The 57,671-nt window shown below is 44.1% G+C and carries 43 protein-coding genes and 1 pseudogene (1 of these 44 running past the window's edge); 21 read left to right on the top strand and 23 right to left on the bottom strand.

Going from position 1 to position 57,671, the window contains the following annotated elements; all coding sequences use genetic code 11:
- The 5 genes from A2W93_07370 to A2W93_07350 all read right to left on the bottom strand — a co-directional run.
- On the bottom strand, positions 1-1,346 hold the 5' portion of the coding sequence (locus A2W93_07370; protein OFY54047.1) for an amidophosphoribosyltransferase. 61 nt of this gene lie to the left of the window's left edge; only the first 1,346 of its 1,407 coding nucleotides appear in the window; it begins with the start codon at positions 1,344-1,346; its stop codon lies beyond the left edge, outside the window.
- A 129-nt stretch (positions 1,347-1,475) separates the two neighbouring features.
- A complete protein-coding gene (locus A2W93_07365) occupies positions 1,476-2,918 on the bottom strand; it encodes a hypothetical protein (protein OFY54046.1) in 1,443 nt (480 codons plus the stop codon).
- 148 nt (positions 2,919-3,066) lie between these two features.
- Entirely contained in the window at positions 3,067-3,618 is a 552-nt protein-coding gene (locus tag A2W93_07360) for a hypothetical protein (GenBank protein OFY54045.1), read from the bottom strand.
- Between the two features lie 102 nt (positions 3,619-3,720).
- Positions 3,721-4,617, bottom strand: coding sequence for a hypothetical protein (locus A2W93_07355; protein ID OFY54044.1), 897 nt, complete (start codon positions 4,615-4,617; stop codon positions 3,721-3,723).
- 149 nt (positions 4,618-4,766) lie between these two features.
- A complete protein-coding gene (locus A2W93_07350) occupies positions 4,767-7,109 on the bottom strand; it encodes a hypothetical protein (protein ID OFY54043.1) in 2,343 nt (780 codons plus the stop codon).
- Positions 7,110-7,212: 103 nt separating this feature from the next.
- On the opposite strand from A2W93_07350, the gene A2W93_07345 reads away from it, so the two are divergent.
- The 4 genes from A2W93_07345 to A2W93_07330 all read left to right on the top strand — a co-directional run bounded on the left by A2W93_07345 (position 7,213) and on the right by A2W93_07330 (position 11,700).
- Positions 7,213-8,322: a DNA protecting protein DprA gene (locus A2W93_07345; GenBank protein OFY54063.1), complete on the top strand. Its 1,110-nt coding sequence runs from the start codon at positions 7,213-7,215 to the stop codon at positions 8,320-8,322.
- 32 nt (positions 8,323-8,354) lie between these two features.
- Positions 8,355-9,314, top strand: a complete 960-nt coding sequence (locus tag A2W93_07340; protein ID OFY54042.1) for a hypothetical protein — start codon at positions 8,355-8,357, stop codon at positions 9,312-9,314.
- Positions 9,315-9,602: 288 nt separating this feature from the next.
- Positions 9,603-11,213: a peptide chain release factor 3 gene (locus tag A2W93_07335; protein OFY54041.1), complete on the top strand. Its 1,611-nt coding sequence runs from the start codon at positions 9,603-9,605 to the stop codon at positions 11,211-11,213.
- Positions 11,158-11,700 (top strand): hypothetical protein, encoded by a 543-nt coding sequence (locus A2W93_07330; GenBank protein ID OFY54040.1) that lies wholly within the window; start codon positions 11,158-11,160, stop codon positions 11,698-11,700. The genes A2W93_07335 and A2W93_07330 overlap by 56 nt, the downstream gene beginning before the upstream one ends.
- A 9-nt stretch (positions 11,701-11,709) precedes the next feature.
- On the opposite strand, the gene A2W93_07325 is transcribed toward A2W93_07330, so the two are convergent.
- From A2W93_07325 to A2W93_07315, 3 genes are all read right to left on the bottom strand, one after another.
- The gene (locus tag A2W93_07325) at positions 11,710-12,789 is read right to left on the bottom strand and encodes a tRNA 2-thiouridine(34) synthase MnmA (protein ID OFY54039.1); all 1,080 of its coding nucleotides are present in this window, start codon (positions 12,787-12,789) and stop codon (positions 11,710-11,712) included.
- 2 nt (positions 12,790-12,791) lie between these two features.
- The gene (locus tag A2W93_07320; GenBank protein OFY54038.1) at positions 12,792-13,547 is read right to left on the bottom strand and encodes an NADPH-dependent oxidoreductase; all 756 of its coding nucleotides are present in this window, start codon (positions 13,545-13,547) and stop codon (positions 12,792-12,794) included.
- A gap of 389 nt (positions 13,548-13,936) precedes the next feature.
- Entirely contained in the window at positions 13,937-14,974 is a 1,038-nt protein-coding gene (locus A2W93_07315) for a hypothetical protein (GenBank protein ID OFY54062.1), read from the bottom strand.
- A gap of 218 nt (positions 14,975-15,192) precedes the next feature.
- Here A2W93_07315 and A2W93_07310 point away from each other — a divergent pair, with 218 nt between their 5' ends.
- From A2W93_07310 to A2W93_07265, 10 genes are all read left to right on the top strand, one after another.
- Positions 15,193-15,780: a cytochrome c nitrite reductase small subunit gene (locus A2W93_07310; GenBank protein ID OFY54037.1), complete on the top strand. Its 588-nt coding sequence runs from the start codon at positions 15,193-15,195 to the stop codon at positions 15,778-15,780.
- A gap of 3 nt (positions 15,781-15,783) precedes the next feature.
- Positions 15,784-17,307 carry an ammonia-forming cytochrome c nitrite reductase subunit c552 gene (locus tag A2W93_07305; GenBank protein ID OFY54036.1) on the top strand — a complete coding sequence of 508 codons (1,524 nt, stop codon included), beginning with the start codon at positions 15,784-15,786 and terminating at the stop codon, positions 17,305-17,307.
- A 5-nt stretch (positions 17,308-17,312) separates the two neighbouring features.
- On the top strand, positions 17,313-18,524 hold the full coding sequence (locus A2W93_07300) for a hypothetical protein (GenBank protein OFY54035.1): 1,212 nt from the start codon (positions 17,313-17,315) through the stop codon (positions 18,522-18,524).
- Positions 18,521-19,303, top strand: a complete 783-nt coding sequence (locus A2W93_07295) for a cytochrome C assembly protein (protein ID OFY54034.1) — start codon at positions 18,521-18,523, stop codon at positions 19,301-19,303. The genes A2W93_07300 and A2W93_07295 overlap by 4 nt, the downstream gene beginning before the upstream one ends.
- 160 nt (positions 19,304-19,463) lie before the next feature.
- Positions 19,464-22,127 carry a hypothetical protein gene (locus tag A2W93_07290; protein OFY54033.1) on the top strand — a complete coding sequence of 888 codons (2,664 nt, stop codon included), beginning with the start codon at positions 19,464-19,466 and terminating at the stop codon, positions 22,125-22,127.
- 18 nt (positions 22,128-22,145) lie between these two features.
- Positions 22,146-23,420: a hypothetical protein gene (locus tag A2W93_07285; GenBank protein ID OFY54032.1), complete on the top strand. Its 1,275-nt coding sequence runs from the start codon at positions 22,146-22,148 to the stop codon at positions 23,418-23,420.
- An 84-nt stretch (positions 23,421-23,504) separates the two neighbouring features.
- Positions 23,505-24,935, top strand: coding sequence for a pyruvate kinase (locus A2W93_07280; GenBank protein OFY54031.1), 1,431 nt, complete (start codon positions 23,505-23,507; stop codon positions 24,933-24,935).
- Between the two features lie 210 nt (positions 24,936-25,145).
- Entirely contained in the window at positions 25,146-26,594 is a 1,449-nt protein-coding gene (locus tag A2W93_07275; protein OFY54030.1) for a Fe-S cluster assembly protein SufB, read from the top strand.
- Positions 26,595-26,677: 83 nt separating this feature from the next.
- Positions 26,678-27,439: a Fe-S cluster assembly ATPase SufC gene (locus A2W93_07270; protein OFY54029.1), complete on the top strand. Its 762-nt coding sequence runs from the start codon at positions 26,678-26,680 to the stop codon at positions 27,437-27,439.
- Positions 27,436-28,827: a Fe-S cluster assembly protein SufD gene (locus tag A2W93_07265; GenBank protein ID OFY54028.1), complete on the top strand. Its 1,392-nt coding sequence runs from the start codon at positions 27,436-27,438 to the stop codon at positions 28,825-28,827. Before A2W93_07270 ends, A2W93_07265 begins: the two co-directional genes overlap by 4 nt.
- A gap of 148 nt (positions 28,828-28,975) precedes the next feature.
- Here the strand turns inward: A2W93_07265 and A2W93_07260 are convergent, their stop codons facing one another.
- The 7 genes from A2W93_07260 to A2W93_07230 form a co-directional block, all read right to left on the bottom strand.
- Entirely contained in the window at positions 28,976-29,185 is a 210-nt protein-coding gene (locus A2W93_07260) for a hypothetical protein (protein ID OFY54027.1), read from the bottom strand.
- Positions 29,186-29,189: 4 nt separating this feature from the next.
- Positions 29,190-30,089: a hypothetical protein gene (locus A2W93_07255; protein OFY54026.1), complete on the bottom strand. Its 900-nt coding sequence runs from the start codon at positions 30,087-30,089 to the stop codon at positions 29,190-29,192.
- On the bottom strand, positions 30,086-31,288 hold the full coding sequence (locus A2W93_07250; GenBank protein OFY54025.1) for a hypothetical protein: 1,203 nt from the start codon (positions 31,286-31,288) through the stop codon (positions 30,086-30,088). The genes A2W93_07255 and A2W93_07250 overlap by 4 nt, the downstream gene beginning before the upstream one ends.
- Before the next feature lie 6 nt (positions 31,289-31,294).
- A complete protein-coding gene (locus A2W93_07245; GenBank protein ID OFY54024.1) occupies positions 31,295-31,618 on the bottom strand; it encodes an RNA polymerase Rpb6 in 324 nt (107 codons plus the stop codon).
- A gap of 3 nt (positions 31,619-31,621) precedes the next feature.
- Complete coding sequence (locus A2W93_07240) at positions 31,622-32,470, bottom strand: hypothetical protein (protein OFY54023.1); 849 nt, start codon at positions 32,468-32,470, stop codon at positions 31,622-31,624.
- 109 nt (positions 32,471-32,579) lie between these two features.
- A complete protein-coding gene (locus tag A2W93_07235; GenBank protein ID OFY54022.1) occupies positions 32,580-33,530 on the bottom strand; it encodes a hypothetical protein in 951 nt (316 codons plus the stop codon).
- A 33-nt stretch (positions 33,531-33,563) separates the two neighbouring features.
- Positions 33,564-36,185 (bottom strand): valine--tRNA ligase, encoded by a 2,622-nt coding sequence (locus A2W93_07230; GenBank protein ID OFY54021.1) that lies wholly within the window; start codon positions 36,183-36,185, stop codon positions 33,564-33,566.
- A 668-nt stretch (positions 36,186-36,853) separates the two neighbouring features.
- Between A2W93_07230 and A2W93_07225 the strand changes: the two genes are divergently transcribed.
- Entirely contained in the window at positions 36,854-37,240 is a 387-nt protein-coding gene (locus A2W93_07225; GenBank protein OFY54020.1) for a hypothetical protein, read from the top strand.
- 541 nt (positions 37,241-37,781) lie between these two features.
- Here A2W93_07225 and A2W93_07220 read toward each other — a convergent pair.
- The gene (locus tag A2W93_07220) at positions 37,782-38,216 is read right to left on the bottom strand and encodes a cyclophilin (GenBank protein OFY54019.1); all 435 of its coding nucleotides are present in this window, start codon (positions 38,214-38,216) and stop codon (positions 37,782-37,784) included.
- 352 nt (positions 38,217-38,568) lie between these two features.
- Positions 38,569-39,261 (bottom strand): hypothetical protein, encoded by a 693-nt coding sequence (locus A2W93_07215; protein ID OFY54018.1) that lies wholly within the window; start codon positions 39,259-39,261, stop codon positions 38,569-38,571.
- A gap of 395 nt (positions 39,262-39,656) precedes the next feature.
- On the opposite strand from A2W93_07215, the gene A2W93_07210 reads away from it, so the two are divergent.
- The gene (locus A2W93_07210) at positions 39,657-40,607 is read left to right on the top strand and encodes a hypothetical protein (GenBank protein ID OFY54017.1); all 951 of its coding nucleotides are present in this window, start codon (positions 39,657-39,659) and stop codon (positions 40,605-40,607) included.
- A gap of 118 nt (positions 40,608-40,725) precedes the next feature.
- Positions 40,726-41,499, top strand: coding sequence for a hypothetical protein (locus A2W93_07205; protein OFY54016.1), 774 nt, complete (start codon positions 40,726-40,728; stop codon positions 41,497-41,499).
- Between the two features lie 114 nt (positions 41,500-41,613).
- Here the strand turns inward: A2W93_07205 and A2W93_07200 are convergent, their stop codons facing one another.
- Positions 41,614-41,850, bottom strand: coding sequence for a hypothetical protein (locus A2W93_07200; GenBank protein ID OFY54015.1), 237 nt, complete (start codon positions 41,848-41,850; stop codon positions 41,614-41,616).
- Positions 41,851-41,931: 81 nt separating this feature from the next.
- On the opposite strand from A2W93_07200, the gene A2W93_07195 reads away from it, so the two are divergent.
- Positions 41,932-42,804: a hypothetical protein gene (locus A2W93_07195; GenBank protein OFY54014.1), complete on the top strand. Its 873-nt coding sequence runs from the start codon at positions 41,932-41,934 to the stop codon at positions 42,802-42,804.
- Between the two features lie 327 nt (positions 42,805-43,131).
- Here the strand turns inward: A2W93_07195 and A2W93_07190 are convergent, their stop codons facing one another.
- Positions 43,132-44,484 carry a hypothetical protein gene (locus tag A2W93_07190; GenBank protein OFY54013.1) on the bottom strand — a complete coding sequence of 451 codons (1,353 nt, stop codon included), beginning with the start codon at positions 44,482-44,484 and terminating at the stop codon, positions 43,132-43,134.
- A gap of 434 nt (positions 44,485-44,918) precedes the next feature.
- Here A2W93_07190 and A2W93_07185 point away from each other — a divergent pair, with 434 nt between their 5' ends.
- The 3 genes from A2W93_07185 to A2W93_07175 are packed head-to-tail and all read left to right on the top strand — an operon-like array spanning position 44,919 to position 49,384.
- Positions 44,919-48,293, top strand: coding sequence for an isoleucine--tRNA ligase (locus tag A2W93_07185; protein ID OFY54012.1), 3,375 nt, complete (start codon positions 44,919-44,921; stop codon positions 48,291-48,293).
- A 10-nt stretch (positions 48,294-48,303) separates the two neighbouring features.
- Positions 48,304-48,729 carry a molecular chaperone DnaK gene (locus A2W93_07180; protein ID OFY54011.1) on the top strand — a complete coding sequence of 142 codons (426 nt, stop codon included), beginning with the start codon at positions 48,304-48,306 and terminating at the stop codon, positions 48,727-48,729.
- A complete protein-coding gene (locus tag A2W93_07175) occupies positions 48,722-49,384 on the top strand; it encodes a lipoprotein signal peptidase (GenBank protein OFY54010.1) in 663 nt (220 codons plus the stop codon). The genes A2W93_07180 and A2W93_07175 overlap by 8 nt, the downstream gene beginning before the upstream one ends.
- Positions 49,385-49,488: 104 nt before the next feature.
- Here A2W93_07175 and A2W93_07170 read toward each other — a convergent pair whose 3' ends face one another.
- From A2W93_07170 to A2W93_07155, 4 genes and pseudogenes are all read right to left on the bottom strand, one after another.
- The gene (locus tag A2W93_07170; GenBank protein OFY54009.1) at positions 49,489-50,202 is read right to left on the bottom strand and encodes a hypothetical protein; all 714 of its coding nucleotides are present in this window, start codon (positions 50,200-50,202) and stop codon (positions 49,489-49,491) included.
- A 115-nt stretch (positions 50,203-50,317) separates the two neighbouring features.
- Positions 50,318-55,072 (bottom strand): hypothetical protein, encoded by a 4,755-nt coding sequence (locus A2W93_07165; protein OFY54008.1) that lies wholly within the window; start codon positions 55,070-55,072, stop codon positions 50,318-50,320.
- Position 55,073: 1 nt separating this feature from the next.
- Positions 55,074-55,781: a hypothetical protein gene (locus A2W93_07160; GenBank protein OFY54007.1), complete on the bottom strand. Its 708-nt coding sequence runs from the start codon at positions 55,779-55,781 to the stop codon at positions 55,074-55,076.
- Positions 55,782-56,128: 347 nt separating this feature from the next.
- Positions 56,129-57,671, bottom strand: a pseudogene (locus tag A2W93_07155) (hypothetical protein).

Raw genomic sequence — 57,671 nt, 5'->3', positions numbered from 1 at the left:
GCATCAATCAAATCTTCGAGGCGTTGAAATTTAAGCGAATCGAGGCCCAATCTGATGCGGATGCGATCTACCATTTGTTTGTATTCTTCGGAATCCGGATTTGAATAAGCTGCCATATCCCGTTCTTCTTTTCCCTCGAGTTCATTCATGGCAATGTAGGTAGCCAGATCCATATTAGAGCGCGAACGACTGAAATTAAGGAACAGACATGGATATGTCAGAGGCGGACATGCGATGCGCATATGAACTTGTTTGATACCCGCCTTGCGCAAGTCTTTTACATTGTCTTTGAGCTGTGTGCCGCGCACAATGGAGTCATCGAGAAAAACTCCTGATTGATCTTTGATGACAGCGGTGTTCGGAATCAGTTTCATTGTTGCTACCAAATCGCGCTGCGCCTGACTTTGAGGCATGAAACTACGTGGCCAGGTAGGCGTATATTTGGAATACGGTCTTTTATATGGAATATGTGCAAAATTGGAATAACCGGTTGCATGTCCAACTCCCGAATCAGGGATTCCTGCAACAAAATCAACCTCCACATCATCATTTTTTGCAAGGGCTGCACCACAGCGATGGCGGCACTCGTCAACATTAATACCCTCATAAGACGATGTCGGAAAGCCATAATAAACCCAAAGAAAAGCACAAACCTGCATTTTATCGTTGGGCTCTTTCAGCATCGTGTAGCCATCGGCTGTAATTTTCCCGATTTCACCAGGGCCGAGATAGCGGAATGTTTCGTAGCCCAGATTTGGAAATGCGCAGGTTTCGAAAGTCGCTGCAAAAGCACCGCCCTTTTTGCCAATCACAATGGGTGTGCGGCCCAGCTTGTCGCGGCCAACATAAATACCATCTGGCGTCATCACCATCAAAGAACAGGAGCCCTTTATCAGTTCCTGCACATTGCGGATGCCCGACACAAAATCGGTCTCCTCCGCAATCAGTTTGGCTACCAGCTCGGTCGGATTTATGCGTCCCATACTCATTTCGGAATACACCAACTGCTTTTCGATGCAACGATTTTCCAGTTCCTGAATGTTGGCAATTTTCGAAACGCTGGCAACGGCAAAGCGACCCAGATGCGAAGTCATTACAACCGGTTGCGCTTCGGTATCACTGATCACTCCAATTCCAATGTGGCCTTTGAAATCGGCGACTTCGTCTTCGAATTTATTTCGGAAATATCCATTCTCAATACTGTGAATCGCGCGCTGAAAGCCCGCTTCCTTCGAGTAAAAAGCCAGGCCGGCACGTTTGGTTCCAAGATGCGAATGATAATCAGTGCCGTAAAAAACATCATTCACACAATCGCCAAGAGAAACGCTTCCGAAAAATCCGCTCATTTGTGGGGGGGTTAAATTGAAAGTGCAAAGAAACAAAAAGAATAAGTTCATTACCCTGATGTTGATAATCAGTTCATAAGTATTTTTTGCACTTAAATCGAAGATTCAGTGCCGCTTTCAGAAGATCAATCATCGTCTGACATACAAATCATATCTGTATGTTTGGATATTCAAACGCGAATAGGCTGGAAGTGAATCACTAAATATATGCCGATCGGCGATAATAAATTTATTCCGTGTTTTATCATCGAGACTGATGTTGAAATACCGCATGAAATAGCTTTGTAAATCCCATTGATTCCATGTTTCGAAATCAGGGACTGACACTGTTGTGTGCGAGGGCACAACCTGACCAATTACGTACACATCGTTCAGCATTTCTTTATTGCGGCTGGTTTTACCGATTTGCATGAATGAAAAAATCAATGCAACAAGCACCAATACAAATCCTGATGCTACAAAGGATTTATGCAGTTTTCCTCCTGTTCCGATTTTTGAAATCCATATTGAAAAGTATGGTGAAACAAGGAGTGCAAAGCCAATGGCGAAAAATGGCAACGAAGGAACGAAATAAAAACCTTTTTGAATACGTGTAAGCATAAGTGGCAGAGAGCCGGAAAGGCCAACACAAATAAAAAATATACTCAGCCTGAAGCTCTCCGAAATTTTCGATCGTACGTTTTTTATTCCTCCGATTAAAAATACGATAACAACCAGAATCAGCGCAGGCAACAGCTCGCTTACCAAACGAACAAGAATATAGAAATGACTTCCAACATTTGGGGCCTCTCCGATTCGTTGAAAAGCGCGTTTGAAAAGATATTGCGACAAGCTTTCGCTGCTTTCAGGAATTAGAAACAAAACACCATAAAACATGACCGGAACAAGAATGATAATGCCTGTCTGACGCAATGCGTCGGGTAAAGTTGACTTTCGTGTAATGAGCCACCAGAGCGCCGGTACAGCAATCGGGAAAAATCCGGGAATCCCTTTGGTTAGTGTTGCCAGAAACACAAATATACCCGCAACAAATAAAAGGAATATGTTTGTTTTTTCGCAACAGGACTTATATGCAAAAAGAACAGCCCCGAGAATAAATATGCCCATTGTGTTTTCGAGCATGTTGTTTGAAAAGCTCCAGAAGCAGACAGGAATTGTGATCCAGAGAATCAGGGGTAGCCATCCCAATCGTTTAAAAGTTTCATTTGCTTTAAAAACAGTGCGCCATATTATAACAATCAATGAAGCTGAAACGCACATTGTCAGAAAAGTATAAAAGCGCTCAACATACATGCTGTCGCCAAATGCTCTGAAGAAAAGTGATTGAATCCAGTATCCAAGCGGCGGTTGTTCAAGAAAACCATTAACGCCGTCAATGGCCAGGTTGCGCGGACTGAACTGAGGAAACCAAAACGAGCCGATGCCCTGACTCAGATTATGAGAAACGCTTGTGTAGAGCACTGCATCCATGAACATTCCATCCTGAATGAGCACAGGCAAGGTGAGTGCAATCATTGCCGCGAAAGCAAGCAGAAAAAAAGGTAAATGCGTGTTGCGAAAAATGTTTTTCATAGAAATAATGAAACGAAATTACAAAACTTTTCAGATGAGCTTTGGATTTCAGCACAGTGTTTTTATTTGCCGTTTGCAAATTGAAATGACCATCAAAAAAAAATGCAGCACCTGGTTGATGCTGCACTTTGGAGTTTTTTCGTAGAGGTTATTTCCACCTGCGATATTGCTTCACAAGGCTCACACAATCCTCATCGCTAAATTCATTAACGGTGGTGGTGAGTTCGAACACCTTTGTTTTTGGGCTCCAGAACACAACATTCATGTAGTCGCTGTTGCCGTAGGTTCCGTTTGTTGACTCAAATGACTCGCTGTCGATTGTTTGACCAACGTTAAAACAAACAGGACTTTTCTTATTCATCTGATAAAGACGAACTGCTTCGAGAGAAGCAAAGTTCATAGTCACTTCACCATTGAGTTGTCCGTTTTCTTCATATAGTCTTTGCTGGACTTCGCTGGCCATTGGGAAGCTTTCTTTCAATTTTTCTCCATTGATGTAATCATTGATGAGTTCATCAAAATCCTGTTCCGAAACATCGGTGGAATCATCCATCTGGCTGAAGATGTTTACATAGGTGATGGTCAGTTTGCCTGAGTTCTTGCCGGTAATTTCAAATTTGTATTTTTTCTTCTCAACTGTAAGACAGCTGCTTATCAAGAATGCCAAAAATGCAACGGCGACGAATTTCAAAATTTTCATAGGTTAGATGTTTTTTTATTAAGACAAAAATACAATTTCTTTTCAATTTAGTAGTTGAACCTACGATAATTTTACTTTTTATGCAGAATTTATCAATTTACCTTAAAACGAAACTGAAGTATTTTTTTCTTTTTTCGATAAAACCTCAGACAGCTGACTGAAATCGATCTGATATTTTTTTAAATCAGCAAATTCGTGTAAGACCAAAAAGCTGTCATGATGAATCTGAGCCAGATATTTTTGCTCCGTTTGTCCCCGCGTTGGTACAATCACAGCTGAGCGACCGCAAGCATATAGATCCATCAACGTGCTGTAGCCTGAGTGGGTGATAATAAAGCCTGATTCGAGAATTAATTTTTTCATCAACTCATCAGACGGTGACAAAATACATTTTACGTTTTCAGGACAATTGTCCAGACTGGCACCAGCAATAAATATTTGCAATGATAAATCAGCAAACATTCCGGACAATTCAAATGCCATCTGCCTGCGATGTTCTTCAGGGCCTGAAGTGATTATCAACACTGATTTTTTATTGCGTTCGACGGTATCAGTCCTGTCGCTTTCAAACCGGCTTAAAGGTCCAATAAATTTTGCATTGGGCACCTTGATCGAAGGATGGCTGAGCAGTCCTGCCAGTCCCGGAAACTCAGGGAAATCCGGTATCCAGACTTCAGAAAAAGACGCATATGCTTTTTTGAGAAACCGCCGCAAAACAGGCATTCCGATGCGCAACCATACAGGAGTTATTGGCATCAGCTGATGAGTAATTAAAACTGATTTCACCCCTTCGCCCCTAAAACCATATCGATTATCAGAAACGACCAGATTGTAATGGCCGGTCTCGCATAAGTCCTTGCACTTATTATTATCGACTCTGCTTTGTTTTTTTATTCTCATTGCAACGGCTGCCAGCTTAAAAACCCCGGTTCCATTTAAGCCGTAGCTCACCGGTTTAGTTTTATCTTCAATGTATTGAAGTTCGGGAAATCTTTCCATTAAAAACGCGCAAATACCAAGAGATGCAAATACAGTCACCTTGCTGCCTTCGCCAAGAAACCGCTCTATCAAAGGAATACAGCGGGCCGCGTGGCCAAGTCCCCAGTCAAGCGGAGATAATAAAATATTGTTGCGGTTTTCTGACAATGCTACACTTTTAATGACAGCTGAATGATGAATGTGCGCGGAGGTTGAACATCGCCCGGGCGCATCATGTACTCCTTATTGAAAATATTTTTTGCAGTGAAATTCACATGAATCATTTCGTTGATGTTCCAGCCCACTCTGACATCGAAAACAACGAAGCCCTTGTTGTGCTTTTCCCTGTATTCTTTCAGGCCGGGCAGAATCATGGCGTATTCACCGGTGGCAGGATTAAACAATGGCGTAATTCCGTCAGGGCCGCGGACTGTATCTTCAAATGCTTTATCGATATTGATGATATGGCTTTGATATTCGAAATTGGCACCAAGGGTAAGTTTTTTAAATTCAACAGAAAAGTCTGTTTTCGCACTGTGATAAAAACGATACTTCAGAATATTGTCTTTGGTCGATTTCATAGAGTCTGCTGATGCGTCAAGGTCGATCGGGTTAGTATAGGTGTAGCCCAATAATAATGAGGCCGGAAGACCAAGAAATTTACCTTCACCAGTTACAACAAATTCAAAACCCGAGATTTCTGCATTACGTACATTCTCAGCTTTAAACCCAACCCAATTAAGAAAATATCCGGGAGCTGTTGGCGGAAATGGCGTCAGAATAACGCTGTCAGGATTGTGATAACCGAACATAAATTCTATCATGTTTTGATAGCGCGTATAAAACCCTGCAATATCTGCGTAACCGTTCCATCCCCACAGACGAAAACCTTTTTTAAAACCAATTTCGCTGCTATAGCCGGTTTCAGGCTGCAATTCCGGATTTGGAAAAACACTCAGGTCGCCCGTACTGGTTGCGGTATATCGCTCAGCAATGGTCGGATAACGATATCCCATTCCAAAAGATGCGCGCAGAAACGATTGTTCAGATAACGAATAATTGAGGCCGGAACGAAAAACCGGCTTAAATTTCATCTCGTCGTCATCAATTTGATATCCTTCGATTCGCGCACCCACTGAGACATTCAGACGATTGAACTTTTTATCAGCCTGAGTGAAAAGCCCAACACTGGAGCCGAAATGCCGAATGTCGCCATAAATCTGAGCAACACTTTCATTATAATTGGCACACAGGCCATTAGTCCAGTTGAGTGATTTTGAGGGGAATCCTTTATGGAAATTGTACTCGGCATAATACATGTCATCGAAATTATCCTGTCCGGTATTGTTGGTGTTGTGAACCTGAAAAAACCTACCTTTCAGACTGTGTTTGGTGCTGTCGTTTTTAAACCAGATCACAGACGGATAGAGATTGAGGTACGTGTTGTTTATTTCCTGCAGGAATGAATCGTTGCATTTATACACACCACTGTCGCCATCGGCCCACAACAGAAATATATCGCCGATGCGGCGCATATAGTTGGTTGCAAGTTCATATGAAAGTCCCTTTACTTTTTTATCGCGGTAGCGAACTGAAGCATTGAGTCGGTAGCGTTCTTCTTCGTTGTTGGTTCGATAGCCATTGTTTGAGGAGATAAATCCCCCAAAAGTCACATCAAAATTCCCGGCCTGACGGCTATGCAGGAAGCGGGTACTGCTGAAAATAGGCGCATTGTTTCCCCACCATGCAATTTCTTCTCTTTCCGGCTTGGCGTATTGTCCGAATATCGTTGTAATATATGTTTTTGGGACCAGTCCCGGATACGAAGTCCGGTAATTTATAACACCATTCAAAGCCGAAGAACCATAGAGTGCCGAGCTGGCTCCCTTAATCACCTCGACTTGCTGCACATTTTCGATGGGTGCAAAATCCCAGCGGGCTTCACCCGATGCACCTGTTATCATCGGCATATCATCGACCAGAAAAAGCACGCGGCTACCCGCACCATAGCTATAACCACTCCCTCCGCGTATTGATGGCTGCTTATCCATGATATTCAATCCCGGAATTTTCTGTAACCCTTCTTCCAGCGAACTAACATTGGCATTTCTTATGAAATCCGCCTTAATAACTTCCATCGAAACCGTGACGTCAGAGAGTTTCTGCTCGAATTTTCCAGCGCTAACAACTACTGCATCAAGTACACGCGATTCGGTTGACAACACTACATCAAGCTCCTGTGTTTCTCCTTCTCTGAGGCTCACAATACGGGTTTCTTCATTGAATCCTACAAATCTGAAAGCCACTGAATATGTCCCTTTATCAAGAGGTAGAACATATTTCCCATCAGCATCAGTTGCTGTCCCAGTAGTCTTATTCACAACAACATTTACACCTGGCAGAGTTTGTCCCGTTCCGGCTTCGGTAACGGTTCCTTTCAGAATTGTCTGCTGAGAAAAAGTCAGAACCGGAAAGAGCAGAATGGATAAAATTAAGGTCGTAAAAAATTTCATAGGCAAATTAAATTTTTAAATTAACTTTGTTTCCCTATTGCTTCAAGAGCCCTTTTCAAAGGGTTTTGAATTGTCAAATGTAACTAATTTTTCTAACTGCAGTTTGAATAACAATCTTTTATATCTCATTGCATTAAAGTGCATTCCTCAGGTAGGCGATATTGTTGCCCGAAGGTTAATTGACACCACCGGAGAAGCATCGTCTGTTTTCACAATGACGGAGGAAAAAATTGCTCAAATACCCGGATTGACACCCAAAACAATCCGGATGATTAAAGAAAACCGGAATGCTGCTTTGAAAAGGGCTGAAACCGAAATCGAATTCATTGAGAAGCACAAAATACAATGTTTGAGTTCTTACGATGATGATTATCCTTCGAGGCTCAAACACTGCCTCGATGCCCCGCTTTTTCTTTTTTACCGCGGATCGGCACCGGTAGAATCCGCATTTATGACTGCGGTCGTAGGCACCCGAAAGTCAACGGTTTATGGCCGGAAGATGACTGAGCAGCTTGTTTCAGGGCTCAATCTGAAAGGGATGACTATCGTAAGCGGGCTGGCATATGGAATAGATACAACGGCACATCAAACCGCTGTTGACTGTGGAATCCCAACCATTGGAGTGATGGGTCATGGCTTCAGGCATTTGTATCCAGAAGAAAACAGAAAGCTGGCGACTCAAATGCTCAAAAATGGTGGGCTGTTGACTGAATTTCTTTCAGACGAACTGCCCGAAAAGCAGAATTTTCCTATTCGCAACAGGATCATAGCTGGCATGGCCGACGCCGTTGTGGTGGTCGAAGCCCAAAGCAAAGGCGGTGCGCTGATTACAGCCGAAATTGCCGGATCATATTCACGTGAGATTTTCACATTCCCAGGACGTGTCGACGATCAAAAATCGCGCGGCTGCAACTGGCTCATCAGAACCCAGCGTGCAACGCTTATTGAATCGGCCGATCATTTGAAATATTTTATGAACTGGACCCAGGCCGAGAATAAGGAATACCGGCAGGTGCGCATGGAAGTCCTTCTCGATGCCGGCGCTCAATCGGTTTATGATTTTTTGTTTGAAAAAGGCGAGAAAAGTATTGATTGCATTTGCAATGATTTGGGAATAAGTATAAATTCTGCAGCGATGATTTTACTTGACCTTGAATTTCAGGGCGTTGTTGCAGCACTACCGGGAAAGCGATATCGGTTGAAAAATCATTGAAAAAGCATCGGTAAGTTTTACTTTTTTATAAAATGGCAGCAGTTTATTGTTTTTTTATGTACATTTACACGTTAAAAACCAAAACCAATACCATGAAAAAACTATTACTTTTTACAAGCATGATTGTTGCCTTAGCAATCACCACAAATGCACAAAACATCACACAGGATTTCGACACTTGCACAGCAGGTGGCTTTGCTGCTGACTGCATTGGCGCACCCTGGACCACATGGAGCCTTGCTCCCGGCGGAGCTGAAGATGCTGTCGTTTCAGCAACCCAATCTTCAAGTGCCCCCAATTCTGCTTATATCGGAACGACCTCGACAGACTTTGTGGTTCTACTTGGCGATGTAACCACCGGAGTTTATGACATCAGTTTTGACCTGTTTGTTGAAAATGGCAAAATGGCCTACTTCAACATTATGAACAGTTTTACAGGCGGCACCTACCTTTGGGCAACCGATGTGTATGTTCGCTCTTCGGGATTTCTTTCATGGACCGCCAACAATGTCGAAGACTCAGTTGCATGCGCCTTTGACACCTGGCATGAAATCGCATACACTATTGATTTGGATAACGACACCGCTTTTATGTTTGTTAACGGCACTCAGACTGCCAGCTGGAAATTCAGCAAGGGAACCCTTGGAACGGGAACATCTGTGAAACTTGCAGCTATGGATTTCTTTGGAGCAGCTGAAGATCTGCAACCAGGATATTACATTGATAATTTCTCATTTGCAATCAACACAACTTCAATTGAAGAAAACAACAATGCAATAAGCATTTATCCTAATCCTGCCAATGATGTAATCACCGTTACCGGTCAGGAAAGCAATCGTTATGAAATCATGAATGTGACCGGTCAGACAATTATGTCAGGCCAGTTTCAGAGCAATAATGCTTCGCTCGATATCAGCAACCTGAGCAGCGGAAATTATATTATCCGTTGCATTGGAAACGAAGTAAGCGTAAGCCAGTTTATTGTTGAATAAATATTTTTGACATTTCTGTAAAGCCATCCTTCGGGGTGGCTTTTTTTCAATAATCATACATGTGGATAGAATTTGGAATTCCGCCAGTGGACGGACACGCTGTCGGTTTTTGTCCAAGCTTTTGAAAGAATGCTTATCTTTGCATCCCAATAATGTCAAGGTTTTTCAAACATATTCGCTCCACCCCACCTTGATGTACTCTTCCTTGCAATCAGCTCAGGCCGCGTACAGCACATTAATTTTTCGTTTTAAACCAGTCGCTCTTACAGGAGCCCTACCCATTAATTATTGACAGTGAAACAGGAAGAAATACATAAAAGAAGAACGTTTGGCATTATCAGCCACCCTGATGCAGGCAAAACTACATTGACAGAAAAGCTGCTGTTGTTTGGAGGCGCCATACAAACTGCGGGCGCAGTCAAGAACAACAAAATAACGAAAACGGCTACTTCCGATTTTATGGAAATTGAGAAGCAGCGCGGCATTTCCGTTGCCACCTCTGTAATGGGCTTCGAATATAAAGGATACAAAATAAATATTCTTGATACTCCAGGCCATAAAGATTTTGCAGAAGACACCTACCGCACATTGACTGCTGTTGATAGTGTAATTCTTGTAATTGATTGCGTGAAGGGTGTTGAGGAGCAAACCCGCAAATTAACTGAGGTTTGCAGGATGCGACATACCCCTATCATCATTTTTATAAACAAATTAGACCGCGAGGGGCAAGACCCCTATCATTTGCTGGAAGAGATTGAGCAGGAACTGAACATTCACACCCGCCCGCTCACATGGCCCATTGGCATTGGCAGCACCTTTAAAGGCGTCTATGATTTGTTTGAAAAAAAACTGCAGTTTTTCTCACCCAACAACACAAAAATGTCCGAGGATATTTGTGATATAGAAAATCTGGAATCAGAGAAACTCGATAATCACATAGGAAGCACTGCTGCAAATAAATTGCGCGAAGATGTGGAATTGATAGAAGGCATTTATGAGCCATTCAATCAGGAACTGTACAGCGAGGGCTATTTAGCTCCGGTATTTTTCGGAAGTGCCGTCAATAATTTTGGGATAAAAGAATTGCTCGAAACTTTTGTTCATATCGCTCCTTCGCCGCTTCCACGGCCAACAAACATCAGGGAAATTCAGCCAGGAGAGAAAAACTTCTCGGGCTTTGTTTTTAAAATTCACGCCAACCTCGATCCAAATCACCGCGACAGAATTGCTTTTTGCAGAATCGTGTCCGGCAAATTTGAACGTAATAAATTTTACTATCACACCCGGCTTGATAAAAAACTTCGTTTCACGAATCCTGTTGGATTTATGGCCAACGAAAAAAATATTATCGAGGAGGCCTTTCCCGGGGATGTTGTTGGGTTATACGATACAGGCGTTTTTAAAATTGGCGATACTTTATCGGAAGGTGAAGCACTTTTTTTTAAAGGAATTCCAAGTTTTTCGCCTGAAATTTTCAAAGAACTGGTAAACAAAGATCCTTTCAAAGCCAAGCAATTGGAAAAAGGAATACGGCAGTTGACCGATGAAGGTGTTGCGCAGCTTTTTATAAAGCAGCCAGGCAATAGAAAAATTGTCGGCACCGTTGGCGAATTGCAATTCGAAGTCATTCAATTCCGATTGTTGCACGAATATGGTGCATCATGCTCTTTTACTCATCTAAACTATTATAAAGCTTGTTGGCTGACATCGACCGACAAAGAAATAATGACCAGGTTTATTGCAAGAAAAAGCCAATACATCGCCTATGACAAGGACGATCGCGCAGTATTTATGGCAGAGAGCGAGTGGATGTTGAAAATGGCCCGTGAGGATTATCCGCAAATTGAATTTCATTTCACTTCGGAATTTAAAACTGAACAGCAACATAAAACGTATTGATCAGAACAATCGAAAAATGAAAAACCTCAAAGCAGTACCTGGTTCACTTTTGATAGCTATTCTGCTGTTTAGCTTGACCTCGTTTCAATATGTTGCAAAGCCTCATTTAATTGTTGGGAATTGGCAAATTTTGGAAAAGCAAAAGTATGAACTCACATTCAATGATAAGAGTTCATATTTTGATCGGATTTATTTCAGCAGTGACGAATTTACTGCATGTTTTTCTTTAATCGATAAAAATGGGGATGAAGAGGAACTTAGTCTGGCATTCAGAATTTATGAAGCTGATGCGGAATTTGAAACACCGATGATTGTTTTTAAAAACACCTGCGATAAAAGTTTTCTTTTGGTTTTTTCTATCGAAAATTTAAGCAAGGAGTTTTTGAAAATTAAATTTCAGAAAAAATATTCATCAGAAGGCATTAATGTAAAGAATGAAATTCTGGAATTCGAAAGAACGGCCGGACCTCCTGAAAACATGGACTAAAGCTCCATTTCAAGCCACCTCCATCTCGCCCGAAAGCAGCACGAATTCTTTGTTCCGATCGTATACCACGGCGAACTGGCCGGGCGCGATTCCGTGTTGTAATTCGTCGGTGATAATGTGAAAACCTTGCATGGTTCTGCGGATGATGGCCTTTGAGAACGTAGGCGTGTGGCGGATTTTCACCGTTACCTCCGCTTCTTCGTTTTCTTTTATTTCGAACGGAAAAAGAAAATGCGGCTGGTTGATATAAATATCGCGGCCATAAACTTCATCGGGCTCGTAGCCGCATGCGATGTAGACGATGTTGGTTTCAGCATCTTTTTTTACAACGAACCAAGGGCCGCCGGCAAGACCGAGACCTTTGCGCTGCCCTACAGTGAAAAACCAGTGTCCGTGATGCTCGCCAAGTTTTTTACCTGTGGAGAATTCAATGAAATCGCCTGTCTTTTTGCCCAGCAAATGTTCAACAAAATCCTTGTAGTGACTGCGTCCGATGAAACAAATTCCCTGACTGTCTTTTCGTGTGGCATTCGGAAAATCGAGTTCTGATGCGATTTTGCGCACTTCGGATTTGGTGAGTTGTCCGATCGGAAACATCAAGCGCGAAATCTGTTTTGCACTCAGCTGCGCCAGAAAATAAGTCTGATCCTTGTGTTTGTCTTTTGCAGTGTGTAAAAATCTTCCGGCATCGGTGTCCTGAATCCATGCGTAGTGGCCTGTTGCAAGACGATCGTATTTGTAGCCGACTTTATCTTCGAACGCGCCGAATTTAATCAGCTGATTGCACAACAAGTCGGGATTGGGAGTGCGTCCCACTTTCAGCGTTTCGATGTGATACTGTACGACCATGTCCCAATATTGGTTATGCAGTGGAACCACGTCAAACGCAAGATTGAAGCGGCGCGCCACCAGTTTGCACAAATCAATATCCTCCTCCATTTTGCAGTCGAAGCCTTTGAAATCCTGATCAGGACCAATAGCGATATAATACAGATCGGGCCTTATGCCCTGCTCCATCAGCATCTGCGCGGCCACCGAACTATCGACGCCGCCTGAAATCAATAATGCCGTTGAAGGATTTGGGGTCATGATTAATCATTATTCATAAAACCCTGCTTCTGCAAAACTGCGAGCAATGATTTTGAGAAAGCAACATTGTCTTTTTTCGAATAGCGTTTCTGCGTGAATACCTGAGCCAGATTGTCAACCTGACTATCGGTCACAAATTTTTTATATTCATCCGAATTTTCTTTTTCCGCATACAGTGCGTCGATGGTAGCTGCATCAAATTCGTTGTAGGTTTCGTAATGTACTACAGCCCGCATAGGGAGCCGATCTGTGAGGCCCGGTGTTTCGGCCGGATAGCCAATAGTAACCGTAGTAATCGGTACAACGCCTTTCGGAAGTTTCAGCACGTCGATGATTTTGTCGGCCATGTAGGTGGTTGTTCCGAGATATACAGTGCCGAGTCCGAAATGTTCGGCAGCCACCACACAGTTCTGTGCCACCAGCAATGCATCAATGGAAGCGGTCATGAAAGAAAGAAAATTATCGTAGCCAGGCTCTGCATTGCGCTGATCGCACCATTGATTGAATCGGTTAAAATCGGCACAGAATGTAAGCACCACAGGCGCTTCGGCAATCATTTTTTGTCCGAAATGCAGTGGCAGCAATTGATTTTTGATTTCCTGATCGCGGGTCACAACAATGCTGTACACCTGCATATTGCCGGTAGTAGCGGCACGTGAGCCGGCTCCGAGAATAGATTTGAGTATGTTTTCAGGAACCGGATCCTGTTTGTATTTGCGAATGCTGCGGTGCTGTAGAAGGGTTTCGAGGGCTGTCATGGTAGTGGAAAGTTTGTAAAGTTGAAAGTTTGAAAGGCAACGTTAGAGGTCAAGGTTAAGGAGCCGACCGTGTCACGTGCCACGTGAAGGCAGAAAAAAAGCTACGAAGTTCAGCAGATGCACTGAAGGTGCAAAATACATTAGCCGATTTATCACGTTTCACGTGATGGCAAGGCCTCGGGTAAAACGCGCGCAGCACCCAAAAAGGTGAAGGGTCACGCGTCTGGAGACGCGTGCCCAGGTCAAAATTGGGGAATATTTTGTGATTAGAAAAATTCACATCAAGCTGCAATTAATTATTCGATATTTTTTGTTCTTGATTCAGCTTTTGTATTCACTTCGTCATTCTTTGTTCGTCAGTCGCGGCGGATTCCATGTTCGGTGTTCATTTACTTTTCCTTAATCAAAAACATATACGCCGGGAAGTGGTCGGAATAGCCTCCCTGATACTGGCCCCCAACATAAGTACGGAAGGGATATCCGGCAAAAGCTCCTTCAGTTTGCTTCAAAAAGTTGCGATTAAAAATAAGTGTTTTATACAATTTCAGCGTTGATTTGTCATCACCTAACAGTCCTTTTGAAACAATAATCTGATCGAAGAGACTCCAGCTGTCGCGATAAGCATTGGAGCCGATTCCCTGCACTTTAAACATGTTATACATGGGGTTGTATAAGCCGGTAATGTTTATTGCTGTTTCCTTATCACGTGCAGCTTTCAGTACTTTGTATACACTTGCATTGGTTGGATTATCATTGAGGTCGCCCATGATGAATATTTTGGCATTTGGATTCACAGCCATAATGGAATCAACGGTAGTACGAGCGAGCTGTGCTGTTGCGGCCCGCATAGGGGCACTGCGTTTTTCGCCGCCACTGCGCGATGGCCAATGGTTGACAATAAAATGGACAGTATCGCCTAAAATAATTCCTTTCACCAGCAGCTGGTCACGGGTTCTGAAATTGGGCTGATCAGCAACTACCAGGCGATGAGATGTAGCATTGACCAATGTAAAAAGATCTTTTCTGTACAAAAAACCGACATCGACGCCGCGTCTGTCAGGGCCTTCGATAAGTATGGGCACATAACCCGATGCTTTCATTTTTGGCTGATTAGCCAGATCGGTCAGCGCTGAAATATTTTCCACTTCAGAAACACCAATACAAACCGGTCCGCCTTTAATATGTTCATCACCAATCTGAGTAATTACATCGGCCATATGGCCAAGCTTCTCAAGGTATTTGTCACCGGTCCAACGATTAGAACCTTCTGGAAGAAACTCTTCATCATTAATGTTCGGATCGTTGATGGTGTCAAACAGATTTTCAAGGTTGTAAAAAGCAATGCAAGTCACATTGTAGGACTTCTCCTGAGCTTGTGCTCCGAAAAAGACAGCGACTAAAATGAAAGTCAGAATAATATTTTTCATAACAGAGAATTGGATTGCAAATATCGGGAATTTTTCAATAAGCAGGCATTTTTCAGGTTTACCAAAGCAACCTGCACGAAGAAAAGCATATGTTTCTAACTTGTTAATTATCAATAAAAATGAAAAAATAATCTTCAAAAGCGCAAAAAGTGTTGTCCGATTCAATCCTGTAGTGTATATTTGCCTACAAGAATTTCAATATTGAATTACCTGTTTTCATGATTAAGTTCATACAGAAACTATTGCCACCCCCCAAATGGAGAATTCCACTGATATTTTTATCAGGGATTATTCTCGGGCTGGGAGCATTTCTGTTTTATGTATCGAAAGCGCATACCTATCTGAGTGACGATCCGGCAACCTGCATGAACTGCCATATTATGGCTCCTCAGTACAGCACATGGCTGCACAGTTCACACAGAGAAAGGGCCGTGTGCAACGATTGTCATGTACCGCACAATAATTTTTTAAACCACTATTATTTTAAAGCAAGAGACGGAATGCGGCATGCAACCATCTTTACATTACGCGCTGAGCCACAGGTAATTTTTATAAAAGAAGCCGGACAGAAAGTGGTTCAGCAAAACTGCATTCGTTGTCACGGAGACCTTCTGAACAGTGGTAACACAAAAATGTACACTTCGCAGTACGATGACTTCCGCGAAGAGCGCCACTGCTGGGAGTGTCACCGCGAAGTTCCTCATGGCCGGGTGAACAGTCTGAACAGTGTTCCCAATGCACGAGTACCGAAGCCCGGAACAGCAGTCCCCGGCTGGCTTCACAAGATGATGAATAAAAACAAATAAAATATGAAATCCATCACTGAAATGGTATCAAAAAAGCCCTGGCTGGGTTGGGTTCTTTTTCTGGGAACCGTTCTCATTGTGTTTTTGCTCGGACTGCTTGCAGCTTCGATCATTGAACGCCGGGCCGAATCGGAATTTACCTACAAACCCGATGTGACTTTTGGTGAAACCGAGCCACGCAGCGAAATCTGGGGTCAGAATTTTCCACGCGAATACGACAGCTGGTTGCAAACAGCCGACACCAGTTTCAAAAGCAAGCACGGAGGATCGGCTACACGCGATATTCTGGCCGAAGATCCAAGAATTGTTGTTCTGTTTGCCGGGTACGCTTTTTCGAAAGATTTTAAACAAGCCCGGGGGCATTTTCACGCTATTGATGATGTGAATAATACGCTTCGAACCGGCGCACCGAAAGATGGCGTTCCCGGCCCGCAGCCAAGTACATGCTGGACATGCAAAAGCCCGGACGTAGTGAGAGTAATGAAAGAAAAAGGTGTGAAGGAATTTTATACCGGCACCTGGGAATCGCTGGGAGCGGAAATTGTAAACCCCATTGGCTGTCTCGATTGTCATGACCCGAAGACCATGAATCTGACCATCACCCGCCCCGGACTTATCGAAGCGTTTGAACGCAGAGGCATAGATGTAAACAAATCGACGCATCAGGAAATGAGAACGCTGGTTTGCGCTCAATGCCACGTTGAATATTATTTCGATAAAAAGAAATACGAAGGCGCTGCTTATCTCACTTTCCCATGGGATTCAGGATTTTCTGTCGAAAAAATCGAAAGCTATTACGACAATATTGAATTTGCTGACTGGGTCCATGGAGTTTCGCGAACACCCATGCTCAAAGCGCAGCATCCGGATTATGAATTGTTCATGAGCGGCGTGCATTACAAACGAGGCGTTGCCTGTGCAGATTGTCACATGCCATATAAAAACGAAGGCGGTCAGAAGTTTTCCGACCATCACATACAGAGTCCGCTGAACAATATTTCTTCATCGTGCATGGTTTGCCACAGGGAAGAAACCGAAGACCTGATTGATGACGTTTATACTCGTCAGGATAAGATTAAGGAAATCCGCGACCAGCTTGAGGTTCAGCTTGTATGGGCTCATTTCGAGGCGAAAGCCGCCTGGGATAATGGCGCTACCGAAGAACAAATGAAACCGGTTTTAAAACTTATTCGTCAGGCACAATGGCGCTGGGACTATGTTGCAGCCAGTCACGGAAGTTCCTTCCATGCACCGCTTGAAGTTTCACGCATTATCAGTCATGGTCTGGACAGAGCCCGTGAAGCGAGAATGCAGTTGCAGCGAATTCTGTTGTTGCTTGGAGTAAAAGACGGAGTGCCGTATCCGGACATCGACACAAAAGCAAAAGCTCAAAAATTGATTGGCCTTGATATGCCCACGCTCGAAAAAGAAAAGAAGGAATTCATCAGCAAAGAGATTCCCAAGTGGGCAACCAAAGCCAAAGAGCGTGAAAAGAAATACATCGTAAAATCGCTCAATACGGAATAATCTGCATGACATCGAACAGACCTGTCTGGAAATTTCCGTGGAGCTATATTGAGGGATTCTTCATTGCATCTGGACTTTTAGTAGCTGGGGCTGCCATACAATTTGCCACATCGAGCTATATCCCGCTGCCCGCGCAGCCGTTCAACCTGGTCGCCCTTCCTTTGTTTGTTGCATTGTTGATTTTCATTCAGCTACGAGGCAAGCGAAATCCGCTTGTAATCTGGCTTTCATCTGTTCCTGCTTCCATTTCGGCTATACTTCTTCTAACGTTTCTTGCCATTCTAATGGGGTTGATCCGGCAGGATGAAAATGCGCCGGCCACCCTGTTGTTTCTCAATATAAAACACAGCTGGATGTATTTGCTGGCGCAGGTTTATATTCTTACAACCCTGGGGTTGACTGCTATCCGAAGGTTTTCACTTCGTCTGAAAAATGCCGGCTTTATGCTGAATCATCTCGGACTTTGGATTGTCCTTGCCGGCGCAGCTTTCGGTTCAGGCGACATTGAGCGTTACACCATGCGCGTAGAAAAAGGAACTGTTGAATGGATTGGAATCGATCGGAAAAATCAATTGCATGAGTTGCCTGTCGCCATTTTTCTTGAGGATTTCAAAGTTGATTATTATCCGCCACAGGCAGGCGTATGGAGCGTTTCGGAAGAAAAACTGCTAAAAACCCCATCATTCAACCTGACTTCTGCTGATACAGTTTTCATATGGAATCAATTTGAATTTGAAATAAAACAAGTTCTGCAAAATGCCTGGCTGATGGGCGATACTTTTCGCGAAGCGCCGATTCCGGGCGCTGTTCATGCTGCACAAGTTTGCATCAGTGAAAATAAATCCGTGAAACAATGTAGTTGGATTTGCTCCGCATCATCGCTCCAACAGCCATTTTCAATGACATTCGGCGATGATTATGAATTGGTGATGAAGCCGCCCAAAGCGCGTTTGTATCAATCGGATGTGACCGTTTACACCAAAGACGGAAAAGAAATTTCGTCGCCGGTTACCGTTAATAAACCTGTGAGTATTGACGGGTGGAAAATATATCAGTTTGGTTACGATGAAAGCATGGGGCAATGGAGCACTTCCAGTGTGTTTGAGCTGGTGCGCGATCCATGGCTTCCTGCGATATACACAGGACTTTGCATGCTGCTTTGCGGCGCCATTTTCATTTTTATAACAGGGGTAACAGCAAAAAGAAAAACAGAATGACGGAAATCAGTTTTCAGTTTATCGGAATCACTTCTATCGTCCTGCTGGTGCTGGCTATCATTCTTATGGTTTTCCGCAGGACAAGAAAAGTGGCTGTGCTGATTTCATCACTGGCGGTTCTTGTATTGACGTTCTACATAGTGAATCTGTGGATTGAACTTCATCGACCGCCGCTACGAACCTTGGGCGAAACCCGCCTCTGGTACGGATTCTTTCTTTCGTTGCTGGGGGTTCTACTTTGGTTTCGATGGAAGTATGTCTGGCTCTTCATCTATGCCAATGTGACCGCGACCGTTTTTATAACGATTGACCTGTTGAATCCTGCAGCGCTCGATCAGACATTGATGCCCGCCCTTCAAAGTGTCTGGTTTGTACCCCATGTAGTAGTTTACATCATTGGCTATGCCTTGCTCGGGGTTTCGGCGCTGGCTGCAGCTATCCGATTAATTCTGCCACTCTTTGGAAAAGAGATTAAGCTCAGCATGGACTATACTGACAACACGGTTTATTTTGGTATTGCATTTCTGACGGTCGGCATTATTTTCGGCGCACTGTGGGCCAAAGCAGCCTGGGGACATTACTGGACCTGGGATCCAAAAGAGACCTGGGCTTTTATAACATGGATGACCTATCTCATTTACATTCATTTAAGACTGCGACAGCCGGGAAACGAGAAAGTAGTGTCCTGGATTCTGATATTTGCCTTTGTTTTCCTAATGATTACATGGTTGGGAATACAATATTTGCCAGCAGCGCAAAACAGCGTTCATACATACTGATTCCGGAGCTTTACGTTGTAAAAAGTGCCTGCCCCGTCTTATTTACAGTGGATTTCATATTTTAAAATCAGATAGTTTCATGCATTTAATATTGACTGCAACGAATTATTCCTTAAATTTGTCGGCTAAACTTTTTTGTATGAGAATACTCTGCTATTTAATGCTTTTACTGTTGCCAGTTTATATGATGGCGCAGGAAGGGACACTGAGCGGATCCGTTAAGGATAAAATCACTCTGGAGGGGGTTCCGGACGCTACAGTGAAAATCAACAATCAGGTACTAAAGACCGATGTAACCGGAAATTTTACCATAACCCTCCCAAACGGAACCTATAAACTTATAATTGAAGCTGATTTGTTTCAGGTTTACACCGAATCCGTAATAATCAACTCCGCCCCGGTGAATCTGAATATTCAGCTGAACCGTACGGTACTTGACGAAAATGGCGGTGTATCGGAGATTCAGCTCGACGACAGTGAGCTGTCGCAAGGCGGTTCCGGTCAGAGTGTCAACAGTCTGCTTCATTCAGGAAGCGATGTATTTGAAAATTTCGCATCCTTCAGCTGGGGTCCCATGCGATTCCGTAGCCGTGGCTACGAGTCAAGTTCGGAGCAAACCTACCTGAACGGGTTTCCGATGAATGACCTTGAAACCGGCTTTCAGTCCTATTCCGACTACGGCGGGCTGAATCGTGTGATGCGTTATCGCGAATCATACGACGGTTTGGTCCCAGGGCCCTTCTCTTTTGGAGGCGTTGGCGGAACATCAAATATTCAGGCCACTGCTTCGCAGATCCGCAAACAGAACCAGCTCAGCTATGGTATGGCAAATCGCTCATACAACAATCGATTGTTATACACCTACGCAACCGGCATGCAGACTAACGGGTGGGCTTTTGCCTTTTCAGGTTCGCACCGCTGGGCGCTCGACGGCTATGTACCAGGAACATGGTACGATGCGTGGGCATATTTTGGTTCAGTAGAGCGTAAGATCAACGACAAGCATATGATCGGTCTGACCGTATTTGGCTCACCATTCCGTAGAGCTATGCAGGCCGCATCCAGTCAGGAAGCATACGATCTTGCCGGTGATGTATATTATAATCCAAACTGGGGTTTGCAAAATGGGGAAGTGCGCAATGCGCGTGTTCGTAAAGTGCATCAGCCGTACGCGATATTTAACCATACTTTCAAAATAAACGACAAAGCGAAACTATACACCTCGGCAGGTTTTTCAAAAGGACGTTTCGGGACCACCAGATTAAACTGGTATAGTGCTCCCGATCCACGCCCCGACTATTATCGCTATCTTCCCAGTTACCAGCTCGATCCTTTCATTGGAGGGCTTGCAACGGAATACTGGCTTAACAATGTCGAAGCCCGTCAAATAAATTGGGATGATATTTACCAGGTCAATTACAGCGCGAATGCGAGTGGAACTCAAGCCAATTATATTCTGGAAGAAGCCCGCAAAGATGAAGTTCGTAAAGCACTTAATTCATATCTGCTTTACAAACTGAATGAAAATATTCATTTGAGCGGCGGACTGGAAGCCAACTTTCAGACAACCCATTATTTTAAGGAATTGACTGATCTTCTAGGTGGTGAATTTTGGAAAGACATTGATCAATTTGCTGAACGCGATTTTCCAGGGAAACCCGACATGCTGCAAAACGATCTGGACAACCCTGACCGGGTTATTAATGTAGGCGATGAATTTGGCTACAACTACAAAATGCACACAAATACAGCCAAATTGTGGGGAATGAGCCGATTCTACTATCCCAAGTCTGATTTCTATGTAGCCGGCTTTGTGAGCGGAACACAGCTGTATCGTGACGGCATTTACCGCAATGGAAGATATCCGGAAAACTCACTTGGAAAATCAGAAGCCAAAACATTCCTCGATGGCGGAGTGAAAGCAGGCGTGACTTACAAATACTCAGGCAAACATTACTTCACTATTAATACTGCTTTGCTGAGCAATGCACCTTCTACCGTCAATTCTTTCCTGTCGCCAAATATCAGCAACCGCTATGTGCCCAATCTTCAAAGCAGTGTTGTTTTTTCAGGCGATGTTTCTTACATTAAGAAGGGGGAATTCCTCTCAGGACGCATCACGGCTTTCCAGACCAACACATTCAACGAAGTGGATCTGCTTAGTTTCTATCATGACGAATACCAGACTTTTGTTTATATGAATCTGACCGGAATCAATCGCGTTTATCAGGGGGTTGAATTCGGACTGGATGTTAAAGCAAGCAAAACCATCAGTGTTCAGGCAGCCGGAAACTTCGGAAACTACCGCTACATCTCGCGTCCTACTGCACATATTTCGTTTGACAACCTGTCGAAACCGGATACCACAGAACTAATTTACTGCAAATACTTCTATGTGCCCGGCACACCTCAGATTGCATCTTCAGTAGGAATCAAATACAATCATCCGAAGTATTGGTTTTTCAATGTAAACTTTAATTACTTCGATAAGATTTATCTCGATTTCAACCCGGAACGCCGCACACAGCTTGCGATTGCAAACTTAGGACCTGGCGACCCGAAGATTGATGTAATCACTGCTCAGGAAAAATTACCTGCAGGCTACACGGTAGATGCATCTATTGGGAAATCGTGGAGAATCAAGGGGAAAACATTGGCATTCAATTTCATGGTCAGCAATGTTCTCAACAACCGAGAACTGATAACCGGCGGATATGAGCAGTCTCGTTTCGACTTCACCACCCAGAATGTCGGAAAATTTCCACCCAAATATTACTATGCTTACGGAAGAAATTTCCTGGCCATGGTGTCTTTCAATTTCTAACAGTTAAAAGAGAAAAAAATGAAACAGTATATGAAAAAATTGTTTTTTGTTACAGCCCTCATGGCTGTTGTCTTCACTTCGTGTGTGAATGAAGACTTTGACAAACCCGATGTAATTATTCCGGAATATGAAGGCTCCAGCAACACAACCATTGCGGACCTGAAAGCCACATATCCGGGCCTTGTCGACAGCATTGAAACAACCACCATCATTGAAGGTGTTGTTGTTGCCAACGATGAGAGTGGAAACTTCTACAAAACCATTGTTATTCAGGATGCCACTGGTGGTATTGAACTCAAGCTTGACCGTTACGACATGTACACTTCGTTCAAAGTCGGACAGCGCGTATTTGTTGAATGTCAGGGACTTTTCCTGGGCGACTACGGCGGACTTGTTCAGATTGGCTATATTTACAATGGAGCCATTGGCCGTATTCCTGATATTTTAATCGACGACCATGTATTCCGCGATAGTCTTCCAGGAACACCTCCTGCAGCAGCTGTTGTTACAATTCCGACCATCACGCCTGCCAACCTGAGTACAGTCATTCAGCTCGACAATGTTCATTTCACCGAGCCTGGCCTTGCTTATTCTGAAACAACAGGAACCACCAACCGCACCGTCGAAGATGCAAATGGAAATCAAATCCTCCTGCGCACCAGCAATTACGCCAGTTTTGCAGCAGACATTATACCAGCCGGCTCCGGAAGCATCCGTGGAATTCTCAGTATTTTCAACGGTGATTATCAGCTTTATTTACGCGACCTGAACGACATCGTTAACTGGTACGATCCAAATGCAAACAGTGTTATTTACGACCCGTTCAATATTGATCCTCTTGTCAATTCAGGATGGACTATTTACAGCGCTGCAGGCAGCAAAGACTGGTATTTCAATTCCGGTTACAAAGACATGGCTGTTACAGCCAGCGGATCTGATGTAGCTTGTGATGATTACCTGATCACACCCGCCATCAGCCTGAGTGGAGTTGCTAATCCTGTTCTCAGCTTCAGCTCATGGACCAATTATACCGATGCGGGAATGACTACTCCCATTGAAGTACTGATTTCAACTAATTATTCTGGCAGTGGCGACCCGACTTTAGCCACATGGACACCGCTCTCTCCCACATGGGCGCCTGCAAACAGCGCGATCTTCACACCAAGTGGAGACATCAGCCTCAGTTCATATTCAGGCCAGACCATTTACATCTCATTCCGCTATCGCAGCTCGGGTATTACATCCGGTAACTACAGCGCGTGGAAAATAGATGATTTCATTATCGAGAAATAACCGCTGAATTAATTAATCATTAATGTCGTGCCTTTCTGCGGAAAGGCGCGACATTTTTTGTAGCTTTACAAATAAAACTTTCACATGTCAGAAATTACGCTGAATCACACAAAAATCATAGCAACCATAGGACCTGCAAGTGCCTCACCCGAAATGCTGCGCGCACTCGTCGATGCAGGAATGAATGTTTGCCGTCTCAACTTTTCGCATATGGAGTATGCAAAAGCGACTGAAATCATTGAAGAAATAAAAACAATAAATAGTGAAACACTATTCCCGGTAGCGCTCATGGCCGATCTTCAAGGACCTAAGCTGCGTGTCGGAAATATGGGCTGCGATGGTGCAGAACTGAAAACCAATGAATTGGTCATCATCACCAGCGAAGAATGCGAAGGCAGTGCAGAGCGTTTCACCCTGCGCTATCCCATGCTTTCACGCGATCTGAAGCCCGGCGAAAGAATTCTGCTCGACGACGGAAAAATGGAAGTGCATATCACGCGCGTGCTCAATGAAAAAGAAGTTGAAGCAAAAGTGATTCGCGCAGGAATACTGAAATCAAATAAAGGATTCAATCTTCCGGGCAGCAATGTGAGTCTGCCTGCACTCACTGAAAAAGACTTGAAGGATCTGGAATTCGCTCTCAGCGCAGATGTTGACTGGGTCGCCATTTCTTTTGTCAGAAGACCTGAAGATGTGATTGAATTGAAAAAACGCATTGCTGATTCAGGAAAAACAGCACGTGTAATTGCCAAAATTGAAAAGCCCGAAGCAATTGAACACATTGATGAAATAATCGAAGCAGCAGACGCCATCATGATTGCACGCGGCGATCTTGGTATCGAACTGCCGTTACAGGAAGTTCCAATTCTTCAGAAAAATATTATTCAGAAAACCATCACCGCTGCAAAGCCGGTTATTGTTGCCACACAGATGATGGAAAGCATGATGACGAGCACCATGCCCAGCCGCGCCGAAGTGAACGACGTTGCCAATGCCGTTACCGACGGTGCTTCGGCTGTAATGCTCAGCGGTGAAACCAGTGTTGGAATGTTTCCTGTTGAAACCGTTGCTACCATGCATCGCATTATTATCGATGTAGAGCGCGATTCACGCCCCTACACCAAAGGCGCCATGCCCAAGAGCGAAGATGAGGTTTCGACAGCATACGAGATCAGTTTTATGGCTTCGCGTATGGCGAAATTCATGAATGCCAAAGGGATTGTGGTAATGACTGCTACAGGGACTTCGGCTGTTCGCATGTCATCGTTCAGACCAAAAAGCCACATTTTTGTTTTCAGCAACGACCATAAACTATTGCGTACTCTTATGCTTGCATGGGGCTTGCGCGGTTTTTACTACGACGATTTTCAGAGCACAGACCAAAGCATCTGTGACACGATTGCAACACTGAAATTACACAATCTCGTAAGCGAAGGTGACACCATCATTCACACCGCCAGCATGCCCATTGCGCAGCGCGGCCGGGCAAATACGATTAAGGTGAGTGTAGTGTAATCCCCCGATACTTTTGTAGTGTGAAATATGTTTGAGGTTAGATTCCTTCGATATTCTCACTTCCATGTTGAGCGTTCAGTGTTCGCACACTCCTGACAATTATCACCAATCCCCTTCCAATAATCCGTTTGGGGCTTAGTGGCATTTTGTATATTTGTGCTGTAATCCGGTCACTAAAAACAAGGGACGGATTGTGTAAAACAAAAGTGTATGAAAGAAGATGAAAGCCAGGACGCACTGAACGAAGTAACCGGCGGTGAATACAAATACGGCTTTGAGACGCTAATTGAGATGGACACCATTCCGAAAGGGCTGAGTGAAGAAGTGGTTCGCGTTATTTCGAAGAAAAAAAACGAGCCCGAATTCATGCTTGAATTTCGACTGGCGGCCTATCGCAAATGGAAGGAAATGACCATGCCCGACTGGGCGCACCTTAACATTCCGCCAATCGATTTTCAGGACATCAGCTATTATGCGGCGCCTAAAAAGAACGAAAAGAAAAGCATGGATGAGGTGGATCCGGAATTGATTGACACCTTCAATAAACTCGGCATTCCACTCGAAGAACGAATGGCCCTTGCGGGAGTGGCTGTTGATGCGGTTTTCGATAGCGTTTCGGTAAAAACCACCATGCAGGATAAACTCAAAGAACTCGGTATCATTTTCATGCCCATCAGCGAAGCCGTGCATCAGCACCCCGATCTGGTGAAGCAATATCTCGGAATGTCGGTGCCGGTTTCCGACAATTATTTCACAGCATTGAACTCCGCTGTTTTCAGCGATGGTTCTTTTGTTTTCATCCCGAAGGGTGTGCGCTGTCCGGTTGAATTATCGACTTATTTTCGCATCAACGCAAAAGATACCGGACAATTCGAACGCACACTGATTGTTGCCGACGAAGGATCCTATGTCAGTTATCTCGAAGGCTGCACCGCACCAATGCGCGATGAAAATCAGCTGCATGCCGCAGTCGTTGAAATCATCACCATGGACAGTGCCGAAGTGAAATACAGCACAGTCCAGAACTGGTATCCCGGCAACAAGGAAGGCAAAGGCGGCATTTATAATTTCGTTACCAAGCGTGGTTTGTGTAAAGGCGCCAACAGCAAAATATCGTGGACGCAGGTGGAGACCGGCTCAGCCATAACCTGGAAATATCCGAGCTGCATTTTATTGGGCGACAACAGCATCGGCGAATTTTATTCGGTTGCCGTGACCAACAATTTTCAGCAGGCCGACACCGGAAGCAAAATGATTCATCTCGGAAAGAATACAAAGAGTACAATCATTTCCAAAGGAATCTCTGCAGGCCGCAGCCAGAACAGTTATCGCGGGCTTGTGAAAGTGATGAAGAAAGCTGAGAATTCTCGCAATTTCACCCAATGCGACAGTCTGTTGCTCGGCGATAAATGCGGCGCACACACATGGCCCTATATCAACGTGCACAACAAAAGTTCGATCGTTGAACACGAAGCAACCACATCGAAAATTTCGGACGACCAGTTGTTTTACTGCCAGCAGCGCGGCCTTGACAGCGAATCGGCCATCAGTCTGATTGTGAATGGCTATGCAAAAGAAGTATTAAATAAATTGCCAATGGAATTTGCGGTCGAAGCTCAGAAATTGCTTGCAATTTCTCTTGAAGGATCGGTTGGATGATAAATATAAGTTGAGACGTAACAGGTTACGTCTCAACAATGAATAATTCTCCAACCTGAAAAAATTTAAAACAAACGAAGACAATGTTACACATAAAAGACTTACACGTATCAATAAACGGACGCGAGATTTTGAAGGGCGTCAATCTGGATGTTAAACCTGGCGAAGTGCATGCCATCATGGGGCCGAACGGAACCGGAAAGAGCACGCTGGCCAATGTTATCGCGGGACGCGAAGGATATGAAGTTTCCGGAGAAATTATTTTCGAAGGAAAAAACATCTTCGACATGGCCGTAGAAGACCGCGCGCGCGCAGGGATTTTCCTGGGTTTCCAGTATCCGGTTGAAATTCCGGGCGTGTCCATCATGAATTTTCTAAAGACAGCCGTCAACGAGAAACGCAAGTTTCATGGCCAGGAGCCGATGAGTGCGGGCGACTTTCTGAAGATGGTTGAAGAAAAGAAAAAGATGGTCGAAATTCCGAACGACCTCATGAAACGCAGTGTAAATGAGGGTTTTTCGGGTGGAGAAAAAAAGCGTAACGAGATTTTTCAGATGGCCATGCTTGAACCAAAACTCGCCATACTCGATGAAACCGACTCAGGGCTTGACATTGATGCACTTCGTGTTGTTGCAACGGGTGTTACCCGCTTGAAAAAACCGGAAAACGCAACCGTTGTAATCACGCACTATCAGAGACTTCTGGACTTTATTGTTCCGGATTTTGTTCACATTTTATATGGTGGTCGAATTGTAAAATCGGGCGATAAAATGCTTGCGATGGAACTTGAAAAACAGGGCTACGACTGGATTAAGAAAGAATTCGAATTAAGCGAAAAATCATGACTGCATTACAACAATATCCTGTAGCGGAGTCTCTGAAAAAAGCTGCAGAAAACATTAGCAGCAACGATGGATTGTGGGAAGGACGCGACAATGCGTTTCACACATTTTTGTCAGCAGGATTTCCGCATAAAAAAATGGAAAAATGGCGTAACACCGATTTGAGCGAGTATCTGAATGCAAACTACACATACATTGAAAACACAGATCCTGTCTCGAATTTAGATATCAACGATGTTTTTCAATGCACCATTCAAAATTTTGAAACAGCATTATTCACGCTGTTAAACGGCTCTTATGTGTATAACACTGCTCCGCTTACTGTGATGGAAAACGGTGTGATTGCCGGAAGCCTGCGCCAGGCCTGGCATCAGTTTCCCGAATTGGTTGGCAAGTATCTGAATAAGCTCACAGAAAACACGCTGAATGGGCTTGTTAGCTTAAATTCAGCATTGGCCACAGCCGGTTTTTTCATCTATATTCCCGACAATATTACTGTTGATAAACCGGTTCAGCTGGTCAATCTGGTGAACACCGAAGTCAATCCTTTTTTGCAGATTCGTAATCTGATTGTATTAGGCAAAAACAGTAGGCTGCAGTTTCTGCAATGCGACGATAGTATCAATGATAAAAATAGTTTTCTGAATATTGTGAATGAGTTCCATCTCGCTGACGGAGCCATTCTCGATCATTACAAACTGCAAAACAAAGACGACAGCGCAGTGATGATAAACACGTCTTTCTTTGGTCTGCAGCGCGATGCAAAGCTCACCACCAATACAATCACTTTCAATGGCGGCACCATACGCAACGAGTCGATCGTTAATCTTGACGGCGAAGGCGCCGAGGCAGATGTGATGGGACTGTATCTGGTCGATCGAAAACAACACGTCGATAACCAGGTGCTGGTGCGGCATAACGCGCCTAATTGTACTTCGCATGAATTATTTAAAGGCATCCTTGACGACGAAGCCAGTGTTGCATTCAACGGTCATATTATTGTGCAACCCGGCGCGCAGAAAACAAATGCATTTCAAAGCAACAAAAATATTTTGCTGACCGACACTGCACAGATATTCACAAAACCATTTCTCGAAATTTACGCCGATGACGTAAAATGCTCTCATGGAGCCACTGTCGGGCAGCTCGACGAAAACGCAATGTTCTATCTGAAGCAACGTGGCATTTGCGAACGCAATGCGAAAATGTTGCTCATGTACGCTTTTGCTGATGAAGTTGTCCGGAAAATAACGGTGGATTCGTTGTATCATCAGACGGCTGAAATGGTGTCGCGGCGCCTGAAAGGAGAGCTTAGTGTGTGCGATCAGTGCATGCTGCATTGCGGAAATAAAAATCCGATTCAGTTTGATATTGATGTTACAAAAATCTAGCTTGAGGCATGCGGCATGCAGCATGCGGCGAAGAATACAACATGTGACGAGTAACGTCTAACGCTCCGCCGCGGCGGACATCCGTATAAATTCCACGCGTAACGATTGTAACGGCTGTAACGAGTAACGGCTGTAACGAAGCAGTAAATTATTTCTTTCTGATTTCAGAAGCTTTTTGTACAAGCTTATTGTACTGCCCTTTTGTAATAAAAATGCGATGATAACCGGGTTTTAGTTTTTCTTTCGCCAGCTTTTCGCGGAGATCGAAACTCCATCTGCAAATAGCGTTGGTGGCAAGATCCAAATCAACAAAATATCTGATTTCTTTTTCAAAAATCTGCTCATCGGGCTCGTTCATGACTTTAGGGGTTTGTAGTCAGAACCTGATTATACTTGGTGGAATTGACCGGGTCGATGCTTTTCAGCATGTTGACCACTTTTGTTTTTTCGACCATTGGAGCAGGAGTGAAAATACTCACAAGCTCATCTGATTTGGCTAACATGAACAAACTAATAATAAAAAGCCCCGGCTTCTGGCGATATGCTTTCTGGATAAGGGTTACACCTTCTGTAACACCAGAGCGGGCTTTCACCGCATCAGACGAAAACATATCCATGCCATTCAAATGATAATGAAAGTTGCCTCTCCTGAAATCGGCATAGGAGTTATTGAGGATGTTCTCAATAATCCAATATCTGTTTTTCTGACTTTCGGCAGCACGCCAACCTTTGTCAGGAGCGCTCTGTGCTGCATTCACAACACCCTGCGCTTTTTCGAAAAAAGGAGTGCCTCCGAGCTCCTCAAATGAATCGAAATCGAAACCAAGTACCAGATAGGCATAGAATGCAAGAACAGAGGTCAGATTGGACGTATAGGTGTTTTCGATGTAATCGAGTGGCTGACCAGAAATATATTTGAAGGAAAAATCCTTATCGAGATAGTTGAAAAGCGGGGTGCTGTAGGATGAGCCGTACACGGGCCTGCGCGCCTGAACCTGAATAGTACCGGTGAATGATTCAATGTTATCCCACGAGCTAATGGTCAGCAAAATGGAACATTCAATTTTCTCTTCCATTCTGAATTCATAATTACTCCAGCGACGGTTATTCATAAATTCATAAACCGAGGTCTGCAAATTCTCAAACACAGTTTTATCGCTCGACTGAACCTGACTGGAATTCACCTGCACATTGCACAAAATTTCCTGTGCACTGACAGATGAAAAAATCAGAAGGAAACTCAATATAATAATCGCTCTCATTTCTTTCTTAATAAAAGTTTTTCCAGTTCATCTGCAATGACCGCTGCAGCATCGGTTTTGCTCATGAGCGGCCAGGATTGCGGCTTTCCGGCTTTCCGGATCAATGTGATTTTATTCGTATCATGACCAAAGCCGCTGCCTTTGTCGCTGAGAGAGTTTAAAACGATGACATCGGCCTTTTTATTGTTCAGTTTTTTTTGCGCGTTGGCAATTTCATTGTCGGTCTCAAGCGCAAATCCGATCACAATCTGTCCAGACTTTTTGCTTTTGCCAAGTGTAGCCAGAATATCAGGGTTTGGCTTTAAATCAATTGTTGAAAGATCTGTGTTTTCTTTTTTAATTTTTTTATCCGCCACTTTCACTGGTCTGAAATCGGCAACAGCAGCAGCCATTATAGCGGCGTGGCATTTTGAAAATGCTTTCACACAGACATCGTGCATTTGCTGACCACTTTCAACCTGAATCAGTTTTACACGCGGATCGGCATGAATGCTTACCGGGCCTGAGACCAGTGTTACATCTGCGCCCCGCTCTGCAAGCGCCGAAGCAATGGCGTAGCCCATTTTGCCCGTGCTGAAATTTCCGATATAGCGCACCGGATCAATTCGTTCAAAGGTCGGACCAGCGGTGATCAGTATTTTCTTTCCAGCTAATGATTCAGTATTTTTTTCACTCAACACAGCATCAACAATTTCCTGCGGCTCCGACATACGGCCAGCACCCTGATAACCACAAGCCAGGTCACCTTCACCAGGGCCAATAAATTTATGGCCGAGCGATTTTAGATAAGCAATGTTTTTCTGCACTACAGGCGAATTCCACATTTTAGTATTCATGGCCGGGGCGATAAAAACCGGACCCTCGAATGCCATAAAAGTTGTGGAAAGTGCGTCGTCGGCAATGCCAGAAGCAAATTTGCCGATAATGTTTCCGGTAGCCGGAGCAACAATCAAGATATCGGCGTTGTCGGTAATTGAAATATGCTCAGTTGAATACTGCCGTTCTTTGGGGAAAACATCGATGTAAACAGGGTTTTCGGAAAGGGTTTCCAGAACAGGCAGCGTAACGAATTCGAGTGCATTGCGGGTACAAACTACTTGCACAGAAGCACCTTTTTGCTTCAGCAGGCGGATGATAAACGGAGCTTTATAAGCTGCAATTCCGCCCGAGATGCCGAGTATGACCCTGCAGTTTTTCAAACAGAATTAGTTTTCCTGTGTACCGCGACGGTGATACACTTTTCGCTGCTGGAACTCGTGAAGAGCGATCAGTGTAGGTTTTGGAAGAGCTTCGTACAACTTTGCCAATTCTATCTGTTCGCGATTTTCGAAAACTTCCTCCAGATTGTCCATGGTTGAAACAAACTGCTCCGACTCATGCTGCAGATCTTCCTTGATAACCATCGAAATCTGGTTAGCTCTCTTGGAAATGATCATGATGCTTTCGTAAATACTGCCAGTTTCATTCTCAAGTTCAAACAGATTGCGTGTTACAGCATTGGTCTCAATTTTCAGTTTCTTGTAATCCATATGTTAATTCAGTTTACTGATTTGCGTTTTTATTTTTTCATTGATGATTTCCGCGTCCTTCTGATAAGAAGATGTGGGGAACATTAGCATCAGTGTTGTGTATGCTTTTGTGGCGTGTTCGAAGCGTTCTTTCTTTTTCGAATCAATACTTCCTGCAGCATAGTAATACTCAGACTTCAGAATGTAGAACAGAGCCTGTTCTTTGTATTTCGTGGCCGGATATTCTTTCAGCAGATTTGAAAAGGCAACCACGGCAGCTTTGTATTCTTCAATTTTATAATACAACATGGCCGTATTATAGTCCTTCGTCTCGAGTTTAAAGCGCAGTTCATCCATCAACTCATTGCATTGCTGAACTTTTTCGCTTTTTGGATATTTATTGACGAACAGCTGCAATTCTGTCAGCGCATCAGAGGTTGAAGACTGGTCAAGCGGCGTATCGGCCGACTCCAGATATTGACAATAGGCCGACATGTAAAGCGATTCTTCGGCGTATTTGCTGTTGGGCAGCGTCTTAGCGAGATTTTTGAAATAATAGGCAGCGGCAAGGTACTGTTCCTGCTGATAGTTGCTCCAGCAATACTTGTAATACGCTTCTTCGAACTGCGGCAGACCGCGAAGTTCAACAATCAACTGATCGTACAATTGCAAAGCTTTAAAGTAATTGCCTTTGCTGTAATAGTCATTTGCTGCTTCCAAACGGGCCTGTGGTGTGCCTTCCCGGAGCAGTTTGTCATACTCGCTGCAGGATACCCCCGTGAGAATGAGAACAATAAGAACAAAATTCCGCCAAAATTTCATGAGTGCAAAATTAATAAAAATCAGTGAATAAACGGCATTTGCATTAAACAATTGTATGATCTGGTGAAAAAACCGAATAATTCTGACGTTGTTCTGCTGCAATTATACCGAAAAACTGAAATGGGATGTGAAACAAAATCTGTTGGATTATTCAAACTTATCATTTTGGCCAGATGAGAAAAATATAAAGGACATAAAGACCCAATAAAAGCGCTCCTTCAATCCTTCGAATAACAGAGCCGGAAATAGCCATTGGAAAAATTACCAGCGCGGATCCCATCATGAATAAAATATCCGTAATGCTAACAACATTGTGTAGAGAAGGATATATACTTATTGAAAAACCTGCTATAACCAGTATGTTGAAAATGTTTGAACCCACCAGATTCCCAACCGCCAGTCCAGGTCTCTTTTTCAACGCAGCAACAACCGAAGTGGCCAGTTCAGGCAGACTTGTTCCAACGCTAACAACTGTCAAACCAATTATAGCTTCGCTCACATCCAGCGTTCGGGCAATATTTACAGCGCCCTCAACCATCAATTGCGATCCGGCAGCAAGCAAGCCAAATCCGGCAATAATCATCAGAACAAATAATCCTATTTTACTATTTGTGAAGGTTTGTCTATCAATAACTCTGGTTTTTGATTTTTGAATCCTAATGTCCTTTCTGGCAAGATGAATCATCCAAATGGCATAAAATACAAACCCCGACAATAACACTATTCCTTCCCACCATTTGAGTTCGAGAGTGAAGAGAGCCCACGTGAAAACTCCGGAAATCACGATCAACAAGGGAATGTCGGAGCGAATAATACGTTTATCAAGAAATACTGGATTGATGAGTGAAGTTAGACCCAGGATGAGTAAAATATTCAAGATATTTGACCCAACAACATTCCCAATTGCAATCCCAGTTTGCCCCTGTGCTGATGCTGTAATCGAAACAATCAACTCAGGTGAACTCGTGCCGAATGCCACAATTGTCAATCCAACCACCAAGTCGGAAATTCCAAACATTGAAGCCAGCTTTGAGCTTCCTGTTACAAGCCAGCGAGCACCAATGTACAACAGCGCAAGCGATGCAATAATAAATGCGACATCGATCAGCATATGCAGTTAATTAATAATGCTATAAAAGCCAGCTCAGAGTTCTGCTATCGTTTTTTCAAGAACCGCAATCCTCGACAAAGCATCCTGTTCTTTTTTGCGTTCGTTGTCGATTACCTGAGCTGGTGCGCCACTGACGAATTTTTCATTCGACAGCTTTTTGCGGACACTATCAAGAAATCCTTTGGTGTAATCGAGCTCCTTCTGCAGCTTTTCCTTTTCTGCTGCGGTGTCAAGCTCTGCACTCACCGGAAATGTAAGCTCTTCGGTTCGCACCAAAACTGTGAATGATTTCTCCGGTTTTTCGCTGAGCTTCTCAAAGCAACTCAGGTTGCCGAGTTTCATTATCACCGGAGCATAACTTCTCATTGTATCTTCATGCTGAACCGGCGTGAAAAACACATCGAGCAGATCGCGCATGCCGATTCCCTTGTCGCTTCTGTAGGCGCGAATGGCCATGATGGTTTCCTGCACCAATTCAAAATCTGAAATCAATTTTTCATCACATTTGAAATCGGCGGGCATGGAAGAAATCATGATGGATTCTTTTTCTGCACGGGGCTTCAGGGTCTGCCAGATTTCTTCGGTCAGGAATGGCATGAATGGATGCAACATGCGCATTAGCTGATCGAAATATTCCATCGTTTCTGCAAAGGTCTTTCCATCGATTGGCTGACCATATGCGGGTTTGATAAACTCGAGATACCACGAACAGAAGTCATCCCAAACGAGTTTATACACCGACATCAAAGCATCCGACAAACGGAAATCTTTGAACTGTTCATCAATCTGTTTCGATGTCTGGCGAAGACGGTTTCCGAACCATTCGGTGGAGAGCGATGCGTACGCTGGTTGCGGCAATTTTTCATCTACCTGCCAGCCACTGATCAACCGGAATGCGTTCCAGATTTTATTGGCGAAATTTCGTCCCTGCTCACACAACGAATCGTCATAAAGCAAGTCGTTTCCTGCAGGTGAGCTGAACATCATGCCTACACGAACGCCATCTGCACCGAATTTCTTCATCAGCTCAATCGGGTCGGGACTGTTGCCCAGCGATTTGCTCATCTTGCGTCCCTGCTTGTCGCGCACGATGCCGGTGAAATACACATTGCTGAACGGAATTTCCTTTCGATATTCGAGTCCGGCCATCACCATGCGTGCCACCCAGAAAAACATGATTTCGGGAGCCGTGATCAAATCGTTGGTGGGGTAATAATATTTTATGTCCTTGTTGTCTGGTTCCATTACGCCGTTGAAAACGCTGATCGGCCAGAGCCAGCTGCTGAACCAGGTATCGAGCACATCCTCGTCCTGTTTCAGATCGGATAATTTTATTTCAGGATTGATTTTTTTTGCTTTTTCAAGCGCGTCTTTTTCATTCAAAGCAACCACAATACTCCCGTCGGGCAGATACCATGCGGGAATGCGCTGTCCCCACCACAACTGACGCGACACACACCAATCGCGCACATTTTCCATCCAATGGCGATAGGTGTTTTTGAATTTGGCCGGATGAAACTGAACTTTATCGCTCATTACTGCATCCAGAGCGGGTTTTGCGATGTCGCTCATTTTCATAAACCATTGTTCGCTGAGTCTCGGTTCAATGGCAACATCGGTGCGTTCGCTGTATCCGACTTTGTTTACGTAGTCTTCAATCTTTTCAACATTGCCCGATTCTTCGAGCATTTTCATGATTTTTTTTCTGGCAATAAAGCGGTCTTCGCCAATCAGCAATTGCGCTTTTTCATTCAGTTTTCCGTCAGGAGTCAGAATGTCAATCACCTCGAGACCGAATTTCTGTCCAATGGTGTAGTCGTTGATATCGTGTGCAGGCGTAATTTTCAGACAGCCCGTTCCAAATTCTATATCCACATACTCGTCGGTGATTACCGGAATCACGCGATTGATGAGCGGTACAAGCACTTTCTTTCCGTGCAGATGTTTGAAACGCTCATCGTTTGGATTCACGCAAACCGCAGTATCAGCCAGAATCGTCTCAGGACGCGTGGTTGCGATTACCAGATAATCCTTGCTGTTTTCGAGATAATATCTGAGATAATAGAGTTTCGCGTTCTGCTCTTTATAAATCACTTCCTCGTCGCTGACGGCTGTGAGCGCGCTTGGGTCCCAGTTCACCATGCGGTGCCCTTTATAGATGAGACCTTTTCCGTAGAGATCGACAAAAACTTTTATTACAGAATCATACAGATTCTGATCCATGGTAAAGGCCGTGCGGTCCCAATCACAGGATGCGCCAAGCTTTTTAAGTTGGTCGAGAATAATTCCGCCATGTTTTTCTTTCCACACCCAGGCATGTTTGAGAAACTCATCACGCGACAGCGATTTCTTATCAATGCCTTCGGCTCTGAGTTTAGCCACCACCTTGGCTTCGGTTGCAATCGAAGCATGATCAGTTCCGGGCACCCAGCATGCATTGAATCCAGTCATGCGGGCACGACGAATCAGAACATCCTGCAGCGTATTGTTGAGCATGTGTCCCATATGCAGGACTCCAGTCACGTTGGGCGGCGGAATTACGATGGTGTATGGGGTACGTTCATCAGGAACAGAGCGGAAGAAGCCGTTGTTCATCCAGTAGGCATACCACTTGTCTTCGCTTTGAGTCGGGTCATATTTAGCAGGAATTTCCATGGTTGAAAAATTGAGGTGCAAAAGTACGAAAATACGAGATACGAAATACGAAATCAGAAATACGAGATAGGCATAAGGCGTAAGTCATCAGGCGTAAGGCGTGAGGAGTTTGTGTTCATAAAAACGTTTACCCCAAAAATTACCATAGTTGGTTCCTTTGAAGCGATCGGCGGACGCTGATCGAACAATATTAGCCTTGGGCGATAGCCTCAGGGACAAAGAACACGCGAAGCACCTTTGAAAATACGTAGATAAATACGAGATCAGAAATACGAAATGATTTGAAAATTTGATGATTTGAAAGTGTGTTGATTTGAAAATTTATTCACCCATGATATTTTTTTCAAAGGGGTTCATCACGTAGAACATGACAAGTCGAGCTCACGATTTCATCGTTCGGTTGAAAATTCGGCAATTTGAAAAAGCTTCTTCGTTCACTTTTGTCATTACACTTTTGTCTTTTATCTTGAAATGATGTGCTGATGATTTGAAACTCAAAAAAATTATATCTTTGAAAATAATATGCACCTGAAAAATGACAAAAAGTGTACAATACATTCCGATTTGGGTGAATATATGCACTTTTTGGAGACTTTGGGTGTATATATAAACGAGTTGGCGTTAATGCTGAAATTCACATACATCAAGAAAACATATTCAAAAATGATATGGCGAACTTAGAAGAAAAAAACTCAATTGAAAGATCAAGAGAACATCTAGCTAACGAGAGAACTTTTCTTGCTTGGATACGAACAAGTATTGCATTAATGGGTTTCGGCTTTGTAATTGTAAAGTTTTCTTTGTTTTTAAAACAACTCTCATTGCTTTTAGAAACAAGGGACCTACCATCAAAAGGATATTCTTCAATTGTTGGAGTAGTTATGGTTGCAATAGGGGTAATAATTGCAATCTTGGCTTTCTTACAATACAAAAAAAATGAAAAACAACTAAAAAATAATTACTTTGTTTCCTCCTCAATGTTGTCACTATTAATAACGCTCATAATCATAATCGGCGGCATCTTATTGATATTTTACTTATTATCATATATTTGATTTCCTTTGATACGCAGACCTATTTTTAGACTCAAATAAAATAATTAAGCACTAACGCTAATCGAGTAGACGGCCGGTGAGCCGTTAAGTCCACCGGAGCGCCTCTCCCATTGATCAGACACATTTCATACGATTACGGCTGTTTCAGTATTTTCCTTTATTCAAATTATTTTGTATTTTTAACTTTTTTAAAGAGCTTAGGCATTCGTGTTCGTTGTAACGCTATAGAGCAGACCTCAATTTCAAAACGGAATCAGCATAACTTTACACTGATATTAACAACGTGAAAGGATAGGTGAAGCCGGTATTATGAATCCGTCAAAAATATCCATACGTTTTTTCGATGACCGCGAAGTGCGGGCTGTCTGGGACGAGCAAAACGCCCGATGGTGGTTTAGTGTTGTTGATGTTGTCGGCATTTTGAATCAGTAGACCGATTACACAAAAGCCGGAAACTACTGCCGTTGGCTCAAACGCCAATTACTCAAAGAAGACACTCAGTTCGTGAGCGGAACTCTCAGACTGAAAGCAATGCTACGCCCTATTCTTCAATAATTTTTATACTCTCAATCTCATCGCCCTGACGGATGGCGTCGAGGACATCGAGACCTTCGACTACTTTGCCGAAGCAAGTGTGATGACGGTCGAGATGTGATGTATTGGTGCGGCTATGACAGATAAAAAACTGTGAGCCACCGGTATCTTTTCCGGCATGCGCCATGGAAAGAACACCGCGATCGTGATACTGATTGCCGCCGCTGGTTTCGCATTTAATGCTGTAACCCGGACCGCCGGCGCCTGTTCCGTTTGGGCAACCGCCCTGGATAACGAAATCGGGAAGAACACGGTGAAAATTCAGGCCATCGTAGAAGCCGCTTTTGGCGAGCTTAACGAAGTTGGCAACGGTATTGGGCGCGTCGTTTTCGTAGAATTCTACTTTCATGGTGCCCTTCACGGTATTGATCAGTGCTTTCATTTTTGGATTGATTTTGATTTGCAAAAATACGAATTAATTGAACATCTATGAGAACTGCCACTTAGACAATGGGGCAACGCATTTAACTCAACTGGAAACAGCCGGAATTGTAGTAACACAGAGTATCTCCGAGTGCGCACAGAGTCACACAGAGTAAATTTAACTTTGCAAAAGCCGGGATCAATTACAACATGTCGAATTCTGAAAGCTCGCTTTCAAATTCGCTTTGATGTAATTGATCAACACAACTACGTTGTGTTTTTAAAAACGGCTTTTGCTTAATTTACACTCGGTGGAACTCTGTGAGACCTCTGAGTAACTCTGTGTAACTGTGGACTAACTTAACGTTGTTTTAGATGCTCAGTTCTTTTCTGATTTCATCGAAGCGAGCCCAGAAAGCCGGAAGTGGAGCATTGATGATTATTTCTTCATTCGTAAAAGGATGTAGAAATTGCAATTCATTTGCATGCAGAAATAAATCCGGCAGTAAAAATTGTTCGGCGAAAAGGCGGTTGTGATGCCGGTTTCCGTGTTTATGATCGCCAATGATCGGATGTGCAATTTTATTGGCGTGCACACGCAACTGATGTAATCGTCCGGTTTTGGGTTCCATTTCGACCAGACTGTAGCGGGATGTTTCGTAAGGTTCAACGGCTACATTCAGCTCGTAATGATCAATGCAGCGATAGTGCGTCAGTGCTTCGCGATAATTTCCGCGATCGTTCCGCACGGGTGTATCGACAATCCCCGCCGGATCGACATGTCCGCGAAGCAGAGCCAGATAGGTTTTCCGGATTTTCTGTTCATCAAATAATTTCTGAAATGAAGCAACATCGCTTCGATTTTTTGCAAGCAATACAATACCAGATGTCTTTCTATCGAGCCGGTGGAGCGGATATACGCGGGGGATTCCCAAATCCTTTAAAAGTTCTAGCAACGATTTTTCTCCTTCAATACCGGAATAATCGGAATGATGAACCAGCACGTTGTTGGGCTTGTTCACTGCGAGCGCGTATTCGTCCTGCCAGAGAATGAGAGGTTGCATGGGGCAAAGGTAGTGATTTGAGAAATCAGATTTTAGATTTTAGATCTGAAGGGTGAAGGGAACATCGAATCATGAACTCTGAATCCGCCGCAGCGGAAGAAATCAGAAATACGAAAGGCGAAATTTGATGCGATAATGCGGAAATGTGCTGCTTCACGTGAAACGTGACGCAATCGCAGATGTGGCGCCTGCGGCGTATGTGGGAATATTAGATGATCACGTTTCAATTTACACTTTTGTCTTTATATTTTTATCTTTTGTCTTTAGAGAATGTGGAAATCGGATGCAGCTGTATATGCATTCGGATTGAGCGTTTTCCCGTTTTAAAAAAAAAGAGTATTTGCCAAGCAAAGTTTTATTTAATTTAGCACCAAAATTATTGGCTATAAATTCCGATGAAACAATTCAGCATACTTTTGTTTTTTATTCTTGCAGTACCCACTTTCTGCTTTTCAGATAGTTTGTATATCACAGAAAAAATCGAAATCATTTCAGAACAGGGGCCTTTTGGAGATACCTCATTAACTGATACAACAAAAAAACCAAATAAATTTCGCCTGGCAGTTGTTGCAAGTTCGGTCCCGATTTTAACTACCGGGGTGTTTTTGTATTTTCAGAATGCCTGGTGGAATGATACATTGGAGGCTCATGGTCTTCCAAAACCGAAATTCCATTTTGATGATTCCAAGGAATTAAAATACGCTTTGTGTTTAGATAAATGCGGCCACTTTTGGTCCTCGCAAATTACTTCTACTGCCTTCGGAGAAATGCTGATGTGGGCAGGTGTAAAAAGAAAATCAGCCAAATGGTTTGGAGCCGGATTTGCGGTTCTGACATCTGGGATAGTAGAAGTGAAAGATGGCATGGCTCCATGGTGGGGATTTAGTTTAATGGACATGAGTGCGAATATTCTTGGTGCTTTTTATCCTGTACTACAGGAATATCACCCGTTCTTCAACAATTTTACGTTTAAATGGAGTTACGATTTTTTTCATAAATCGTATTATAAATCAATGCCCGGTCACGAAAACAAAAGTTTTATGGATGATTATGACCGGCATACATATTGGCTTTGCACCAATATAAAGGGAGTTACTCCTAAGTCATGGGGCCGATATATTCCTGGCTTTTTAAGTTTCGATATTGGTTTAAGTGCAGTTGGACTCGATGGACAAGAAGCTGGTAAAAGCGAGGTTTTTTTAGGGCTTGGAATTGATTTGAGCAACATCAATATTAAAAATTGCAAACTTTTCAACAGCAAAAAACGCATTTTAAATTATTATCATCTGCCTTGCCCGGCACAAAAGATATATCCCAGCAAAGTGTCTTATTTGCTGGCTTTTTAATCACGTTGGCATTAATGCTAATCCGAAACTTTCGTTTGCTTACCCTTATCAAATTGGATTTCCATAAGGCAATATTTAAAATTATCAAGCGTTAATATTTCACTAATTACATTGCACTATGAAATCCACAATTCTGTTCATTTGGACGTTTCTACTGTGTGTACTGGTTGGTGCGCAGGAAACAAAGACGCACAGCGTTTATTTCAACACAGCTGTTTTTCAGCCAGATGCAAAAGCAATAAAGACATTGGATTCTGTGGCAAAATACTGTAAAGCTGAAAACGCAGTGATAAAGAGCATTTCGGGCTATTGCGATTCAGTAGGAACTTCAGAAAACAACCAGTTGCTGTCTGAAAAGCGCGCCAATGCTGTAAAATCAGTGTTTGCTCAAAAAGGAATTGAACTTAAAAATACACAGATAGTTGGAAAAAACGAAACGCTGGAATTCAATGACAATGCGTTTTTCCGGAACCGACGTGTAGATGTAGTCACATTCAAACCAGCGGAGAAAAAGGTTTCTGCACTGGAGGACAAAATCACGCAGGCCACAGTGGGCGAAGTCATCCGGCTGGATAATATCACATTTTACAATAACACCAGCACCCTTCGGCCTGAATCCGAGCCGGTGATAAATGAACTTTATTCAATCATGGAATCGCAGCCGACACTCGAGATTGCCATTGAAGGTCATATATGTTGCATTAGTGATGATTTCTCCAATCTCTCGGGCGAACGCGCACAAGTTGTTTACAATTACCTGATCCGAAAAGGCATTGCAGCAAACCGAATGTCGTACCAGGGATTTGGTCACACGCGACCCTTAAATGAAGAAAGAACGGAGGCCGAAAGGCAGATGAACAGAAGGGTTGAGATAAGAGTAGTGAAGAAATAAACTACATCAAAGCGAGCTTCATAAAACGTAGTATTTGAGGATGTCTCAAACGACATCTTCTTCAAAAATTTTGAAGTATCTAAGGCCCCAACGATTCCGTGTGCGCTCTTTTTCTCAAATCATTGTCAGGCGGACGACAGAATGTTGGGTCCTTCCCGACATTCTACCGTTAGCAAGAAAATGTTGACTTGGCAGCATTGCTGACGTGGAATCGTCGGGAAGAAACAGAGAAAGAGCCGGGCAGGTTTTCGGTGAGATCCCGGCAAAGGCCGCAGATGCTGTTTTGCATTTGGTGACCGGAAACTCAAAGGATTTCTCTGCTTTTCTGTAAAAAACTTTGTGTATTTTCATTTGATTTCAACATTTCAAAAAAGATACAACCCGAAATTCACAAGGTGTCTGCATTCGCAAAGAAATCACTATTTTTGTCGCATGGCAAAACATCGCAAATCATCCATCCGGCTCGGGGGCTCTTATGTCACCATGATGATCAGCATATCGCTGGTACTGCTTATTCTCGGTTTATCGGGACTCATTCTGCTTCATTCGCAACGACTGGCGAATTTTGTGAAAGAGAATATTGTTGTCACTGTCATGTTCAAAGACAGCATTCCGGAGGCGGATATGCTTGCCATGCAGAAAAAAATGCAACTTGATCCTGCAGTGCAGACTTGTTCCATGGTCAGTTCAGAAGAAGCTGCGAAGCGAATGACTGAAGATACCGGCGAAGAGTTCGTTGAATTTCTCGGCATTATTCCGATCCCACCTTCGCTTGACATTACGCTGAAATCGGACTACGCCAACAGCGCAGCCATCGACGCATTTGTGGCCAAAGTGCAGACTGAACCTATTATTGGCAATGTGTATTATCAGAAAGATCTGGTTGAAGACATCAATGTGAATTCCGGAAAAATGTCGCTGATACTTTTTGGATTCGCGCTTCTGGTCTTTCTTATATCGTATAGTTTGATCAGCAACACCATCCGGTTAGCCATATATTCAAAACGATTTTTGATTCGCAGTATGCTTCTGGTTGGCGCTACACGCGGGTTTATCCGCAGACCATTCCTTCTGCAGGCGCTCTGGATGGGACTTGTAAGTAGCTTGCTCGCAGTGGTTTTACTCGAAGGTGTTATGATGCTGGCCTATCAGCAGATCCCAGATCTGCAGGCCATTCAGGACGAGACACAGGTGTATGGACTTTTTGGCGCCATCATTATCTGCGGAATGCTCATATCCTGGATTTCGTCATGGTCAGCGCTGAACAGATATATCCGGATGAATACGGATTATTTGTATGTGTAACCCTATGAACACTGAACAAGGAACAAGGATGTGTGAAGGGTGAAGAAAGTTTAAACACTGAACATTCCGTGCATTCTTACGGAACAAGCCGAACAAGGAACGGGGAAATATGCAAATGTGGAACTTCGTTCATGTGATGCTTCGCATATGTGAGAATATGAGTGACATTGAAACTGACCACTGACTACTCACAACTGATTACTATAAAGCGCCTTTCAACTTTATAATCTCAAAACTGCATTGGGCGCGCGTCTCCTGCCTGCAGCGTTTTACGCTGACGCGTGACCTTGTCCTTTTTCTTGACCTCGATCTTGAGCTAAATAATGATTATTTCTCCGAAAAAACGGCGCAGTAAGCGTTGTAGCGTGCATAAATCTCACGAACAAATCTTTCAACATACCATGGATTGATATATCCGAACTTAACAACCGGATCGTTGTAATACAGCGGTTTCGATTTGCATTTCAAACATTCAATCACGATCGCATATGTCAGTGGCCCTTTTCCCTGCTTTTTTGCCAATTCAAAGGCATCGTAAAAATGCGCCATACCCAGATTGTATGCGGCAATAACCACCTTGTGTCTTTCAGCAACATTGTCCATGTATGGTGTAAAAGCGGTGTCCATATAATGCAGCAATTTCAATCCTCCTTTCAACTGTTCCTCCGCATTACTGTTGTAATTTACACCCATGCGCTGAGCTGTTCCCGGCATTAATTGCATTAAGCCAAATGCACCACTGGGCGATTGAAAGTCAGTTGTAAAGCGCGATTCCTGATAAATCAAAGATGCAACCAGACGCCAATCCCAACCGATTTCGGCACTGTACTTTTTAATTAAATCATCATATTTACTGATTGTTCCTCCTGAAATGCTGTGATCATCAGGCGATCCAAAAATGTACAATATCGGATTATCAAAATATTTTTTCTGAAGGAAAGCAAGATTTCCATTTTTCTTAAAATTTGATATCCACGCATTCAGCTTTTCAAGCCACTTTTCGGATTCACTATTGACAACCCAGGCCACCGGTAAAGGTTTGGAAATGATCAAACTGAAATCGAGATCCGGATAGTATGCCCACAGCGTCCGCGCCAGGTGATCATCACAGATCGTGAAATCAATTTTATCTTCAGCTACCATATTGCACAAATCTTCTGTGCCAACTTCGCCCATCGGCAAAATATTAATATCAATATGCAGGCTGTCTTCCAGCTCCAGCAGCTGCCTGCGATAAATTGTTTTTCGGGGAATCAAAATTGTTTTCCCGTTTAATTGCTTCAAGTCTTTTACAGACACCGCGCCCAGACTGTCTTTGCGCTGCACCAGGATTGATCGCATATTATACAGTGGCTCTGTGAAAGTTATACGTGGATAGCGATTTTCTGCAACAGTGAGGTCCATGGCAATGAGGTCGCATGTACCAAAAGCAAGTTTCTGAAAAGCTTTTTCAACATCGTTGGTAACCTGCAGATCGAGAAACAATCCGAAATTTTTGCAAAGAGCCTGCACCAGCTCGTACTGATAACCCATGGGCGTTCCCTTGTAAACAAAATAATTTACAGAGTTGTATCCCATAATTACATGAAGAGTGTCTGAAACTATTATTGTATCGAAATCGCGGAGCTTAACAGGATCTTTCGCAACTGCAGTGCGCTCCCCCATCATATCGTATATCATTAATCCACCGATAAGGGCAAAGAATAAAATGGATAAAATAAATGGCTTCACCGACATAGATTAAAGCATAAAGGATGTGCAAGTTACGAATAAATTTGAAAAGGCATAAGGCAGGCTTCACGCGGCTAGCTTCGCAGTGCTCAACGTACAAGGCATGGTGCACAAAGTAAGGTGCATGGCGCACGCGGCTCAAACTTTATAACATCGTTGCTGTATTTCGAATCACCTATTATCACTTCGACGAACTAGAAATCATATAAAACGTAGCAAGCTGATTCACGCGAAGTCACACATTTTCAAATTAGCACACTTTCAACCGAACGATGAAATCGTGAGCTCATGAGCTCCTTTGAAAGCAATATAGTGAGTGAATAAATTTTCAAATTTGCACATTATATTGTACTTTTGCACCTCTTTTTAAAAACTACCGGAAAATGAACGGCAAATACAACGAGTACAAGCAATTACGACTGACAGAACTGGCTAACGATGTGAGACAGTGGTGGGACACCAATGATATCTTCCGCAAGAGCATTGAAACACGCGAAGGTAAACCAGAATACGTGTTTTTCGAAGGCCCGCCCAGCGCCAACGGAATGCCAGGCATTCACCACGTGATGGCAAGAGCTATCAAAGACATTTTTTGTCGCTACAAAACACTGAAAGGCTTTCAGGTAAAACGCAAAGCCGGCTGGGATACGCACGGACTGCCCGTTGAGATTGGCGTTGAGAAAAAACTCGGTATCACAAAAGAAGATATTGGCAAATCAATTTCAGTAGTTGATTACAATCGCGAATGCCGCCAGGAAGTGATGAAATACAAGGATCAGTGGGACGAGCTCACACGCCGCATGGGCTATTGGGTTGACCTTGAAAATCCGTACATCACTTTCGAAAATAAATACATTGAATCGGTCTGGTATCTGCTGAAAAAACTCTACGATAAAAATCTCCTGTATAAAGGCTACACCATTCAGCCATACTCACCTGCTGCCGGAACCGGCCTCAGTACACACGAACTGAACCAACCCGGCTGTTACAAAAATGTGAAAGACAATACCGTTGTTGCACAGTTTAAAGTTGTGCGCAACGATCGCAGCGAATTTCTGTTCACAACCCCAGGCGTAAAAGGAAATCTATACATTATTGCATGGACCACCACGCCGTGGACACTTCCTTCAAATACCGGCCTTGCAGTTGGTGATAATATTGAGTACAATCTTGTTCAGACTTACAATCCCTACACCTTCGAGCCACAAACAGTTGTGGTGGGTGCTCCCTTGCTCAATCGCTGGTTCCCGGCCGAGAATGCAGCACTTGAGATTGACAGTTATGAACCCGGACAAAAAAATATTCCATTTAAAGTACTCGGGACATTCAAAGGAAAAGAGCTGACCGAAATTCGTTTCGAACAATTATTACCATACGCGCAGCCCGCTGAGGGAGACCCTTTCCGCGTAGTGGCCGGCGATTTTGTAACTACCGAAGACGGAACAGGAATCGTACATCTGGCTCCCAGCTTTGGTGCCGACGACTTCCGTATGGGAAAGAAATACAACCTCGGCTCTCTCACGCTGGTGAATAAGCAAGGAAAATTCACTGAAGAAATGGGCGAATTCGCCGGGAAATTCGTGAAGCCTCAGTATCATCCCGATTACACGCCTGACAAGGAAAAAGAATTGAATGTTGATATCGAACTTGTCATCAAACTGAAGAAAGAAAATAAAGCATTCAAAGCGGAAAAATACGAACACAGCTATCCGCACTGCTGGCGGACTGACAAACCGATTCTGTATTATCCACTCGATTCATGGTTTATCAAAACCACACAATATCGAGACAGAATGATTGAGCTGAACAACACCATCAACTGGAAGCCCGAATCGACTGGTACAGGCCGCTTTGGTAACTGGCTCGAAAATCTGGTTGACTGGAACCTGAGTCGCAGCCGCTATTGGGGCGTTCCCCTTCCTATATGGCTTAGCGAAGATGGCGATGAATTCAAATGCATCGGCTCGCTCGAAGAACTTTCGAAAGAAATTGGAAAGAGCATCGAAGCCGGATTCATGAAAGAAAATCCGATGAAAGATTTTGTGACTGGCGACATGAGCAAAGCCAATTACGAAAAATTCGACATGCATAAGCCATCGGTGGATCCGATTATTCTGGTTTCCGATTCAGGAAAACCGATGCGCCGCGAGCCCGATCTGATCGACGTATGGTTCGACAGCGGCTCCATGCCTTATGCGCAATGGCATTATCCTTTTGAAAACAAAGATGTTTTTGAGAAAAGTTTTCCAGCCGATTTTATTGCAGAAGGTGTTGACCAGACACGGGGCTGGTTCTTCACACTGCATGCAATCGCAACCATGGCCTTCGATTCGGTTGCTTACAAAAATGTTGTTTCCAACGGACTCGTGCTCGATAAAAACGGCAATAAAATGTCGAAGCGACTTGGCAATGCCGTCGATCCATTTGAAACGATTGAAAAATATGGTCCTGATGCAACACGCTGGTACCTGATTACCAACTCGCAGCCCTGGGACAATCTTAAATTCGACAGCGAAGGCGTTGGAGAAGTTCAGCGCAAATTCTTCGGAACGCTGTATAACACGTATTCGTTCTTTTCACTGTATGCGAATATCGACAAGTTCAATTTCAGCGATACAGAAGTTCCCGTTGCCGAGCGGCCTGAGCTTGATCGCTGGATTCTTTCAGAGTTGAACAGTCTGATAAAACTCGTTGACGAATCCTATGCAGACTACGAGCCAACCCGCGCCGGGCGCGCCATTCAGAATTTCACCGATGAATTTCTGAGCAACTGGTATGTGCGCCTCTCGCGTCGCCGTTTCTGGAAAGGCGAAATGTCGAAAGATAAATTATCGGCCTACCAGACATTGTATCATGTACTGGAAACATTATCGCTGCTGATTTCTCCTATTGCACCTTTCTTTGCAGATAAATTATTTTCAGATCTGAATTCAGTAACCGGCCGCAGGAATGCTGAAAGCGTTCATTTGTGCGACTTTCCGGCATACAATACAAATTTCATCGATCGCGATCTCGAAGAGCGCATGCAGCTGGCGCAGAAAATTTCTTCTATGATTCTGTCGCTACGCAAGAAAACCGGAAATCGCGTTCGCCAGCCGCTGCAGAAAATACTGATTCCGCTCACCGATCAAAAAATTAAAGCACAGGTGGAAAGTGTGCAGAAGATTATTCTGGCCGAAGTGAATGTGAAAGAGCTGGAGTTCTTCAAAGACGACGGCAGTTTCCTCGTGAAAAAAATAAAGGCCGACTTTAAAAAGCTCGGGCCGCGATTTGGCAAACAGATGAAAGAACTGGCCGCAGCCATTGTTGCTTTGAACGGAGCCCAGATAAACCGACTGGAAAACGAAGGACGCATTGAGCTTAGTCTGGGTGAAGGATCTGTAGAAGTTCTGGTTGACGATGTGGAAATTGTTACTGAAGACATTCCGGGCTGGGTGGTGATGAGCGAAGGCACCCTTTCGGTAGCACTTGACGTGACATTATCCGAAACATTGCTGGAGGAAGGCGTTGCCCGCGAGTTTGTCAACCGCATCCAGAACCTGCGCAAGGAGCGGAATTTCGAAGTTACTGACAAAATCCGGGTATTTGTTGAAAAGACAGAATCGGTCGAAAAGTCAATAGCTAACAATTATTCATATATTTGCAATGAGATACTAGCGATTGAGCTTGAACTTCGGGATACTAAAGGTGCTGCTGAAGCCGTTTTATTAGAATTGACCGATGATATTTCAGTTCACGTTATTGTTGAAAAAGTGTAAAAACTGCATTATGGCAAAAGAAGAAAAAGAAAAAATTCGCTTTAGCGAAGAAGAGCTGGAAGAATTTCGTCAGCTTATAGTTGCAAAACTGGACAAGGCCAAAGCCGATCTTGCCCTGCTCACCGAAGCTTTTACCGGCACCAACGACAATGACATCAGTGATACGAGTCCTACATTTAAAGTGCTGGAAGAAGGCTCACAGGTTTTGTCGAAGGAAGAAAACAGTCATCTGGCTGCCCGTCAGCAGAAGTTTATCCGCGATCTGGAAGCAGCTTTAGTCAGAATTCAGAATAAAACGTATGGCGTTTGTCGCGTTACAGGTAAACTTATTGCCAAGGACCGACTGAAAGCTGTTCCTCATGCCACTTTGAGCATCGAAGCCAAAAATAAAATGACTAAAAAGGAACCCCGCATCAGTCTGCCTCCCGATGAATAGAAAAGTTCTTCGCAATGTGCTGATTTTCATCTTCACACTGCTTATTCTTGATCAGATATTAAAGATTTACATTAAGACGCACTTTCTCCTTGGCGAGGAAGTGAATGTCATCGGACATTGGTTCCGGCTCAATTTTGTTGAAAATAACGGGATGGCTTTTGGCTTACATTTAAAAGGAGCTATTGGCAAATATCTGCTTAGCACTTTCAGAATCATTGCAGCTTCAGCCATTATGTGGTATCTGCTGAAAATCATTCGTGATAAGAAGCCAATGATTTACATTTTTGCCATTGCACTCATTTTTGCCGGAGCAACCGGAAACATTATCGACAGCATGTTTTATGGGATTATTTTCGAGGCCAGCCCCATATACGGCTCTGGAGCCGCGCCTACAGCCATTTTCAGTGATGGCTATTCCGGATTTCTTCAGGGAAAAGTGGTGGACATGTTTTATGTTCCTTTGATTCATGGTTATTATCCGTCATGGATTCCATTTAAAGGCGGGCAGGAATTTCTTTTTTTCAGACCTGTTTTTAATCTGGCAGATTCCTACATTTCAATTGCTGTCGTTTTAATTCTCATTTTTTCGAAACGCATGTTTCCGAAAGAAAAAAACGAGGAGACTAAAACAGCTGAAACTACGGCTGAAGAATAAAATTTGCATTTGAGACTTGAATTCAGCAATTCAATTTATGCTTTTCAAAATAAAACGGGGAAGCAAAAGTCAGTGCATAGCACACTGCCTTCCAAGGCGTTTTTCTATCTGAGTAAAGTTACCGATCCAAAATAAACGCGGTCATTCCCATCCGGTCCTCTCAAAAATATTTTCACTGTATAAACGCCCTGCGGTGCTTCACTTCCGTCAGGCATGTTTCCATTCCATCCATAATTTACATCTGTGGTGGAATACACAAGGTCGCCCCAACGACTGTAAATTCGCATGCTGTAGAAATCGATATTCCACCCGGTGCCTGATGGACTAAATATCTCATTGTGTACATCATGATTTGGGCTGAATGAGTTTGGGATGTAAATAGTGTACGAAGGCTTGATCAGGACTGTCATTGATGCAGAATCAATACAACCTCCGGTGTTTTCTACCCACAGCACAACAGTATATGTGCCTTCAAAATCATAAGTGAAGACGGGATTCTGCGTTGTGCTTGTGCTTCCAGCTCCATTGCCAAATTCCCAACTAAATGATGAAGCATCAGTCGATTGATCAAGAAATTGGATTGTAGGATTATCTTCCGTTGTTACAGGAGGATTGGCTGTGAACGCGGCATTCGGATTGGGAAGCACAGTGATGAAATTGTTCATCATCAGCATCGACTGACAGCCAGCCGCAGTGGTTGTAGTCAACGATACAGCATAAGTTCCTGATCCGAAAGTATTGCTTGGATTCTGGAGTGAGATTCCTGAGCCAATAGCAACAGTCTGGTTTTTACATTGGACTATGTTATAAGTAAACACGGCATTAGTTTAATAACGCAGAAAATAATAGTGCGATAATATTCCATGTTGGCCAAAAAAAATAAAACTGGTTGTCAGATAACCAACAACCAGTTTCTGTCGAAATAATTTTTATTTACCGTAGAAGTCCAACGCTTAGATAATACTCATTGTCACTGTGATCCAGGCCTTTTACCCGAATCAGAACAGAATAAACTCCTTGCTGAGCTTCGGCCCCATTCGGTAAAAAGCCATCCCAGCCATGGTTGATATCCGTAGTTAAGAAAACCAACTCACCCCAGCGGCTGTAAACGCGCATGCTGTAACTATCCATGTTCCAGCCGGTGCCAAACGGGCGAAGAAAATCATTTCTGTCGTCGCCATTAGGGCTAAAAGCATTTGGCAAATAGAAAGTGTAGGATGGCTTCACAAGCGTCCTCATCGTTGTTGAATCCGCACATCCAGCAGCATTTTCTACCCAAAGTGTTACCGTAAACTCTCCATTTAAGCCATAGGTGTACAGCGGGTTTTCTGCATAATCAGTTCCTGTTCCATCTCCAAAATTCCACGTATAGTTTGTCGCACCCGTTGATTGGTTGATGAAATTAATGGTCGGATTATCTTCCGTGGTTACGGCAGGATCAGCTGCAAATGCGGCTACCGGGTTCGCGGAAATCATCACATAGTTGCTCATCGTCATCGTCGACTGACAGCCGGCGGTAGTCGTAACAGTCAGCGTGACTGAAAAGGAGCCAGAGCTGTAGGTATGACTGGGATTCTGCAATCCGGATATGTTCCCATCTCCGAATTCCCATTCCCAAATATTGATGTTGCCGCTACTCGCATCACTGAAGTTTACCGAGGCCGGAGCGCATCCTGTGAGTGGGTCTGCGCTAAAAGCGACTACAGGCAGCGGATTCACATTTACAATTGCGCTTGCAGTGCCTGAACACCCCTGCACATCTGTGCCGGTAACGCTATATGTTGTGGTTGCCGTCGGGTTTGCTATTATTGAAGCCGTATTGGCTCCTGTATCCCAGCTGTAACCTACTCCACTTCCGGGTGATGATGCGATCAGGGTAGTGCTTCCTCCTGCACAAATGTCATCTATATTCGGTGAAACACTCACTGTTAGTCCTGGCATTAGCGATACAGTGACAGTTGCTGTATTGCTGCAGTTGTTTGCATCTGTTCCAGTTACATTGTAGGTCGTTGTTGCTGTTGGTGATTCAGTAAATGAAGTTGCGTTCTGACCATTGTTCCAGGCATAAGATGTACCTCCGTTTCCTGAAACTGTAGAACTGAAACCAATGCAAATTGTAGTCGGAGACGCTGTTGCAGTGATATTCGGGAGGGGATTGACTGTCAAAGTGGCGGTGGCTGTACCTGTACAACCCGCAGCAGTAGTGCCGGTGACCGTATATGTGGTCGTAGTGGTTGGGCTCGCGGCAAACGATGCACCACTGCCACTTGGGCTCCATGTATAAGTATTGGCGCCATTTGCAGCAATCGTTGAACTACCACCAATGCAAATCGAAGTTGGCGTTGCGGTGGCTGTTACTGTTGGCAACGGATTGACTGTCAATGTCACATTCGCTGTGCCTGTACAGCCTGCAGAAGTTGTTCCGGTTACATTATAGGTAGTCGTTGACGTTGGGCTCGCTGTAAATGATGTTCCGGTGCCACTTGGGCTCCATGTATATGAATTAGCTCCGCTTGCTGCAATCGTTGAACTCTGTCCTGAACAAATCGCTGCAGGAGTCGCAGTCGCTGTCACCGTTGGTAGCGGATTGATAGTCAAAGTCACGGTTGTCGTACCTGTGCATCCCGCCCCTGAAGTGCCGGTCACTGTGTATGTAGTTGTTGATGCCGGAGTTGCTGTAAAAGATGTTCCTGCGCCACTTGGACTCCAGGCATATGTATTTGCTCCGCTTACTGCGATCGTTGAACTCTGGCCAGCACAAACCGCTGCGGGTGTTGCTGTTGCTGTTACTGTCGGAAGTGGATTGACGGTAAGTGCCACAGTTGTTGTGCCGGTGCATCCTGCGGTAGTTGTTCCTGTTACGTTATAGGTTGTCGTTGACGTCGGGCTCGCTGTAAATGATGTTCCGGTGCCACCTGGACTCCAGGTGTATGAATTTGCTCCGCTTGCTGCAATCGTTGAACTCTGGCCAGCACAAATGGTGGCCGGTGTGGCAGTAGCCGAAACTGTCGGCAATGGATTGACGGTTAGTGTAACAGTGGTTGTGCCTGTACAACCCGATGCATCCGTTCCGGTAACGCTGTAGGTTGTTGTTGCTGTTGGAGTAGCACTAAAAGATGCGCCCGTGCCCGATGGGCTCCAGGCATAGTTTGTCGCTCCTGATGCGGCTATTGTCGAACTGCCATTCAAACAGATTGACGCCGGTGTCGCGGTTGCGGTCAGCAGGAGATTTGCACTGATATTGACGGAGACAGTTGCTGTTCCGGTACAACCAGCAGCAGATGTGCCCGTTACCGTGTAAGTGGATGTAGCCGCCGGACTGACGGTGATTGGATTAATTAATTGACCTGTGCTCCATGCATAACTGGAGGCTCCTCCTCCTGTTAAAGAAGTTGAAGATCCGATACAAATACTGGATGCTGCCGCGGTTGCAGTTACCGTTGGAAACGGATTGATGGTTACGGAAACCGTTGCCGTACCAGAACACCCCAATGCGGTAGTTCCGGTGACGGTATATGTAGTCGTTGTAGTCGGACTCACAGAGTAAGGACTGCCAGATGCTCCCGTGTTCCAAAGATAGGTAACACCTCCCGAAGCTGTCAGGGACGAACTCTGACCATTACAGATGGCTGTTGGAGATGCACTGGCTGTAAAAGTAGCCGCTGAATTGACCGAAACAGTAACCGTAGCTGTGCCGGTGCAGCCGGAAGCTGATGTTCCGGTCACTGTATAAGTTGTTGTTGCGGTCGGATTCACCGTTGTTGATCCACTACTCCATGCATAGGTTGCTGCACCCAAGGCGCTTAGCGTAGATGTTTGTCCAAGACAGACTGAGGCTGGAGAAGCACTTGCCGTAACAGTGGCACTGTTTGACACATTAACTGTTGTTGATGCTGTACCAGAACATCCGCCATTTGTGACAGTGACGGTATAAGTTCCAGATGCAACAGGTGTTGCACCTGATATTGAAGGGTTTTGCGAATTGCTTGCAAAGCCATTGGGGCCTGACCAGGAATAGGATGTTGCACCAGAAGGAGTTGCCGTAAGATTGAGATTCTGACCGGAACACAGAGGCCCGTTGTTTGAGACCGTAGGAGTGATTCCGGAAACAAAAACGGTTACCTGGTCGGTGTATGTGCCCGGGCAAAGAGGGTTGCCCCCTGTGACAGATACTGTATATGTGGTTGTAACTGATGGCGATGCAATTGGATTGGCAATATTTGGATTCGACAAACCTGTTGTTGGGGACCATGCGTACGCAGAACCTCCTGAAGCATTTAAAGTTGTGTTTTGACCACCACAAATTGTCACATCAGGACCTGCATCAGCGGTAAATACCCCGGATGAAGCAGATATGATATAATCACAAACATCACCGGCATTTCCATCAATCATGACATAGTATATTTGCCCGATAGTAAGACCGGTTGCTGTCACTGTCCCGTTTACCGGAGTTCCTGGGTTATAGCAGTTTGACACCGAAGTGAATGTAGAGCATCCCGTGACACTATAAATCTGCATTTGAATCCCCCAGGCATTTGTGCAATTCGATACAAAGAGGTTCAATGTTGCAGTTGTTGCATCAGCTACAAAGGAAAGCCACGAATTGTTCTCGATGCTTCCGCAGAATATCGAGCCAAGATTACCAGGTATATCAGCGGTATAAGTAGAACTTGTGCTGCCACAATAACCATTCAAATTACAGATAGGCGTTGGCGTTGAACAGAAATCGCCTGCAGCCGGATTGCTAACGCATGGGGGTGCCGTAGGAGGCTCATAAACACATAATCCAAAACTACCAAAGTCAGTTCCTCCATAATCCCAAAAGCGGATGAAAACGGTCGCCCCGGGAGTAAGTCCTGTTCTGCTGATCATAGGCATTAGGCCATTCGGGCTGTCATCATCATCGCATTCAATTAGTGATAAAGAGGCACATGGACCATAGTAAACAGCCATGCCGCAATCAGTGAGTGTTCCTGTTTGAGAATCAAAGCTAAGCGAACCAGATGCTGGAACTGTGCAACTAAACCAGACATCACCAGAAGAATAACTTGCGCATCCCGGTGCAGGAGCCCCTGAAGATGCGGTTGCTCCAACATTGGAGTATGTTGTATATGCACAAGATGAACCAATTGTAATTGGGATGGCTGCTGAGCAATCATCATTAGTTACAGGAGGAGGCGAATCATCGTAAACGCACAGACTGAATGAGCCATAGGTGTCACCCCCATACTCCCAAAATCGTATATAAATTGTTGAACCCGGGGTTAAACCGGAACGATCGATTTTTGGCATTAATCCATTGTTGCTGTCATCATCGTCGCATTCAATTAGCGTTAAAGAGCCACAAGTACCGGAGTAAATAGCCATTCCTCCATCAGTAATTCCGCCGGTGTTACTATCGAAAGTAAGATGCCCGCTACTAGGAACAGTGGTTTGGAACCAAACATCGCCACCAACATAACTTGAACAACCCGGGGCTGGGGCTCCGGCAGATGCTGTAGCACCAAGGTTTGTGTATGTGTTAAATGCACAACTGGATCCCGGAGTGATAATGGTAGCATTGGTACAATCATCATTTGCTGGTTGTGATTTCAGACTCACCGATGCAAGAAAAAACATGAATAGCAATATGGCGTTGAGTACAACCTGTGATGATTTATTAAACATATTTTTCATTCGATTCATATCATTGTTTTTTTGAATCAGTTGAAATGATTTCCAAGGTTCTTTCGGTAACGTTTTTCGATGCAAGAATAATCTCCCGCATCTTAACAAGATCGATTGTATTATCCGTAATGATATTGATCCGTCCGGTGAGAAAATCAGTGTTGGAATCATAAACACCATATGTAGAATTAATATATTCATCAATGGCATTTGCATGATTGCTGTCAACGATGCCCGAAACAAAAACAATAAACTCGTTTACGCTTTCCATTGCAAAAGGAATGTTTGAAAGCTGCCCTGATTGCCTTTCTGTGCAGTTTATATCCGCAATCCATCCTTTTGCAGAAGATTTTGATGAGGAATGAAATATAAATGTCAAACTTCCTGTTTGATTACTTTTTGAAGCCTGAATGTATTTTGGGACAGGGTTTTCTTTATTGAAAACCCCAAAAGAAGGAGACTGGGAGCTGTTACCGTCATATACAGCCAAATATGCATCTTCTCCCAAGTCAAACTCATAGAAAATAAGGCTTGTAAGCATAGCTGCTTTTACAGGATAAATAGTCAGCGTAAATTGCTCGTCTGAGCCATAATTCTCCTCTTTTCCCCCACTGTCAAAAAACATCCCTTTACAGATGTTTAAAGATCCATCGATCATGCTTACCAATTGAGCATTCATCGGTATGGCAATTACAGCCAATGCCAGAAATGAAAATAACCCCCTCATAATATTTAAATTTAAAATTCAGTTCAAAAATAACAGGTTTTAACTAATATTACCCCGTGTTTAGACAAAATATATTATTGAACGTTTAATATGTGTTTGAATTTTTGTTTATAGCTTTCCATTTTTATCATATTAAGCACTATTATATAGTTTAAATGCATTTTTTATCAGACATATTATTCTACTGCGAAATACAGTGTAGGCCAAAGTGTTTAGTTGAAGCATTACTGCCTCTTTGATGGCATCATAAATTTGATTGTGTGGAACAACTCTATAAATGTAAACCGGTAAGAAAAAAACCGGCTGCAATGTGATTTGCAGCCGGTGACTTAAGGAGAAAAGTTTATTTATCTGACAACAGTTACAGCTCTGATGTATTCATGATCCGCTCCATCCAGACCTTTTATCATTACTGTAACAGAATACACATCCTGCTGAGCTTCAGTCACGCCATCTGGCATTATGCCATCCCAGCCATGGTTTACATCAGTGGTATAAAATAGCAGTTCACCCCAGCGGCTGTAAATGCGCATGCTGTAGCTGTCGGTATCCCAGCCTGTTCCATATGGACGGAATGACTCGTTTCTGCCGTCATTATTGGGCGTAAAAGTATTTGGCAGATAGAACGTAAATGTCGGCTTGACAACCACTACCAATGAGGTTGAATCTTTACAGCCACCGGCATTTTCCACCCACAGTGTTACAACAAACGAACCGTTGCCAACATAGGTATAAAGCGGATTTTCAGCATAATCCGTCGAACCTGTTCCATCGCCGAATGTCCATACGTATGATGATGCTCCGGTCGACTGGTTAATGAAATTGATGGTCGGATTATCTTCGGTCGTTACCGCAGGACTGGCTGCAAAGGATGCCACAGGATTCGGAGATATGGTTACGTAGTTACTCATCGTCATCGTCGACTGACAGCCGGCTGCAGTGGTAACCGTCAACGTCACTGAATAGGTGCCGGAGCTATAGGTGTGGCTCGGATTCTCTAATCCGGATATGCCGCCGTCGCCGAATTCCCAATCCCAGATGTTGATGTTGCCGGTGCTCTGATCGGTAAAATTGATCGTGGTCGGATCGCAGCCTGCGAGTGGATCAGCTGTAAAGCTTACTACTGGCAGCGGCTCGATGGTCACAACAGTGTTGCAGGTCGATACGTTGCCGCAGTTGTCCGTGATGGTCCATGCGATGGTCGATACGCCTTCGGCAAATGTGCCGCTCGCGTCAGTGCCGTTGCCGGTTCTGGTCGTTGCACCACTGATTGAATAGGCGTAGTCAAGGGTACCGATACAGTCATCGGTGGCTGCTATTAACGGAATTGTGTAGCTGCCGGAAGTTGTGGTACAGAAAGTCTGATCGGCCGGACAACTCGTGATGGTCGGGGCGGCGTTATTGATTACATACGTGTAGGTCCAGTCGTGGGAGTTGCCTTCACAGTCGGTGTAGGTGAACGTGTAGATCCTGTCATCGGTGCAGGTGGTGATTGTGTTCACCGTCGGTGCTGAAGGAGTGAGTGTGTTGCCACAGGCGTCCTGTACAGTCGGTGCAGTTGGAACTACATCGGTCTCATCTATGCAACTTACCGTGCTGGTTCCGTTGGATGGCATCGTGAAGTCATTCATCTCAACCGTGTAGGTGTAAACCCAGTTATGGACATTACCTGCGCAATCCGTGTACGGATACGTGTAGGTTCTCGTGCCTTCGCAGGTCAGTGCTGCACTGATTACCGGAGCGCCAGGAGTAAGCGTGTTGCCGCAGGCATCTGTCACTGTCGGTAGTGTAGGCGCGGTGTTCGTGGCTGACGGACAGCTCACGGTGCTGCCTGCTGCAACGGGTGCTGTGAAGTCGGGCATATCTACCGTGTAGGTGTAAACCCAGTTG

The sequence above is a fragment of the Bacteroidetes bacterium GWF2_43_63 genome, assembly GCA_001769275.1.
Classification (GTDB): Bacteria; Bacteroidota; Bacteroidia; order Bacteroidales; family DTU049; genus GWF2-43-63.
This window is presented reverse-complemented; position numbering and strand designations above follow the sequence as displayed.

Coding starts and splice junctions, on each gene's coding strand:
- A2W93_07245 (OFY54024.1), bottom strand. CDS start 31,618: ATGGATTACAAGAAACTGAAAATTGAGACCAATGCTGTAACACGCAAT.
- A2W93_07320 (OFY54038.1), bottom strand. CDS start 13,547: ATGACAGCCCTCGAAACCCTTCTACAGCACCGCAGCATTCGCAAATAC.
- A2W93_07205 (OFY54016.1), top strand. CDS start 40,726: ATGAAATCCACAATTCTGTTCATTTGGACGTTTCTACTGTGTGTACTG.
- A2W93_07280 (OFY54031.1), top strand. CDS start 23,505: ATGTCAGAAATTACGCTGAATCACACAAAAATCATAGCAACCATAGGA.
- A2W93_07365 (OFY54046.1), bottom strand. CDS start 2,918: ATGAAAAACATTTTTCGCAACACGCATTTACCTTTTTTTCTGCTTGCT.
- A2W93_07160 (OFY54007.1), bottom strand. CDS start 55,781: ATGAGGGGGTTATTTTCATTTCTGGCATTGGCTGTAATTGCCATACCG.
- A2W93_07275 (OFY54030.1), top strand. CDS start 25,146: ATGAAAGAAGATGAAAGCCAGGACGCACTGAACGAAGTAACCGGCGGT.
- A2W93_07180 (OFY54011.1), top strand. CDS start 48,304: ATGGCAAAAGAAGAAAAAGAAAAAATTCGCTTTAGCGAAGAAGAGCTG.
- A2W93_07230 (OFY54021.1), bottom strand. CDS start 36,185: ATGGAAATTCCTGCTAAATATGACCCGACTCAAAGCGAAGACAAGTGG.
- A2W93_07190 (OFY54013.1), bottom strand. CDS start 44,484: ATGATATACGATATGATGGGGGAGCGCACTGCAGTTGCGAAAGATCCT.
- A2W93_07215 (OFY54018.1), bottom strand. CDS start 39,261: ATGCAACCTCTCATTCTCTGGCAGGACGAATACGCGCTCGCAGTGAAC.
- A2W93_07350 (OFY54043.1), bottom strand. CDS start 7,109: ATGAAATTTTTTACGACCTTAATTTTATCCATTCTGCTCTTTCCGGTT.
- A2W93_07270 (OFY54029.1), top strand. CDS start 26,678: ATGTTACACATAAAAGACTTACACGTATCAATAAACGGACGCGAGATT.
- A2W93_07165 (OFY54008.1), bottom strand. CDS start 55,072: ATGAATCGAATGAAAAATATGTTTAATAAATCATCACAGGTTGTACTC.
- A2W93_07340 (OFY54042.1), top strand. CDS start 8,355: ATGGCAGCAGTTTATTGTTTTTTTATGTACATTTACACGTTAAAAACC.
- A2W93_07355 (OFY54044.1), bottom strand. CDS start 4,617: ATGGAAAGATTTCCCGAACTTCAATACATTGAAGATAAAACTAAACCG.
- A2W93_07315 (OFY54062.1), bottom strand. CDS start 14,974: ATGAAAAATATTATTCTGACTTTCATTTTAGTCGCTGTCTTTTTCGGA.
- A2W93_07310 (OFY54037.1), top strand. CDS start 15,193: ATGATTAAGTTCATACAGAAACTATTGCCACCCCCCAAATGGAGAATT.
- A2W93_07285 (OFY54032.1), top strand. CDS start 22,146: ATGAAACAGTATATGAAAAAATTGTTTTTTGTTACAGCCCTCATGGCT.
- A2W93_07295 (OFY54034.1), top strand. CDS start 18,521: ATGACGGAAATCAGTTTTCAGTTTATCGGAATCACTTCTATCGTCCTG.
- A2W93_07220 (OFY54019.1), bottom strand. CDS start 38,216: ATGAAAGCACTGATCAATACCGTGAAGGGCACCATGAAAGTAGAATTC.
- A2W93_07305 (OFY54036.1), top strand. CDS start 15,784: ATGAAATCCATCACTGAAATGGTATCAAAAAAGCCCTGGCTGGGTTGG.
- A2W93_07225 (OFY54020.1), top strand. CDS start 36,854: ATGGCGAACTTAGAAGAAAAAAACTCAATTGAAAGATCAAGAGAACAT.
- A2W93_07290 (OFY54033.1), top strand. CDS start 19,464: ATGCTTTTACTGTTGCCAGTTTATATGATGGCGCAGGAAGGGACACTG.
- A2W93_07360 (OFY54045.1), bottom strand. CDS start 3,618: ATGAAAATTTTGAAATTCGTCGCCGTTGCATTTTTGGCATTCTTGATA.
- A2W93_07175 (OFY54010.1), top strand. CDS start 48,722: ATGAATAGAAAAGTTCTTCGCAATGTGCTGATTTTCATCTTCACACTG.
- A2W93_07185 (OFY54012.1), top strand. CDS start 44,919: ATGAACGGCAAATACAACGAGTACAAGCAATTACGACTGACAGAACTG.
- A2W93_07300 (OFY54035.1), top strand. CDS start 17,313: ATGACATCGAACAGACCTGTCTGGAAATTTCCGTGGAGCTATATTGAG.
- A2W93_07325 (OFY54039.1), bottom strand. CDS start 12,789: ATGACCCCAAATCCTTCAACGGCATTATTGATTTCAGGCGGCGTCGAT.
- A2W93_07195 (OFY54014.1), top strand. CDS start 41,932: ATGGCAAAACATCGCAAATCATCCATCCGGCTCGGGGGCTCTTATGTC.
- A2W93_07210 (OFY54017.1), top strand. CDS start 39,657: ATGAAACAATTCAGCATACTTTTGTTTTTTATTCTTGCAGTACCCACT.
- A2W93_07235 (OFY54022.1), bottom strand. CDS start 33,530: ATGCTGATCGATGTCGCATTTATTATTGCATCGCTTGCGCTGTTGTAC.
- A2W93_07200 (OFY54015.1), bottom strand. CDS start 41,850: ATGAAAATACACAAAGTTTTTTACAGAAAAGCAGAGAAATCCTTTGAG.
- A2W93_07255 (OFY54026.1), bottom strand. CDS start 30,089: ATGAGAGCGATTATTATATTGAGTTTCCTTCTGATTTTTTCATCTGTC.
- A2W93_07265 (OFY54028.1), top strand. CDS start 27,436: ATGACTGCATTACAACAATATCCTGTAGCGGAGTCTCTGAAAAAAGCT.
- A2W93_07260 (OFY54027.1), bottom strand. CDS start 29,185: ATGAACGAGCCCGATGAGCAGATTTTTGAAAAAGAAATCAGATATTTT.